Origin of the sequence: Chryseobacterium urinae (genome assembly GCF_030518295.1) — a bacterium.
Classification (GTDB): Bacteria; Bacteroidota; Bacteroidia; order Flavobacteriales; family Weeksellaceae; genus Chryseobacterium; species Chryseobacterium mucoviscidosis.
The window spans coordinates 57,672-114,134 of sequence record NZ_JAULSJ010000005.1 but is presented as its reverse complement, the minus strand read 5'-3'; the positions used below and the strand labels follow the sequence as shown (position 1 = coordinate 114,134).

At 36.7% G+C, this 56,463-nt stretch carries 66 protein-coding genes (2 of these 66 running past the window's edge); 13 read left to right on the top strand and 53 right to left on the bottom strand.

The window, feature by feature from the left end:
* The 22 genes from QWT87_RS04755 to QWT87_RS04650 all read right to left on the bottom strand — a co-directional run.
* On the bottom strand, nt 1–236 hold the beginning of the coding sequence (locus QWT87_RS04755) for a hypothetical protein (protein WP_185208948.1). 1,849 nt of this gene lie to the left of the window's left edge; the window shows 236 of its 2,085 coding nt (coding positions 1–236); its start codon is at nt 234–236; its stop codon lies off the left edge, out of view.
* Nucleotides 237–298: 62 nt separating this feature from the next.
* Nucleotides 299–1,003, bottom strand: coding sequence for a hypothetical protein (locus QWT87_RS04750; protein WP_098972136.1), 705 nt, complete (start codon nt 1,001–1,003; stop codon nt 299–301).
* A gap of 11 nt (nt 1,004–1,014) precedes the next feature.
* Entirely contained in the window at nt 1,015–1,896 is an 882-nt protein-coding gene (locus QWT87_RS04745) for a M23 family metallopeptidase (protein WP_098972138.1), read from the bottom strand.
* Between the two features lie 4 nt (nt 1,897–1,900).
* Nucleotides 1,901–3,889 (bottom strand): type IV secretory system conjugative DNA transfer family protein, encoded by a 1,989-nt coding sequence (locus QWT87_RS04740; RefSeq protein ID WP_098972140.1) that lies wholly within the window; start codon nt 3,887–3,889, stop codon nt 1,901–1,903.
* Nucleotides 3,889–4,245 carry a hypothetical protein gene (locus tag QWT87_RS04735; RefSeq protein ID WP_098972142.1) on the bottom strand — a complete coding sequence of 119 codons (357 nt, stop codon included), beginning with the start codon at nt 4,243–4,245 and terminating at the stop codon, nt 3,889–3,891. The genes QWT87_RS04740 and QWT87_RS04735 overlap by 1 nt, the downstream gene beginning before the upstream one ends.
* A 12-nt stretch (nt 4,246–4,257) precedes the next feature.
* On the bottom strand, nt 4,258–5,127 hold the full coding sequence (traN, locus tag QWT87_RS04730) for a conjugative transposon protein TraN (RefSeq protein WP_098972144.1): 870 nt from the start codon (nt 5,125–5,127) through the stop codon (nt 4,258–4,260).
* 4 nt (nt 5,128–5,131) lie between these two features.
* Nucleotides 5,132–6,346, bottom strand: coding sequence for a conjugative transposon protein TraM (traM, locus tag QWT87_RS04725; protein ID WP_098972146.1), 1,215 nt, complete (start codon nt 6,344–6,346; stop codon nt 5,132–5,134).
* Nucleotides 6,343–6,693, bottom strand: a complete 351-nt coding sequence (locus QWT87_RS04720; protein ID WP_098972148.1) for a hypothetical protein — start codon at nt 6,691–6,693, stop codon at nt 6,343–6,345. The genes traM and QWT87_RS04720 overlap by 4 nt, the downstream gene beginning before the upstream one ends.
* Nucleotides 6,694–6,695: 2 nt before the next feature.
* A complete protein-coding gene (traK, locus tag QWT87_RS04715; RefSeq protein ID WP_098972149.1) occupies nt 6,696–7,310 on the bottom strand; it encodes a conjugative transposon protein TraK in 615 nt (204 codons plus the stop codon).
* Nucleotides 7,311–7,346: 36 nt separating this feature from the next.
* Nucleotides 7,347–8,594 carry a hypothetical protein gene (locus QWT87_RS04710; protein ID WP_123840837.1) on the bottom strand — a complete coding sequence of 416 codons (1,248 nt, stop codon included), beginning with the start codon at nt 8,592–8,594 and terminating at the stop codon, nt 7,347–7,349.
* A gap of 1 nt (nt 8,595) precedes the next feature.
* A complete protein-coding gene (locus tag QWT87_RS04705; RefSeq protein ID WP_098973083.1) occupies nt 8,596–9,426 on the bottom strand; it encodes a hypothetical protein in 831 nt (276 codons plus the stop codon).
* 4 nt (nt 9,427–9,430) lie between these two features.
* Nucleotides 9,431–10,099 carry a hypothetical protein gene (locus QWT87_RS04700; protein WP_098972152.1) on the bottom strand — a complete coding sequence of 223 codons (669 nt, stop codon included), beginning with the start codon at nt 10,097–10,099 and terminating at the stop codon, nt 9,431–9,433.
* A gap of 66 nt (nt 10,100–10,165) precedes the next feature.
* Nucleotides 10,166–10,852 (bottom strand): hypothetical protein, encoded by a 687-nt coding sequence (locus tag QWT87_RS04695; protein ID WP_098972154.1) that lies wholly within the window; start codon nt 10,850–10,852, stop codon nt 10,166–10,168.
* 9 nt (nt 10,853–10,861) lie between these two features.
* Nucleotides 10,862–11,515 (bottom strand): hypothetical protein, encoded by a 654-nt coding sequence (locus QWT87_RS04690; RefSeq protein ID WP_098972156.1) that lies wholly within the window; start codon nt 11,513–11,515, stop codon nt 10,862–10,864.
* Nucleotides 11,502–14,591, bottom strand: coding sequence for a TraG family conjugative transposon ATPase (locus QWT87_RS04685; RefSeq protein WP_185208945.1), 3,090 nt, complete (start codon nt 14,589–14,591; stop codon nt 11,502–11,504). Before QWT87_RS04685 ends, QWT87_RS04690 begins: the two co-directional genes overlap by 14 nt.
* Entirely contained in the window at nt 14,563–14,877 is a 315-nt protein-coding gene (locus tag QWT87_RS04680) for a DUF4133 domain-containing protein (RefSeq protein ID WP_098972160.1), read from the bottom strand. The genes QWT87_RS04685 and QWT87_RS04680 overlap by 29 nt, the downstream gene beginning before the upstream one ends.
* Before the next feature lie 3 nt (nt 14,878–14,880).
* The gene (locus QWT87_RS04675) at nt 14,881–15,201 is read right to left on the bottom strand and encodes a DUF4134 domain-containing protein (protein WP_098972162.1); all 321 of its coding nucleotides are present in this window, start codon (nt 15,199–15,201) and stop codon (nt 14,881–14,883) included.
* A gap of 116 nt (nt 15,202–15,317) precedes the next feature.
* On the bottom strand, nt 15,318–15,854 hold the full coding sequence (locus QWT87_RS04670) for a hypothetical protein (protein ID WP_098972164.1): 537 nt from the start codon (nt 15,852–15,854) through the stop codon (nt 15,318–15,320).
* A gap of 33 nt (nt 15,855–15,887) precedes the next feature.
* Nucleotides 15,888–16,541 carry a ParA family protein gene (locus QWT87_RS04665; RefSeq protein ID WP_098972166.1) on the bottom strand — a complete coding sequence of 218 codons (654 nt, stop codon included), beginning with the start codon at nt 16,539–16,541 and terminating at the stop codon, nt 15,888–15,890.
* 87 nt (nt 16,542–16,628) lie between these two features.
* Entirely contained in the window at nt 16,629–18,101 is a 1,473-nt protein-coding gene (locus QWT87_RS04660) for a relaxase/mobilization nuclease domain-containing protein (protein WP_317169758.1), read from the bottom strand.
* Between the two features lie 75 nt (nt 18,102–18,176).
* The gene (locus tag QWT87_RS04655) at nt 18,177–19,430 is read right to left on the bottom strand and encodes a hypothetical protein (RefSeq protein ID WP_123840834.1); all 1,254 of its coding nucleotides are present in this window, start codon (nt 19,428–19,430) and stop codon (nt 18,177–18,179) included.
* A 22-nt stretch (nt 19,431–19,452) separates the two neighbouring features.
* Entirely contained in the window at nt 19,453–19,809 is a 357-nt protein-coding gene (locus QWT87_RS04650) for a hypothetical protein (protein WP_098972171.1), read from the bottom strand.
* A 1,148-nt stretch (nt 19,810–20,957) separates the two neighbouring features.
* Here QWT87_RS04650 and QWT87_RS04645 point away from each other — a divergent pair.
* The 4 genes from QWT87_RS04645 (at nt 20,958) to QWT87_RS04630 (ending at nt 22,953) form a co-directional block, all read left to right on the top strand.
* Complete coding sequence (locus QWT87_RS04645; RefSeq protein WP_185208943.1) at nt 20,958–21,320, top strand: hypothetical protein; 363 nt, start codon at nt 20,958–20,960, stop codon at nt 21,318–21,320.
* Between the two features lie 150 nt (nt 21,321–21,470).
* A complete protein-coding gene (locus QWT87_RS04640; RefSeq protein ID WP_123840833.1) occupies nt 21,471–22,160 on the top strand; it encodes a hypothetical protein in 690 nt (229 codons plus the stop codon).
* 153 nt (nt 22,161–22,313) lie between these two features.
* Nucleotides 22,314–22,610, top strand: coding sequence for a hypothetical protein (locus QWT87_RS04635; protein ID WP_034870061.1), 297 nt, complete (start codon nt 22,314–22,316; stop codon nt 22,608–22,610).
* Nucleotides 22,611–22,731: 121 nt separating this feature from the next.
* Nucleotides 22,732–22,953, top strand: a complete 222-nt coding sequence (locus QWT87_RS04630) for a hypothetical protein (RefSeq protein ID WP_098972177.1) — start codon at nt 22,732–22,734, stop codon at nt 22,951–22,953.
* Nucleotides 22,954–23,226: 273 nt separating this feature from the next.
* Here the strand turns inward: QWT87_RS04630 and QWT87_RS04625 are convergent, their stop codons facing one another.
* Together QWT87_RS04625 and QWT87_RS04620 are read right to left on the bottom strand one after the other, a co-directional pair.
* Nucleotides 23,227–23,907, bottom strand: a complete 681-nt coding sequence (locus QWT87_RS04625) for a PDDEXK nuclease domain-containing protein (RefSeq protein ID WP_302714206.1) — start codon at nt 23,905–23,907, stop codon at nt 23,227–23,229.
* Between the two features lie 71 nt (nt 23,908–23,978).
* On the bottom strand, nt 23,979–24,266 hold the full coding sequence (locus QWT87_RS04620; RefSeq protein ID WP_228426242.1) for a DUF1016 N-terminal domain-containing protein: 288 nt from the start codon (nt 24,264–24,266) through the stop codon (nt 23,979–23,981).
* Nucleotides 24,267–24,558: 292 nt separating this feature from the next.
* Here QWT87_RS04620 and QWT87_RS04615 point away from each other — a divergent pair, with 292 nt between their 5' ends.
* The 3 genes from QWT87_RS04615 (at nt 24,559) to QWT87_RS04605 (ending at nt 26,344) form a co-directional block, all read left to right on the top strand.
* Complete coding sequence (locus QWT87_RS04615; protein WP_228426245.1) at nt 24,559–24,969, top strand: phospholipase D-like domain-containing protein; 411 nt, start codon at nt 24,559–24,561, stop codon at nt 24,967–24,969.
* On the top strand, nt 24,917–25,456 hold the full coding sequence (locus QWT87_RS04610; protein WP_228457835.1) for a hypothetical protein: 540 nt from the start codon (nt 24,917–24,919) through the stop codon (nt 25,454–25,456). The genes QWT87_RS04615 and QWT87_RS04610 overlap by 53 nt, the downstream gene beginning before the upstream one ends.
* Before the next feature lie 348 nt (nt 25,457–25,804).
* Nucleotides 25,805–26,344, top strand: coding sequence for a transposase (locus tag QWT87_RS04605; RefSeq protein WP_098972179.1), 540 nt, complete (start codon nt 25,805–25,807; stop codon nt 26,342–26,344).
* Between the two features lie 182 nt (nt 26,345–26,526).
* Here QWT87_RS04605 and QWT87_RS04600 read toward each other — a convergent pair whose 3' ends face one another.
* From QWT87_RS04600 to QWT87_RS04565, 8 genes are all read right to left on the bottom strand, one after another.
* Nucleotides 26,527–27,333 (bottom strand): PRTRC system ThiF family protein, encoded by an 807-nt coding sequence (locus QWT87_RS04600; protein ID WP_098972181.1) that lies wholly within the window; start codon nt 27,331–27,333, stop codon nt 26,527–26,529.
* Nucleotides 27,330–28,043, bottom strand: a complete 714-nt coding sequence (locus QWT87_RS04595; protein ID WP_098972182.1) for a PRTRC system protein B — start codon at nt 28,041–28,043, stop codon at nt 27,330–27,332. The genes QWT87_RS04600 and QWT87_RS04595 overlap by 4 nt, the downstream gene beginning before the upstream one ends.
* A gap of 27 nt (nt 28,044–28,070) precedes the next feature.
* Nucleotides 28,071–29,240 carry a hypothetical protein gene (locus QWT87_RS04590; RefSeq protein ID WP_098972184.1) on the bottom strand — a complete coding sequence of 390 codons (1,170 nt, stop codon included), beginning with the start codon at nt 29,238–29,240 and terminating at the stop codon, nt 28,071–28,073.
* Nucleotides 29,241–29,316: 76 nt separating this feature from the next.
* Nucleotides 29,317–29,535 (bottom strand): PRTRC system protein C, encoded by a 219-nt coding sequence (locus tag QWT87_RS04585; protein ID WP_098972186.1) that lies wholly within the window; start codon nt 29,533–29,535, stop codon nt 29,317–29,319.
* A gap of 198 nt (nt 29,536–29,733) precedes the next feature.
* Nucleotides 29,734–30,288, bottom strand: a complete 555-nt coding sequence (locus QWT87_RS04580; protein WP_098972188.1) for a PRTRC system protein E — start codon at nt 30,286–30,288, stop codon at nt 29,734–29,736.
* An 11-nt stretch (nt 30,289–30,299) separates the two neighbouring features.
* Nucleotides 30,300–30,764: a hypothetical protein gene (locus QWT87_RS04575; RefSeq protein ID WP_123840830.1), complete on the bottom strand. Its 465-nt coding sequence runs from the start codon at nt 30,762–30,764 to the stop codon at nt 30,300–30,302.
* 17 nt (nt 30,765–30,781) lie between these two features.
* On the bottom strand, nt 30,782–30,988 hold the full coding sequence (locus tag QWT87_RS04570) for a DNA-binding protein (protein WP_098972190.1): 207 nt from the start codon (nt 30,986–30,988) through the stop codon (nt 30,782–30,784).
* Between the two features lie 241 nt (nt 30,989–31,229).
* On the bottom strand, nt 31,230–31,628 hold the full coding sequence (locus QWT87_RS04565; protein WP_098972194.1) for a single-stranded DNA-binding protein: 399 nt from the start codon (nt 31,626–31,628) through the stop codon (nt 31,230–31,232).
* A gap of 628 nt (nt 31,629–32,256) precedes the next feature.
* Here QWT87_RS04565 and QWT87_RS04560 point away from each other — a divergent pair.
* Complete coding sequence (locus tag QWT87_RS04560; RefSeq protein WP_098972196.1) at nt 32,257–32,433, top strand: histone H1; 177 nt, start codon at nt 32,257–32,259, stop codon at nt 32,431–32,433.
* A gap of 56 nt (nt 32,434–32,489) precedes the next feature.
* On the opposite strand, the gene QWT87_RS04555 is transcribed toward QWT87_RS04560, so the two are convergent.
* The 9 genes from QWT87_RS04555 to QWT87_RS04515 form a co-directional block, all read right to left on the bottom strand.
* A complete protein-coding gene (locus QWT87_RS04555; protein ID WP_098972198.1) occupies nt 32,490–33,326 on the bottom strand; it encodes a toprim domain-containing protein in 837 nt (278 codons plus the stop codon).
* Nucleotides 33,327–33,724: 398 nt separating this feature from the next.
* Nucleotides 33,725–34,822 carry a hypothetical protein gene (locus QWT87_RS04550; RefSeq protein WP_098972200.1) on the bottom strand — a complete coding sequence of 366 codons (1,098 nt, stop codon included), beginning with the start codon at nt 34,820–34,822 and terminating at the stop codon, nt 33,725–33,727.
* Nucleotides 34,823–34,883: 61 nt separating this feature from the next.
* The gene (locus tag QWT87_RS04545; protein ID WP_098972202.1) at nt 34,884–35,090 is read right to left on the bottom strand and encodes a hypothetical protein; all 207 of its coding nucleotides are present in this window, start codon (nt 35,088–35,090) and stop codon (nt 34,884–34,886) included.
* A 58-nt stretch (nt 35,091–35,148) separates the two neighbouring features.
* Nucleotides 35,149–35,853 (bottom strand): hypothetical protein, encoded by a 705-nt coding sequence (locus tag QWT87_RS04540; protein WP_098972203.1) that lies wholly within the window; start codon nt 35,851–35,853, stop codon nt 35,149–35,151.
* Between the two features lie 2 nt (nt 35,854–35,855).
* A complete protein-coding gene (locus tag QWT87_RS04535) occupies nt 35,856–36,107 on the bottom strand; it encodes a DUF3853 family protein (protein WP_098972205.1) in 252 nt (83 codons plus the stop codon).
* A 19-nt stretch (nt 36,108–36,126) separates the two neighbouring features.
* On the bottom strand, nt 36,127–36,666 hold the full coding sequence (locus tag QWT87_RS04530; RefSeq protein ID WP_098972207.1) for a hypothetical protein: 540 nt from the start codon (nt 36,664–36,666) through the stop codon (nt 36,127–36,129).
* A 19-nt stretch (nt 36,667–36,685) separates the two neighbouring features.
* On the bottom strand, nt 36,686–36,946 hold the full coding sequence (locus tag QWT87_RS04525; RefSeq protein ID WP_098972243.1) for a helix-turn-helix domain-containing protein: 261 nt from the start codon (nt 36,944–36,946) through the stop codon (nt 36,686–36,688).
* Between the two features lie 164 nt (nt 36,947–37,110).
* A complete protein-coding gene (locus tag QWT87_RS04520; RefSeq protein ID WP_228426248.1) occupies nt 37,111–37,842 on the bottom strand; it encodes an RteC domain-containing protein in 732 nt (243 codons plus the stop codon).
* A gap of 200 nt (nt 37,843–38,042) precedes the next feature.
* Nucleotides 38,043–39,650, bottom strand: a complete 1,608-nt coding sequence (locus QWT87_RS04515) for a helix-turn-helix domain-containing protein (RefSeq protein ID WP_098972247.1) — start codon at nt 39,648–39,650, stop codon at nt 38,043–38,045.
* A gap of 343 nt (nt 39,651–39,993) precedes the next feature.
* On the opposite strand from QWT87_RS04515, the gene QWT87_RS04510 reads away from it, so the two are divergent.
* Genes QWT87_RS04510 through QWT87_RS04495 form a run of 4 tightly spaced genes read left to right on the top strand, consistent with a single transcriptional unit; the run spans nt 39,994 to nt 42,214 of the window.
* Nucleotides 39,994–40,221 carry a hypothetical protein gene (locus QWT87_RS04510; protein ID WP_098972248.1) on the top strand — a complete coding sequence of 76 codons (228 nt, stop codon included), beginning with the start codon at nt 39,994–39,996 and terminating at the stop codon, nt 40,219–40,221.
* 17 nt (nt 40,222–40,238) lie between these two features.
* Entirely contained in the window at nt 40,239–40,406 is a 168-nt protein-coding gene (locus QWT87_RS04505; RefSeq protein WP_172957637.1) for a hypothetical protein, read from the top strand.
* Between the two features lie 9 nt (nt 40,407–40,415).
* Nucleotides 40,416–41,921 carry a MauE/DoxX family redox-associated membrane protein gene (locus tag QWT87_RS04500; protein ID WP_098972250.1) on the top strand — a complete coding sequence of 502 codons (1,506 nt, stop codon included), beginning with the start codon at nt 40,416–40,418 and terminating at the stop codon, nt 41,919–41,921.
* A gap of 23 nt (nt 41,922–41,944) precedes the next feature.
* Nucleotides 41,945–42,214 (top strand): DUF6520 family protein, encoded by a 270-nt coding sequence (locus QWT87_RS04495; RefSeq protein WP_050022320.1) that lies wholly within the window; start codon nt 41,945–41,947, stop codon nt 42,212–42,214.
* A gap of 38 nt (nt 42,215–42,252) precedes the next feature.
* Here QWT87_RS04495 and QWT87_RS04490 read toward each other — a convergent pair whose 3' ends face one another.
* From QWT87_RS04490 to QWT87_RS04480, 3 genes are all read right to left on the bottom strand, one after another.
* Nucleotides 42,253–44,784, bottom strand: coding sequence for an alpha/beta hydrolase family protein (locus tag QWT87_RS04490; RefSeq protein WP_098972252.1), 2,532 nt, complete (start codon nt 44,782–44,784; stop codon nt 42,253–42,255).
* Nucleotides 44,771–46,156 carry a RagB/SusD family nutrient uptake outer membrane protein gene (locus QWT87_RS04485; protein ID WP_098972254.1) on the bottom strand — a complete coding sequence of 462 codons (1,386 nt, stop codon included), beginning with the start codon at nt 46,154–46,156 and terminating at the stop codon, nt 44,771–44,773. Before QWT87_RS04485 ends, QWT87_RS04490 begins: the two co-directional genes overlap by 14 nt.
* Nucleotides 46,157–46,236: 80 nt before the next feature.
* Nucleotides 46,237–49,104: a SusC/RagA family TonB-linked outer membrane protein gene (locus QWT87_RS04480; RefSeq protein ID WP_098972256.1), complete on the bottom strand. Its 2,868-nt coding sequence runs from the start codon at nt 49,102–49,104 to the stop codon at nt 46,237–46,239.
* A 647-nt stretch (nt 49,105–49,751) separates the two neighbouring features.
* Between QWT87_RS04480 and QWT87_RS04475 the strand changes: the two genes are divergently transcribed.
* Nucleotides 49,752–50,081, top strand: coding sequence for a hypothetical protein (locus QWT87_RS04475; protein ID WP_098972258.1), 330 nt, complete (start codon nt 49,752–49,754; stop codon nt 50,079–50,081).
* A 402-nt stretch (nt 50,082–50,483) separates the two neighbouring features.
* On the opposite strand, the gene QWT87_RS04470 is transcribed toward QWT87_RS04475, so the two are convergent.
* The 9 genes from QWT87_RS04470 to QWT87_RS04430 all read right to left on the bottom strand — a co-directional run.
* A complete protein-coding gene (locus QWT87_RS04470) occupies nt 50,484–50,834 on the bottom strand; it encodes an immunity protein Imm33 domain-containing protein (RefSeq protein WP_098972261.1) in 351 nt (116 codons plus the stop codon).
* Nucleotides 50,831–51,598, bottom strand: a complete 768-nt coding sequence (locus QWT87_RS04465; RefSeq protein ID WP_098972263.1) for a DUF2314 domain-containing protein — start codon at nt 51,596–51,598, stop codon at nt 50,831–50,833. Before QWT87_RS04465 ends, QWT87_RS04470 begins: the two co-directional genes overlap by 4 nt.
* The gene (locus QWT87_RS04460) at nt 51,595–52,575 is read right to left on the bottom strand and encodes a hypothetical protein (RefSeq protein ID WP_098972265.1); all 981 of its coding nucleotides are present in this window, start codon (nt 52,573–52,575) and stop codon (nt 51,595–51,597) included. The genes QWT87_RS04465 and QWT87_RS04460 overlap by 4 nt, the downstream gene beginning before the upstream one ends.
* Complete coding sequence (locus QWT87_RS04455; protein ID WP_098972266.1) at nt 52,572–53,180, bottom strand: hypothetical protein; 609 nt, start codon at nt 53,178–53,180, stop codon at nt 52,572–52,574. The genes QWT87_RS04460 and QWT87_RS04455 overlap by 4 nt, the downstream gene beginning before the upstream one ends.
* A 22-nt stretch (nt 53,181–53,202) precedes the next feature.
* The gene (locus QWT87_RS04450; RefSeq protein WP_098972268.1) at nt 53,203–53,829 is read right to left on the bottom strand and encodes a DUF4240 domain-containing protein; all 627 of its coding nucleotides are present in this window, start codon (nt 53,827–53,829) and stop codon (nt 53,203–53,205) included.
* A 77-nt stretch (nt 53,830–53,906) separates the two neighbouring features.
* A complete protein-coding gene (locus QWT87_RS04445) occupies nt 53,907–54,488 on the bottom strand; it encodes a hypothetical protein (RefSeq protein ID WP_098972270.1) in 582 nt (193 codons plus the stop codon).
* Nucleotides 54,489–54,639: 151 nt separating this feature from the next.
* Nucleotides 54,640–55,065, bottom strand: a complete 426-nt coding sequence (locus QWT87_RS04440) for a DUF4844 domain-containing protein (RefSeq protein ID WP_098972272.1) — start codon at nt 55,063–55,065, stop codon at nt 54,640–54,642.
* Between the two features lie 12 nt (nt 55,066–55,077).
* On the bottom strand, nt 55,078–55,542 hold the full coding sequence (locus QWT87_RS04435) for a hypothetical protein (protein ID WP_098972274.1): 465 nt from the start codon (nt 55,540–55,542) through the stop codon (nt 55,078–55,080).
* 6 nt (nt 55,543–55,548) lie between these two features.
* Nucleotides 55,549–56,463, bottom strand: the 3' portion of a protein-coding gene (locus QWT87_RS04430; RefSeq protein ID WP_098972275.1) for a hypothetical protein. It continues 318 nt past the right edge of the window; 915 of the gene's 1,233 nt are visible here — the last part of the coding sequence; the start codon falls outside the window, past its right edge; the stop codon is at nt 55,549–55,551.

Here is a 56,463-nt window from a genome sequence, read left to right as displayed (position 1 = left end):
GGATTTTGATTGTTCGTAATATGGTCTTGTAATTGTTGCCCTAAATTGATGGGTCGCAAATCAAATGGTTCTGCATCCAGTCCGTAATCAAACGTATAGCCAATAGCTTCGCATTCTTTCTGAAAAATCTCACAATCATTATAATCAAGCCCCCAGTATGCTGATTTTTGCTGCCATTTATCACAGACTGCTTTCAATTCTTCCGGAAGAAGCTCATAATCTTCAAATAAATCCATTTTAAAATTTTATTTTGAGATTTTATATATTCTGAAATAGTTTATCAGAGGCATCCATAGGACTATCTTCTAAACCTTCGCTTTTCTTCTTGCTCCTGCTCCTCTTCTTCTCTCATCTGGTTGACATCTTGATAAAGATCCGGGTCGTTTACATTCAACCTGATATCAGATTTCTCTTGTTTTTGAGAATCATTATGCTGCCTGGCAAGAACTCCATCAACTGTACTTATCTCTTTGGAGATAATATTCAGATCATTGGTAATTTCTTTAGCGATCTCGGGATATTGGTCAATTTTATCCTGAAGGAAATTTTTCAGTTTTTGCAATTCTATTTTATATCGCCCGGTTTCAGTTGCATCTCTTAGATCAGCAATAATAGCAGTCAACTCCGTGGTATGCCTGATGAAATCAAACTCGGCTACTTTGCCGGTGTCCTGATCGAAAATAAAAGCTTTCTTTTCTATCGCCGAAACCTCCGGTGGCAATTTATTTGAGAATTTCTTTATATCGGAGTATTCGATTCTCGTTTCACTGTTTTTAAGAATTTCCGAGATGCTTTTGTCTCTTTCCAGGAAGATAACCTTCAGCCTGGTATTATTATCCGTGAGCTGAAAGGTTGCCCTGTTCTTATCGTTGTCAGCGACAATGGTGTATCCCTGTAGGAATCTCTGAATATCTTCTGCGCTTAGTTTTTTGGAAAATGTATGGTCTTCACCAATAATTCCATATTTTTTCAGTTCGTCTGTGGGTAAATTGCTGTTTTTCATTGTTAATGTATTTAGTAGGGGTTGTATGTTGCTGTCTCAGTATTATGATAGGTTGCCATGAGATGAGTGGCTTTTATTAAATCATTTAAAAAATGAGTAGGGTTAATGCTTTGTCCGAATTCTTTCACCGAAAAATGCAGGTGAGGCCCTGTAGAATTCCCGGTATTCCCGCTTCTTCCCAAGATAAATCCGGCTTTCACGAACTCTCCGGTCCGATAATAAATCTCTGAAAGATGCAGGTAGCTTGTCTCAAATCGGCCATAGTGGAGGATCTTGATATAATTGCCTCCGGTCGCTGACCGCCCCACTGCCGTTACGACTCCGTCCATGACTGCATATACATTTTCATAATATGCTTTCAGGTCAATACCATTGTGCATTTTCCGGTTTCCGGAAATGGGATGAACCCGTGTCCCGTAAGAAGAAGTGATCGCCATCTTACCCGCCAAAGGCATTACAACTTTTGATAAAGATTCTTTAGGCTCCTCCACAAAGTCATATAAAGCCGGGGAACTTTGATTTTCTAAAAGATCCATTTGTTGTTCGGCTCTACGCTTGGTGGCCAATAGCAAAGAATCTTTAATTTTTTGAAAGCTCTCTTTTCCAGAATTATTGGTATGCTTGTACTTTTTTAACAGTATTTTTAAAGAATCCAATTCATTTTTTAAATCCGACCTTGTTGTCGTATTGAATATTTTTTTCCAGAAATTTTTCCCATTTTTGGGATCAATAGGTTTCTCTTCTTTTGTAAATTCAACATGGGATTGACTTTGGGGCTTTTGAGGCTGTGCAGGCATTATGGTATTGAATTGGGCAAACGTAAAACTGTTTACCAACAGAAGCATGAAGACCACCATCTTGTAAATTCGGTTGCTAATTATTTTACTCTTCATATGATTATGCTTTTACTGATTCTCTGACAATTAATTCAACTTCCTTATTGATTTTCCTGAAGTTGGTCATTAGGACTTCTTCTTTGCGGTTAACTCCTGCCCTATCCACAAAGGAGTAATAGGAAGGCATGGACGGAAGTTCTGCTTCCTCTTTTTTAATACTTTTCATATCCAGGTTTATTTTACCGTTCACAGCAGAGGTTTTGTATTCTTCGGTATCATTTTCTTCTCCCTGGGCGATCATCCCCACCATTTCTCCGGTTTTAAGTGCTGCAATTTTTCCGGCTGGAATCATATGGTCCATTTTCTCATTGATACTGGTGGTCGTACCTTGCTGGGAGATGGATTGGGAATACGACTTCTGCTTTATTTTTCCAAATAATTTTTCGAGCCAATCCAAGGTATTCTTATCCCTTGCAGAGCCGGACAGGATATTTCCGACAATGGCAGAAATGGTATCTGCAACTTCTTTCTTATAAAACTGGCGAAGCTGTGGAAGCTCCTGAAGCCCTAGCATTACAGCAACCCTGTTGCTTCTTGCCGTAGCAACGACATTATCAATTTTATGGATGTAAATCGTAGGAAATTCATCAGCAATAATACCTCCCGGAAGATTACCTTTGGAGTTGATCAGTCTTAAAGTCCTGTTAAGCACCGAAGAATACAAAGCAGAGTTGATGTCCTGAGTTCCCGGGTCTGACGCTAAAATAACAATGGAAGGATTGTTCCTGTCTGTTATTTTGAGTTCCACTTCATCTCCCGAAAACACCCAAAAGCTTTCTTTGGTAGCCAGTCTGGAAAGGAATATTTTCAATGTTCCTACCTGCCCTTCCAATTGGTCAAAAGCTTTGTTATCATAGGCGGATTTAAAAGGCGATAATAAAGAATACAATTCTTCGTGTCCAAAAAGGGTATCAAAAATTTCCTTGTAGCTTCGGTTCATAAAGGAAAGGATGTGAGGCAGATCCGAGTACTTTCCGTTTTCGTGGGTTGCAAAAAAATAAATGCAGGATGAAAGGAAATTGATCGCTGATTGGGTGAAGAACTGGTCAGCCCCACCTCCGGAACTGGTACTGCCTTTTTGTAAAGAAGACACCATAGCCTCAGCCATTTCCTGTGCTTCTGCTAATGTCTGCACATATTTTTTGGCGAACGGGTTCACCCTTTTGGATTTCTCAACTTCATTGAGGTTAATAACATAAAAATTGTAATTATAACCTGATTCCTTACTTTTTTTGAATAAATAGTGGTAATAAGCGATCTGCGCCAGGTCGGGAAACTTAAAATCGTAAATTATCAGACAAAATCCTTTAGCTATCATCTGCCTGATCGCGGGATTGATCACTCCAAAAGATTTACCGGAACCTGGCACACCAATCACCATCGTCCCCCGGAAAGGATTAATATTCATCCAGCCTTTATTGCTTTTCCCTTTATACCGGAATAAATAAGGAATATTAATCATCATGTCGGATTCTACTAATTCCTGGTTCTGGTCAAAAGATTCTTCCTCGACATTCCATCGGTCTTTTCCCATTTTCTGCTGCATCAGCTTAGAGATGCTGTCAGCTCCCATTTGAAGAACAACCGCTCCCAAAAACGATAAAAAAGCATACACCACCTGGTAAAGACTCATTCCGGGAAATATTTTAGGAAGTGAAGGATTTCCGGCTTCACGCTCCCAAACCAGAGAGGAAAACATCATCAGGAGTCCCAATACCATAGGAACTACTATTTCCATAGCGATATGAAGGTCTTTCTTTTTCTTAGCTTTTGTTCCTACAGCCACTAATCCTATCAATAGTAGTGTCGCCAGTTTAGCATTGACAGGAGGATAAATGAAGCTCATTCTGGAAAAATTCTTCAATAAGTTGGAAACCACCGGAATATTGGCATGCAGATAAAATAGTGAAGCACAATCCAACGCCACAACGGCATATACCGCCTTCTGAAGGAAGCCGTAAATCCTGATCTGATGTTGTTGTTCTTGCATTAGGAATAGTGTTCAAAAAAATTGTCCAGTGATGGCTCCTTCTCAGCCTGGTTATCATGCTGCTTCTGCCGTTGCAATTTTTCATGATGTTCCAGTATTTTAACAAGATCAGCCTTCAACACATTCAATTGGTCAATAACTTCATATCCTCTTTTTTTAACCCTATCGATCATACAGGAGTAACTTTCCTCTTCAGACATTTTCTCAAACTCATTTTTAAGGATTAATAATTGCTCATAATCCTTTGCATATTGGTTCCATTTTTTTCCAAAAATGATGAGACCAACACAGCAGTATACAGTTGCAATTAGCATTAGTCCATATACTATAATTGCGATAGTTATAAAATTGTCCATAGTATCAATTATTTAAAATGTATCGGCTTTAAGGATATCAGAGTAGTTGATCTTCATTTCGATGGTTCTTCCTGAGAGCTGTTCTTCGATCAGGCGGATCATCATCACCTTAGAATTCGGGAAAGTGAATTTTTTGAACACATAAATATTCCTGAAATTCTTCCTGAAATGCTTTTGAGGGTTCAGCTGAAACACTGGAGTTATTTCAACACTCTGATTGTTGGTCGCCTTATGGATCTTTTTATCTTCTACGGAGAATTTCAAAGCTTCTATATCATAACTTAAGTTGGAATTGTTTTTAAAGGTCATATCCAGGAATATATAGTCACTGATGACATAGACATTATTGAGCTGAACACTGAGCCCCAGGTTTTTCTCTTCCCGAATCGGATTTTTTTCTGATTTTTTCTGAATAATGTCCATCGCAAATTTTCTCAGCTCAAGATTGGAGAAAGCCATTTTATCAAATTCTATGGGCTGCATTTCCTCCGGCTGAATATGAATATTAGTAATGGTATTCAGGTTTTCAGAATTTCTGTAAACAGCTTTGTACTGTGCAATAAAAGACTGCCCCACCACCGTGATAATGCCGAGGTTCGGCTTCCATTTTTCTTGGGGTCCATATCCTGATTCTTGTGTCTTGGTTACCGAATCTCTTTCTACAATTTTAATCCGTGCAATCTGGCTTGAAGGTAAGTCTCCCGTGAGTTGCTTAGTGGACAGATCCACATACTGGATAGGTTCCGGAGAAATAATATGAAGGCTGATTCCTTCAGTAATTTCTAGTTCCGGTAAATCCGAAATGAGCTGTTCTTTGGTTGCTGTTTGCGCCGTAAAAAGCTGTGTTATGAAAATCAGTAATGTGTACAATATGGCTTTCATTTTTTTATTTTTTTTGTTGGTTTTGTGAATCTTTCAGTTGTTTTTCGTCAATCAGAAATACATAAGAGTTGTATTTCAATTTGGCTTTGTTGGTTTTAATCAGGTTAGCAATGGACTTGGAAGTGGATGTAAACAGTTTAGAGCCAATACTGGTAAAAAATCCCTGTCCGCCCATATCCATCTGTGTTCCCTGTACGGAATTGCTTCCCATTTCCCGGATCATATCCCGGAAAATACTCTCCGGAACATAGAGCCCTTTGCTTCCATCGACATCGTAAACCGATAAGTTGACCGGATAAATTTCTCCTTTAGTGAATACGGATACGATACTGAGATTAACCCTTTGCATCGCAAATCCTGAAATCTGCCCATAGAGTAAAGACCCTTTACTGAGCTTTTTGTTCCCCACATATATGTCTTCCAGTAACCTGAACCGAATCCGGCTTCCCAAATACCCTTTGTTGTTTTCATCAATGACCGCTTTGATAAAGCTGTTTTCCTTTTCTTTGTAGAAAGCATTGAACTCGCTATTGATACCGGATTTACTGACATTGAAGGTAGAATTCAGAAATTCTTCCATTTTTTCCTTACTCATTTTCAGCTTTTCCTCAGCTGCCAGTTTACTTTGGTATTCCGGGTCTCTTGCTTTTTCCAAAGAATCCATCACCAGCATCTGCTGTTTCAGGTATTTGACCGGATCAGGGTTTTGTTGAGGAGTGTGAGGAGTTGCTTTTGAAGGCTCTGAAGCATAGTCACTTTCCGGTTTGCCATAAGATTTATCGTTCAGCATCCGGATAATTTCTGAAGACCGTTTGTAATCCCGGTCGTCATTTTGTTGTTGTTTCGGATTATAGTAAGAAGATAAATTTCCTTTCGACTGATACCCGTTTTGTCTTCCGGACACCGCTTTGAGCGAATCTATTTTTCTTTTCTGCGCTAATGACAGCTGGTCTTCGTAGCTGAGCAGGCTGTCCTTTTCTTTGCCCAGCCCCTCGAGCATCGTTCTGTTATCTTCTTTTTTGAAAAATGCGTCATAGGCATCATTCTTACTCATAATCGAATCCTGCGACTCACCAAGGGAAATGGAGAGTTCTTTGGGCTTCTCTTTGGGCTGTTTTTCTTTGGCGAATTGGGTTCCTACATAGATAAAAAGCAGCAGAAACGGCAGTGCCAAAAGGGGCAGGATGTATTTCTTCTGTTTGAAATCGAGTTTTTTCATTGAGTTTTTAATTTTTGAAATTGGTTAAACAAATATTCAATCCTCAGGCTGTCCCCTTTCTGTAATTGTTTTCGGTCTCTTTTCACTTTTAAAATTTTAAGCTCTTCCACAATCTTTTTCATCTCTTTTTCGTTGTTTACAGTAGGGGTCTGTTCCTTCTGGCTTTTGGAATAAAGGACAGGTGGTTTAATGGTAAATACTGTCTCGCTGGGAAAGAAAATTCCCTGGATCAGAGAACCTATGAATGACACTGACAAAAAAATCATCGAATAGGCAAAAAACTTTTTAGGGTGATGGACAATCCATTGCAGGCATTTCTGTCCGACTTGTTTGAATGAAGTATTCATTGTTAGTACGAATTTTTGGTTTGGTTTGAAATTTCTTCATTATCAAGGATGCGCCAGTTTTTAAGGATCACTCCATGCGGGTTATTGGGACTTCGGATAATATCCTCAAAGAAACCTTCAGTGATAAGCTTTCTGGTAATTACGGATGATTTTCTTGTAATCATCTGTTTTCCGAAAAAGGCGAATTTCTTTTGTTCCATATCAAGCTTAACCGAATCGGTATGAATGCTTACCATCGAACTTGAAGCAATGATCTGGTTATAAAAGCCTTTTTCCCTAAGGTTGGTATATTCTTTCTTTCCGCTGTCATCGATGAGATACAATGATTTCTGGATATTATCCTTGATATAGGTATCGTCAGGCGCCAATGTGAAAAATAACCGATGAAAGAGTTCAATCTGGGCTTTGTATTCAACGGGCCTGTTGAGTAAAACATCCATCTGCTTGGCCAAAACCGGGACACCATTATCCAGGATATAAATGGATTTTCTGGAATCTTCAATCATTTTATAGGCGAAGAAAAATCCCGCAATGACAATAAAAACGGCAAAGGCAATGGCTGAAAGTGAAACTATCTTATTCACCTTGATTCTTTGTTCTATATTTTTGATAAGCATTTTTATTAAGATTTTGAATTAAAATGGCAGGAAATCCTATTTCCCGTTTTTCATTGCCTGCTGAACTCTCCCCGATGCAGAACCTGCCGCAGCAGACTTGGCAGCTGTTGCAGCCACAGAAGCACCTCCGGTTTTAACAGCCAGAACAGCAGTTTTAGCACTGCCCGCCATTTTGCCTATGGCACTTTTCATTTTGGTCATGGCTCCGGCTCCTCCTGCTGACACAATGGTATCTGCAATCGTAGGGGTCATCAAAACCCCGATTCCGGTGACGATATAAGCTACGCACGTAAAAAGTTGGTTATAAATCATTCCCGAATTACTGACATAGACCAGTAGGGCATCCAAATTGGTAACTGTTCCATTCGTTAAAAGGGTATCATATCTTTCTATTTCCATCATATAGCCGGAAGCGATCAGCTGCTGCCCAATGTTGATGATGGTATAAGCCACAAAGGTGTAGAGATTGATGTTAATAAATTTGGAAACCCAGTTGTACAGGGAACTTTCAAATCCCGGAACAAGAGCCATACCCACCGCAATCGGGCCTAATATAATAAGGATGTACGCCCAGATCTTCTGAATAAAGAAAATCAGGTAGACACAAATTCTCAAAATGGAAAGGCAGATAAACTCAATCACTTCAGCCACTAATTTTTGCATCTGGAACTGCATCCTGATCTGCCACTCCTTGATGGGCTGGATGAGTTTATCCAGTCCCTCGCTGATATCAAACCACGAATCATCGGCATCTTTTCCGGTATTCTCAATGACCTCCTGCTTGGCATCTTCATCTGCTTTGAGCTTGATGATGGCATCGAGCAATTGCTGTTGTTTTTTAAAGCGCTGCACCCGAAGATCATTTACCTCAGACTCTATATCACTGAAAATGCTGATTCCCGGCTCTGCGATAGCTTCAAAGGGAGCCTGTATCAGATTGACAAATCCCGTCCAGTAGATCAGCGTGAATCCGATCAGAATTGGTTTCAACATCGGGGTAATCTCCCACTCCCGGTCTCCGGCAGCCATCTGCCATCCCATGTATCCGAGGTACATCAAAGCCCCTAATCCGCCAATGGCTTTTCCCACCAATGCGGCATCACTGGCATTATCCTGAATACTGGTGTCCAGCTTGGTAAATACCTCCATGAACCATTTCTCAAAAGCTCCGTCGCCTTTCAGGAACTGAAGTAAATTGCTGTAATCACCATCGGTCTGGGCAAAGCCCATTACCGGCAATAAAAGAGCCAGAAGGCAACAGCATAAGGTTACTGCTTTATTCATTTTAATATCGGTGTTTGTATTGATTCATAATATTTTGAACGACCTGCCCGTCCGACGACGGACTCCAGGCTGTAGGCAAAGCATATGAAGAATGATTTTTCAGGATATTTTTATAATCCAGAAGAAGGGTCGTTTTGTTATTATGTTTCCTTAATTCCTGAGCAAATTTTCTCCAACGCAAAAGGGTTTCATGGTACATCAGAAAGCGCTTTCCCCTTGGCATATCCATAGACCGGGACATCGAATATTTTTCCTTGATCATATCCAGCTCCTGCTGAAGCCTTTTTAGGGTCCCTATACTATTAAGTGTTTCATAGGTCTCCTGGTCTTTGAGCCTCCATTCCATAAAATTCTGCGGGGTATCAGGAAATTCAGTAATGGGTTTGAGCATCCGTTTGTAATACAAAAGCCAAAACGGATCGGCATCTACGGTAGCAGAAGTCCAATGGGCGAAGTCCTGGACACTCCTTTTATAGATGGTATCGGAAGCAGCCTTTATTTTTTCGGCTTCTTCCTCTTCATATTTCACTTCTGCAAATCGCTGGTTCTGTACTCCTGTAGGTTTCAGGGGCCTAATGTCGTCTCCGTCTTTATAATCCCTATTGATTTTGGGTGCCCACATTCCCCATACCGTGGCATAGGCGAAATTGGTCTGAACGCCCAGAAAATATTTGGGGTAAGGTCGCCAGTCTCCCCAGCTTTCAAAAACCATCCGCTTGTGCTGCGCGACAATAGCAGGGTCATTGAGCCGTTTTACACTTAATTGTGCGGATACGGCGGTGACTACAAGCAATAAGTGCAGCCTGATTAATTTTATAAGTAAATTTTCCATTGTTTTAATTAAAAATGTATTTGTATTTCTGAATAATGTCACTGACAATGGCTCTGTCGATATTGATGTAATTCCTAAGTACAGGGACCTGATAGAGATAGGGGATCTTCTTGGCGTTCTGTAGCCGTAAAATGATATAGAGAATATTGCCGTTGATATTCCTGACCCTTGTCAGTACCTTTTCAATGAGCATTTCCCGATCCATAGCATCCATCAGAAAATCTTTGTTTTCATTCAGGATATCCTGCGTGACCTCCTGTTGGAGCTTTATTGCCTGCTGTCCTATGGCCGTATAATACTTTGAAACCAGTACGGCATATTCCGGATGTTGCATGGATAAATCCAGCATGGTTTGGGAGTTGCTTACGATTTTTCCTAAATACTGATAGAGGTAGATAAGCTTTTTACCTTGCGTAAGGGCCGAATTAACATTTTTAAGCTGCTGGTAGATATATTCCTGAATGGCAATCACCTGGGCCGTTTTATTTTTGATCTCGTTATACAGCTCATTTTGCTTTTCATAAGAGTCTAAAAAAGCCTGCTCACTCCCTAATCGAACGCCATGATTAACGGTAATCTGGGACAGCAGCTTGTCATTGATCACGATCTGCTGGCTTTTTATGCAAATCGTAGAAAGCAGTACAATTCCGAGGGTTAGTATTTTTTTGTTCATATCCTTATTTTTTTTATTATGGTATATGTGAAATGTATTGGCTATGCAGAATCTTCGATTTCATTTTTAAAATGATTTAATGTTCTTCATAATATTCTCCACCACTTGTTTATCCCTGTTGACGTAATACTGGAAAGCTCTTTTATTACGCAGTACTTTGGCTTTAATGTCCCGTATCTTGAGTAGCATATGGGTTGAATTCCTGCTCAGGGTTTTGACTTCACCCAGTGCATAGTCCAATAAAATCTTGCGTTCCGATTTTTCCATTTGATTGATCGCTCCGTAAGAGAGGATAATTCCGGTGATTAAGCGGAGTACCATTTGTAAATCATCTACATACTGTACTCCGGAAGGCAGGACCGCTGCAATGGAGTAAGGTGCGGTGCTGATTTCATCAATAATGGCAGCCTGGTTTTGAGTGATCTTACCAATCTCCCTGCTCATCGCCACTCCTGTTGGAACCGCCTGCAAGGCAAATGAAACAATCCTTAATCTGTCCTGTATTTTAACAACCTTATCCTTAAAGCTGTTCCATTCGTTTTTATTGACCGTTTCAATACCGGCATTCAGCGTCTGGTTTTGCCGCATTTCCTTTTGCCTGTCATGTTCTTTCATCGTAGCATTTATTTCCAGGTCCATCATCGGAAAGGAAACATTTTCTTTCTGCCAGGCGGGCGTAGAGCTGCCTCCGGAAGAAGTGATTATGATGTAAACCATCGGAATGAATACGCTTAAAAAAAATTTCTTTTTCATTATTTGATTTTAAAAATTCCGTTTGTACCGGTTCATAATGTCTTCAACAATGGCTTTGTCGGTATTGATGTAGCCCGCAAAGGGATTAATAGAGTTCCAGAATCCCAGTCTGTTGGCTTTTTCCAATCGCAGCTTAATAGCCAACAGCCACAGCTTTAGATTTTTTACGTTTCCCGAGATATTATGCAGTATCTTATAGCGGTCTCCTGCCGTAGCGAGGTTCAGCTCTCCTGAGGCCAGGATATCTGATAGATCCGTTACGATTTTCAGGCTTTGCTCATAGGTTTTTTGCGAGGCTTTAACCCCGAAAATGGCATATTGGGGATGAGCAGAAGCTAACTGAGCGACATCAGAAGAATACCCGTAGCATTTATTGAGTTCCGTATAAATTTCCTTTACCTGAATTCCGTTTTGCAGGGTTCCTGAAACTTCTTTCAAACCTTTGAGTATTTTATTCTGGATATCATTGGCGGCTACCATCTGGGTTCCTACCCAGGTCTGCGCATCTTTCAGCTTGGAAGTTTCATCGATGACTTCATTCTGCTTGGCTTTCAGGTTTTCCGAATACAGGATCATTGCTGCCGTTACGGTAGGGTCTATGTAGGTATTTTGGGCATATACTAAACTTCCAAATCCTAAAAAAAATAAACTAAACGTTTTCATATGCATGGGTTTGTCTGTTAATTAATTCCGAAAGGCTGATGTTATAATCTTCCAATTCCTGGGTAATGATTTTGAAAATATTTTTACCCTGGTTTGCCTTCCGGTTCTTAAATCCGTGGTAGAATGCAAGGACTTTTGAATCCAAAGGCTTCTGATAGAGGTTCACTAAGGAAACCATGCTTCCCATATCATCCCCGAAGCTTTTCACCTGTTCTACAAAAATTTCTAAGGCTTTATCGTAGTTTCCGTACTGCTCAACGTAGTATTCAATGGCCGACTTTTCAGGCTTTTCTGTGGTATAGGTCAGATATTGCTCAAGGGCCACTTCGTTGCCGTATACTTCTCCTTTAGAACCTCGTTTGAGATAAAACTCCTTAAAGCGGCTTCGCCCGAATTTATTGTTGAGATTGTTGATCGTGAAAATCTTGTTCTGTTCTACTTTATTCAGAGATAATAGAGACGCTATCCGATCAAAATTGTCTTTGAATTTGGTCTGATCCAGCAGAATAAACGTATCGGAATTGTTAATGATGCTGTCTTTTACGACGGCATTTCCGATGATATCATCCAGTTCCTGGGTAACTACCACCGCCTCGCCCCAGAATTTCCGTACCGTTTTGTACAGATACAATAGGTATCCACCCATCAGCTTACTCGCAATCGCCTTCCACGCCTCTTCCACAATTAGGGCTTTTCGACGATCTTTCCTCAGTCTCATCTTCTGGATGAACGTATCCATAATGATAAGTGTTACAATGGGGAAAAGTTTTGGATTATCTTTCACATTATCAATCTCGAAGACGATAAAAGGTTCGCTAAACAGCGTATTGTCTGCACTTTCATTGAGGGTGGTCCCGTATCTTCCGCCTTTGTAAAAATCCTTCAGTACGAACAGGAATGTTCTTAGGTTAAATTCCCTTTCCGTGATTTTATGCTTTTTATTACCCAGATAAATAGGGAGGAATTTGTCACAGTACTCATAGAACCCGTTGAAGGAAAGTTCTTTTATAACAAGCTTTTCTTCCAGCTCCTTAATTTTTTTGATGATGACTTTCCTGAACGACTCATTCCATTCTTCAGCATTTTTGGGCTGCTGCATGATTTCATTAGCCTGAATGAGAATCAGCTGAGTCTCATTATAGGCTTTGCGTTTTTCCTGATCACTCAGGGTTTCATAAGCCTCATAGATTGTATAGAATTTCTCGCTGTCATAATCAGGATTATTCAGATTTTTATCCGGATGGTATTCAATAGCGAGTTTTCTAAAGGCTTCTTTCACTTCATCAAAGCCGGCATCGAAAGCAATTCCCAGAATATCATAATAGGTATGTTGTCCTCTGAACTGTTCTTCGTATGCTGCATAGACGTCTTCTTCATGAATATTATATTTGCTTAAATAAAGAATGAGCTCTTCCGAGGTTTTATTTTCGTACCACTTCGTTCCAGAATTAAAATACCCGTGATAATACGACATCAGGACATTATCCAATATGGATTTTTGTGCTGAGGACATCGTCGCATCAGGACCTTGCCAGATCAAAAAGATCAGGTTGGTCAAAAACTCTATTTTTTCAATATTAAATTCTTTTTTATCCATCAGGAAAGGATTCATCGTAATGGGTTTTTCTTCCGTATACTGGATGTATCTTCCACCTTTATACTGGCAGGTTCCCGAGTAGGAATCTCCGGTATCCACGATAACCACGTCGTAATTGTAGGTGAGGTACTGTTCCACGATATTATTCATTAAAAAGCTCTTGCCTGAACCGCTGGGACCCAGCACAAACTTGTTACGGTTATTAATTCTTCCGGTTTTCATCGGTAAATCCGAGGGGTCAACTTTTAGGGGAACGCCCTGCCGGTCGGTAAATCTGAGGTAGAAACTACTTTCTTCATTCACGGGGTAGCTTTCTTTAAAAAAAAAACAAAGCGCCGCTTCGCTTGTGGTCATAAATAAATCATACTCCCTGAGTTCCGTGGCATTGCCCGGTAAAGCAGCCCGGAAAAGCTCCAGCTGGTTGTAGGCATTCCTGGAGACAATAATCCCCTTGGTAAACAGCTTATTTTCAATCAGGGACTGTGTCCCTTCCATTTCTTCCAGCGTATTTGTTGAAAATAGTAGGGAAAAATGGGCATTAACAATAAGCTGGCCTTCTATGGCAATATGATGGAGAAGGCTCTGGATTTCTTCGGCAATAATGGCATTGGAAGGCGAATTGTTCGCTGCTCCTTCGTGCTTTTTCTTCTTTTTATCCAGTTCCCTTTGCTGCTGTGCCTGATGGGGAATGGTAATGACCTGGTTGTAGATAATGGTTTCATAATCTTCCAGTTCATTAATAAAGGTAAAATTATCCACTGCCGTTTCTGCGGCAGCTCCGTTTCCTCCCAGTATGGAATAAGGTTCTATTTCAGAGGGCAGGTCAATGTTTTCCACATCGACATAGGAAATATTTTTAACGAATCGGTTTCCGATTTGCAGGTATTCATTGGTACTTCTGATATTGTCAAAAACCGGGGTACCCGAAAACTGCATGGATAATGCTCCGGAAATATAATACTCAAAATCTTTCTCAAATAAGAACTCCGGTTCACAGTCACTTTGCCTCAACAGCATAAACACCTTCTGGCATTTGTCCCGGAGTTCTTTATAACTTTTTTCTGTTATATTGCCACCGGTCGCTGACCGGCCTGTTTTTTTATTTTTATCATGAATAATATCCGTAAACAGCAAGACGGTTTCAATGGTCTTAAAAAGCCTGCCGTCAAAATGCTCGGAATATTTCTGTTGGAGGAACTCCTTGGAAGGTTCGGCTGAATATTTCTTTTTTGAGAAAATATCAAGCTTCTGAACAACTCTCCCTTCTCCGATGATAGATACGACCTGGTTCAACACCGTATGGAAGTTCAGATAATTGTCCGGATCTGCCGAATATTGTTCCACCATATTCCTGATTCTGATGCCAATGATGGGGTTTCCATACTGCCCGAAAAGAACATCAAAATCCCAATGGTGATCTTTTCCATAATCATACCCGATGAAAGGAATGTTAAATGCTTGTTTTTTTGTTGTTGCCATGCTGTAAAAATTTTTTATTGTCCAACCTTTTAGGAAATATGAAAATCTGACCGAAGTTTTTAGTCTTATCATAAAGGCCACGGGTATCCTGTCTTTTGAAAATGAGGTAAACACCGCCTCCGGTGGCTACAAGGCCCAGTAAGGAACCCAGTAATCCGAACCTGGATAAGATGAGTGCGGCTACGACTCCGGCTCCGATAACACCCACTGCATAGAAAATATATTTTCCCTTGAGTCCGAAGAATACAAGGGGTTTTTTGAGCCCCTTGTAGAGGTAGAATCCCATAGCTTACGCAAAGAATGAGGTTACGAATTCCGGAACGACAATCAGAAAGATCATGGCTCCTCCATAGCCCAGGATTTCTTTGTTAACATCCTGATCTCCATTAGTCCATTTGTTATACACTCGAAGACCTCCGATAAAGCCGACCAATCCGCCCACGGCTTTCAGAATCAGCTTGATGGGATCCCAGTAGTCCTTAATGTCATTGGCTGCATTAGAGATGGCTGTTGCTCCGCCCTGGGCAAATATGGGAGTGACAGCAAGGAGAATCATACAGGCAGTCAATATCTTTTTTACTGCCACATGGCGTTTTACATTGTTGTTCATAATGATTAATTATTGGTTTAGAATTAAATTTTGTGCTTAGAAATTGGCATAAGAGGTATGCTATCCGTATCAGTTGATAGGATGATATTTGGTCAATTTGAAGGGTTTCTTACTGCTTAGATGACGGAGTGGTAGACCTTTTGGCCATCGTAGTTAGCCACCATCTGCACGGTGGTCTCCGATAAATTCAGGAGTTCTTTCCAATGGGATTTTTTAGGCTTAGTCTTTTCCCATTTGGAATGCTCTTCTGCTTTGTTGGGCATATCCTGAAGATGACTTGTGTTATCGGATGGGCTCTTTTCTGCTGGTGCTGTTTTGGTATCGTTCACTGGTGCGGGCATATCGTCAATATCCTGCTCCGCTTCAAATCGCTTTCTCATCTCTTCCAGATCCGGCTGCTGGTCGGTAGAAGATGGTTTTTGGAATTCAAGATCCTTTTTTAAAAAGGATTTGGGGGTACTGAGGTTTTCAACATCTTCAATACCAATCCGGCTTGGAGGTTCAGCATCAGTTTGTGCAAAACCGCCTATTGAAAATTCTTCAGTCAGATCGACGTGAGTGATCTTTTCTTTTTTTAAAAAAAGGTCGTACAGGATATTTCCGGCATAATACAGGAAATAAGCTGCTAACAGGATGAGTGAATACTTTATCATATTTTTTATTTTGTTTTTTCTTTGGAATCAGCCTTACAGGGTGATTTGTAATGCTTCACTGATTTGTTCAATGATTTCATTGAATGGCTTTTTTATAGCGTATCGCTGCTCGTAGGTAAGCTTCCTCGTATTAATGCTTTGTAAACAATTCCTTTTGTATACAGGGCTTACAATCAGGGTTCCGTATTTTGAGATCTCGATATCCATCTCCCTTTGATTGAGATATTTATAGCCTTTGTCATATTTGGAACGGATGAAGATCCGCTCTGCTTCACTTTCGAGTAGGCCCAGCAGGTTTTTGAATACCAGGGTCGATTTTACCGATACATCGGAGTATTCGAAAGGGATGATGATAAAATCACTGTAAATGAGTAGGTCACTGTATTTTTGGTCCAGCGTGCCTGCCAAATCAAACAGGTATATATCTTCGCTTTCCTTAAGGCCTATAATTTTTTCCAGATCGGCAAAAGGCTGTTCTTCTTCATCGTCTCCAATGAGCTCCACTTCATAAAGCCTAGGCAGCTCTGAATTTTCGTCCTCTTTCCATTTGTTGAAAAAAGATTTCTGAAAGTCAAAATCATACGCCTTGATTTTCCTCTCGGAAACCTCACAAAGGTAATTGGCAAAGGCAATGGCAAGAGTGGTCTTTCCCGCTCCGCCCTTCTGGGTGGCAAAAGTGATAATCATAGTTTGATTGTTAGCTGTTGGTTAATGCTTATCGGTTTTAAAGGTGTTGGTTGATTTTTATGGGCGATCAACTGATAACCACTGCCTCTATTTTCTCTTTTTTCTTCTTTTCTTACGCTCCTCTTCTCCGGGGTCTTTTCCTGATCCTCCTGAGGATCTGCTGAATTGAAAAATCAAATCATTGATGCTTCTGTTCAGCTCTTTTGAAAGCTTTTCACTCTGGTTTACTGAAACCTGCTGTTGGTTGTCACCCGGATTCAGGAATCTTTGATAATCTTTTTCGCCGATCAGCTGCTCAAGTTCCCCTACGTAGTGTAATTTTGAGTGGATCACATAAAATTTACCGTCTTCGGGCTTTATAATGTGAACATCTTTTGCGTTATGTGTTCTGAGATATTGCTTTACCTCATTCCTCACTAAGCCAAATATTTCTTTATTCTTCCTTTTTTTAGTTTCAAAAAGCATAAAATCTTTTGGCACATGGTCAGGATTCTGGCGTTTCAAATGATCTTGTAAAACCTGCTTAGCAGCCTCATCTGCTATGTTATAATCTTTTAAGCTTTCAAAAAGCCTTTTGTCTATGGTATCGTAAGTGAACTCAAACAATTCATTCATTTTCATAATCTCACTTCCTTTATACACTGATCCTGTCTTATGGTCAATCAAGGTATATCCGAAAGGTTTGAGTTCTACAGCAGTTTTTACTTTGTCAGAAGTATGGAATACAACATCAATCCCGAAAACATCCCTCAATTTTTTCTGAAGCTCACTCTCAAATTCAATTTTCGGCTTCCAGTTCTCGTTGTGCTTTTCTTCAGGTAATACACCTTCCTGAGCCCTGTGGTCTTCGATCCTGAATACCTTGCAAGAGTGCAGTTCTTTGTATTTTAAGAGAATCGCCCTTAACTGCCATGCCCTGGAATCTTTTTTTTGACTGCTGAAGTTGAGCTCGGCGGCGTTAATGGTTTTTTCCCAGACTCCGTTTTTTAGTATATCTAAAGCACCCTCATCATTCCTATTGGGAGAAAGCCGGAATCCGTCTCTTTCTAAAAGCAGTTCAAGTTGTTTAATAGAATTGTATCGGTAACCCAGTAATTTTTCTATTTGCTCCTGTATACTTAGTCCATACAGCTTTTCCATGGTACGGCTTAATGCCTGCTGTGCCTTAAGCTTTTCATAACTGTCATTAATTTTCTTTCCGGTCTGTTTACTGACACGGGTTGAAACAATGTGTGTATGGTTATTTTCCGTATCATTATGGAACACCACAATAAAAGGCTGCTTTCCGTACCCCAGCTCATCCATAAAATTTTCTGCGATATTGGTAAGCTCTTCTTTGGTATGTTCCCGGAACTTCGTGGAAATCGCGGCGTGGAACTGCGGCTTTTTTACCCTTTCAATATTTGAGATGGATCTTAAATATTCCCGGACCTCCTGCTGACTGCTGTTTTCATTAACGATGGAAGGAAAATTTTTCATCAGCATCAGTTCTCCACTCCCCTTCTCTACCTTTTTATCATTATACTGTACTCCGGGAAAGCCGGAACCCGCAGGTTCCATAATTTTTACGATCAATTTTATGGTTATATTAGCCGCCTACTTACGGATTATACTTTAAGGTTTCTTCCACTTATTTTATATGCCTAAAATTTGCTTGATCTGTATTTTTTGTGCCGGGGTTGCTGTCTCGAGAATGGATATGAAGGCAGCCACATTGTCGTTAATTAATCCCAGTTTTCCGTCCGGTTTTGCAACGACTTTCAGGATATAAGAAGTATCTGATTGCGGTACCATATGATAGGTGGGATTAAGATTCAGTGTCCCATTGAATTTTAGCCATCGTTCGGCAAAGTCCCCGATGATCAAGCCATTGGTCCAGGAAGCGCTCAGGTCAACGGCGTTCTCTGTTCCGATAGCTTCGGACGGAACCAGGCTTGCATTGCTGTGTATGACCAGCCTGTTGTTTACTGTTTCTACACTATTTACCGTATTGCTGTGCCCGGCTCCTGTTCCGATAAATACATTGTTTTCTCCCCGGACATAGCCTCCGGCCTGCGCCCCGAGCATTACATTTTTGCTTTCCGTCGTAATAAACTGCCCCGAAGACTGACCTATAATGGTATTATAGCTTCCGGTATTCAAACTGTTCAGGGCCGACTGGCCTATTGCTATATTCTTATATCCGGAAGTCAGTTTTGCCAGGGTTGCATTTCCAAGTCCTACGTTCACATTTCCCGTAATAATTTTTCCGGCATTGGAAAGATCATATCCTGAAATATGGCCGACAAAGGTATTGTATGCTCCGGTTGTTACTCCATTCAAACTGTAGCTTCCAAAGGCGACATTCCCTGAAGCAGTGGAGAGCTTCTGCAGGGCTCCGTATCCGTAAGAAAGATTATACGTTCCCGTGTGCATCTGGTTCATATTTCCAAAATACATCGAATAGGTCTGCGGATTCATTCCTAAGGCAGCATCTGTTGTACCTTGCTTTGTGATGGAGCTTCCAGTAAACGAAATATATCTCGGGGCAAAGTTTCCTCTTTCAACTACATCATATAAGCTCCCATAAAGCGGCTCCCATGCCGAACCGTCGAAATAGTAATAGGTATTAGGACTTTTGATATGGGCAACCTGACCAGAAAGTACCGGTGCTGCTTCGGTCACATAGACCAATGCCCCTTTTTGCAAAGCTGTGTACGTATAGGAAGCCAACTCACTTCCTTTCACTCTTGGAGCAATAATGCCATCCAACGCTTTGCTTTTATCCGTATTGCCGATAACATCAAGGGTTGCTGCGGGGCTGGTGGTATTAACACCGACCTGACCCTGAATATTTCCAGCTGCAAGAAGGAAAAATAATCCTGCGAGACTGCATATTAATTTCTGCATATCATTAAATTTGCTGTTTGTTTTATTTTCCAATCATGGAATAGATCTTTTTAAAAATGCTATTCTGTTCTTTTTTTAACTCAATAATTTGACTTAACTGCCTGTTGAAATAGCCTACTTCCGAAGAGGTTATGGCTTTCATTGTATTGACATACCGGGCTACCTGATTGATGTTCGTTTCTATCTTTACAAAAATGTTGTCCTGCTCTTCAATGAAATTCAAAACTTTCCGCCTCTCATCATCCAAAATCCTGTTTTCTACCGAATGGATAATTAGACTCGTCAGGGAGATTTGCTTTTCTGAGCAGATTTTCTTCCAGTTGTCTTTTCTGGATTTTTGAATTCTTATAATAATCAAGTCTTCTTTTCCTCTTTCCATTTTCAATTTATCCTATGGTAAAATAACTTTAGTGAAGCTTTATCCGATTTAAACAGCTCTGCGCTTCTTGGCAAGTAAGGGTTAATATTTCCTCTCTGATAAATAACAGAAAAATAAATCTGTGTTTTCATTTTGCTTTCTGATTAAAATTTCTTCTGCAAAATTGGGGCATAAAAATCGTGAAAACAATAGTATTCATAGGGCGTGGGCTAAATAAGAACGTGCTGGGCTTATCTGGAATATGTGAGGATTAAAAAAGAATATACTGGGCTATTTTGGAATATTGCTCCTGATTTTCCCCAAAACAAAAAAACAAGTTCCGCTGTTTTTTCTCCTTTTTGCAAAAAAAGGCAAGATCGTCTTTGGAGATACAACTTGAAAAGTTTGTATATACAAAGACACATCTTGCTATGTAAAGTCGCCCACTTTTTTCAGAGTTCTGAAAAGCGTCCACAATAAACCATAAATCATTAGTAATCAAAACATTGATTTTATTTATATGGTTTTTGCTGTTGAAAGAAAAAATATGGCAAAAATCGAAGTGCGGAGAATACACTAACCTGTATCTATTTCACTCAGGGTAAGAAGCTAACCTGATACATTTTTATACAGTGTCTTGCAATAAGATGGGTAAAATTTACTCAGGTTAGAATAAAACATGGGTAATTTTTACGCAGGTTTAGCTTTAACCTGTAATCATTTGAGGTTCAGCATGTACCTAAGACTATTTTGCCCAAGTCCTGCAATTAGGTGGATAAAATTTACGCAGGTTAGGAAAAAACATGGGTAATTTTTACGCAGGTTCAGCTTTAATATGTACTCATTTAAGATCAGCATTTACCTGATGCTTTTTTATGCAGGTCTTGCAATAAGGTGGGTAAAATTTACGCAGGTTAAAAGAAAGCATGGGTAATTTTTACGCAGGTTCAGCTATAATCGTAATTATTTAAGATCAGAATGTACCTGATACTTTTTTATGCAGGTCTTGCAATAAGGTGGGTAAAATTTACTCAGGTTAGAAAAAACAATGGGTAATTTTTACGCAGGTTCACTTCATCAATAAGTATATTTTACCCTAAGTAAGTAATAATCCCTGCAAGAGAGATATTTTGGAAATTAGTTGTATTTTAGATTTAAATAAAAATAGTATGGCTGAGTTTACCAACAAATCATTTGAATACACAGATATCGTAGAGGGCATTGAATATAAGATCAAGGTAATGATTGTCTCTGCACCTGATGATATTCAGATCTCTAATGTGGATACCCAAGAGGCAAAGGGCTTTATCTTTAACATAGCTGTTAGCACTGAGCCACGCATTTCAAATGACTATTTTGATACAGCAAAACAGTACGTGTACGTATTTGGCAGGGAAGATGAGCATAAATTTGGCTATCTTGAAAACGGTAATCTGGTTGAGACTGCTGAAAATCGCTTTATACAACTACTGACGGTTCATACGCAGGAAATTCTTATGATTGCCGGGAATGAAGGACACTTCTATTTATAACTGTTTATGTTCTTCACATTTTTTGATGATATTTTAGAATATTGTTTTAAAAGACTTCGAAAGGCAAATGTTTTACTATCAGTTTTATGTATAAAAGAATTATATGGAGAATGAGTCTCAAAAAAGACAAAACCATAGAGATTATAGCAAATGAAGAAGCAAAAGAAGAATTTTGATTCATTGATCGAACCAATCAACAACTATTTGGAATCATATCACGCTGAACAAAGGATTGCGAATACAGAGGCGCATTATTCAAAAACATTGGATTGTGTTAATGCTCTTGCCCAAATTTTTGAAGAATGTTTATCTTATGGGAATTTTAAAGACGAATGGGATTATGATAAATTCTATGAGTTTCTTTATGGTCCCGAATTAATCATTACGTCAATCAATACAAATTGTGGTTATAAATTAGGGATTAACGATAAGGGATTATATCTATCAATGAATTTACATTATAGTGAAAACTTGCGTTACATGGATGACAAATACTGGAAGTTGTTATTAGCACTCTCTGATTTTAAGGATTTTGAATATGAAGAATATGAATTTATCAGAGATGAGAGAAGAAATGAATTTCCAGAACTTTTCAAAACAAACAAGAGTATGATTTATAGAATTATGCGTAAATATATATTTGATTTTACTGAAACACATTCAAGCTATCAACCAGGTAGTGTAGGAGAATTTAAAATTATTGCCCCTTTTAATGAAGACTTTAGTCAAAGTGTTAAAAAATTTTGTGAAACATTTAAGATCATGTATAAACTGAATTATGATTTATGGAAAATTACCGATCTGAAAAATAAGAAGACAGCGACTAAAGATAGATATTAAATAGTGATAGATTTAATCCAGCAATTATTGTAAAGCACATTAAACTTAATTTAGTCTTATTACATCTTCAAGGTGAAGCTATTTACTCTATATGGATTTGTAAATCGACAAATACACTACATAAACTGATTTTGGAATCAAAATATTAATGCAATGGCAGAAAACTATATACAATACGCAAGCGGATTTCAAAAAGACAATATTGATGAAGCAGATATAGTAAAAGCTATATCAGACATTCAGCTAATGGATGACGAGCATGGGGCATTTTGGGTCTCAGTTATAACAGATGATGAAAATGTAATTGAAGTAAGTAAAGACCTGTCACTTTCTGTAATTTTCGGAGGACAAGAAACTAAGTACCATGCTATAGATTGGAAAGAAGTTAAAGAACTTTATAAACTACTGTTGCTTGAAAAATTCGATGAAATAGCCTCGAGAATAAAATAGCGAATGCCTGGTACTAGGTTTACGTCGATGGGCTTGTGTAAAAACTTGAAACTTTGTAGTTCGAAACCAACCTAAATTCAAAACCTTTTGGAAAATCCCAAACCCAATAAAAATTAAATCTATGATTGTACTTCTATGTATTGATTATTTTAGAAAATCTGTAAATTGGAATTACCCATTTCTTCCAAGAATCGGAGAAAAATTATTTACGGCAGATTTCTTCCCCCATGAAGAACTTAAAGAACCGGAAGATTATTTGGTTGTCACTGATGTTATTTGGCATAGAGAAAATACGGAATCGAAAGAATTGTGTGTAAGTTTACTATTAGATTACCAAAAATAAAGATGAAAAAAAATAAGCTTTATATTTTCGTAATAATGGCAGTAATAATCTTACTTCTGATTTTTATTTTTGAGTATGAAAAAGGAGTAAAAATAGGAACCTGGGGAGTGAATAGATCGATTAACTGGGGATGGGACTTTGGATTTTGATAAAAATTAATCTCACAAAATGATGTGTAAAAATTAAAAAATATTACAGCAAAACAATCATTAAAAAAAACAATTTCTTATCGAGATCTGTTTTTAAAGGTTTTTGTGAGAAGTTTTTAATTTTTTATTGTTCTTCATTACCGTTTTGGTCAAGCTGCTCAATATTTTCTTTTACTAATTGTTCCAATTGGTAGGTGGCAACTCCTAATGGTTTATCCATACCCCGCATAGCATATTCTACTTTTACATTACTTTTTGATGCACAAAGTAATAATCCGATAGTAGGTTCATCGGTTGGGGTTTTAAGCTTGTCATCAATGGCACTGATGTAAAAATTAAGCTTTGAAATATATTCGGGTAAAAATTCTCCTGCTTTGAGCTCAATCACAACGTAAGCGTGTAGTACCGTATGATAAAAAAGCAAATCTATTTTGTAGTCCGTATCATCAACTTCAACCGGATATTGTCTGCCTACAAAAGCAAAACCTTTTCCCAATTCCAATAAAAAGTCAGTAATTTTATGGGTCAGAAGCTTTTCTATTTCAAGTTCTTTTACTTTTTCAGAAAGCATCAGAAAGTCAAAATGATAGGGATCTTTAAAAATACTTTTGGCTAAATCAGACTGATATTCCGGTAAAGTTTGTTCAAAATTATGGATTGCCTTCCCTATTCTTCCATATAAATTACTCTGAATCTGCAACAACATCACATTTCGGCTCCACTCATTTTTGACATTTCTATGATATAAAAAGCTCTTTCCGCTGTATCTTTTACCTTGGTTAACAAGCTGATATGATGATACCACGTAATTTGTGCAAGTGGCACTTGCACAAATTCACCCCCCGATTGTGCAAGCGGAACTTGCACTATTGGAAACTACGGATATGCTTCTGCAAAAGCCCGCATATATTTGAGATTCCTAACAGAGAATCCTTTACTTTCAGGGAAATTTTTAACCAAATCTAATGCCAGAAGATCAATAATTTTACTTCCCCAACTGTTTTGTTTTTGTTTTTCAATGATGGAATTTCCGATTTCCCAATAAAGGGTCAATAATTCTGCATTAACCTTGAAAGCTGCCTGGGTTTGAGTAAGTTTTATTTTATTTGCTATAAACGCTGTCCAATCTTGGTAATCTTTATGGTGGATAATTTCATCACTCATATAAAACACATTTTTGTAGTTACAAAGATAGCAAAAAGGCTCTGCCATAAATTATGACAGAGCAATAAATAGCTTAAAAAGTGCCCGATGAACAGAAAAAATTCACAAAAAACATTACTATGGTTTATATTTATTTTTCATAACACAGATAATTTTTCTCTATAATTTTCAAAGTTTATATGCCAATTCAAGATTAAAGTTTTAACTTTATTAACGACTTGATATTTACATTTGTATCTTGCAAAAAATGTTTTATATCTGTATTTATATCTTAAAATCACAAAACATTAAAATGAATTTTTTAACAGGAAAAGAATTAAACGAAAAAATATATGATACTATTTATAATTCCGAAAAATATCTCTTAATTCTATCCCCATTTATTCAGTTAGACCCATATTTTAAAAATGAGGTCTTCAAAACTCATTTAAATAATTCCAATGTTCATATCATCATAGGTTTTGGGAAAAATGAAAATAATGTAAACAAAAGTTTAAGACAAGAAGATTTTGATTATTTTACACAATTCCCCAATATTACTATTGTTTATATTCCTAAGCTGCATGCAAAGTATTATGGAAATGAAAACAAGTCTGTAGTTACCTCTATGAATTTAATTGATTATTCTTTTATAAATAATATTGAATTTGGTGTTTATTCCGAAAAAAAAACTAATATCTCTCAACCAGAATTCATTTTTTGAATCTGCTGTCAGCACATGTTTTAATATTGTTGAAGAGGAAGGCTACACCATTTTTGTTAAAAGACCCAAATATGAAAAGAAATCAATATTTGCCAAAAACTATGTAGGTTCAGAGGTAGAATTAAATTACATCGAGGAATTAATAAAATTCGGGCAGGTATCTAAAAGGAGATTGTCAGATTTTACAAATGAAAAGTATGTAAATATTGCTCTAAAAGACCAAAGGAGACCGAGAGAGGAATATCATGTTGAAAATGTCAATAAACAAAGTCAAATTATCAGCAATAAAGGGTATTGCATCAGATGCAGAACCACTATAAAAGTAGACTTGGAAAAACCTTTATGCTGGGACTGTTATAAGACTTGGTCAGTATATGAGGATCCTTTTTATAAGGAAAAATTCTGTATTTCGTGCGGGGCAGAAAATAACACAAGTTTTAATAGACCTGCCTGTCTTAAGTGCTTCAAAGAATTAAAGAAAAAATAAAACAAATATAAAATCCGCAACCTCTTTTAAAAACATAAGACAACAGCTTTTGAACTGTTTTTAAATGGGGTTGCTCCGATTTTCGCAAAAATGCGTTTCCGACTAACAGAGGAATTGTATTTTTGTCGCCTGATTGAATATATAAATTTTAGAAAGATTTTTTTTCAGAAGTATCAGATTTTATATTTTTTACAAACAAAAAACATTCTGTCCTTCAGAAAATTTAAAAAAAAGACTGCTATATAGAACTATTTTGAATAAAAAAAATCAAAGAGTATAAAATTCATTATCATTTTTTATATTTGAGCTGCTTACCAATATCTAAAAGAGAAATTTCAACAAAATAAAATGAGAAAAACACTAATTCTATCCGTAATATCAATCTATTCATTAGCATACAGCCAAGCCAATTGCGAAGCTCTCAAAAAGGATAATGAAACCTTACAATCGATGAATAAAACTTTGGCTTCAGAAAATGAATACCTTAAAAAAGTACTTGATATTAACAAGCCAATTCTTGAAACGGAAAAAGAAAATTCTTCATTCAAAATAACAAAAATTGTTGGAAATAAAGCCGAAAAAAGCATTGCCATTACCTTTCTTGTTGAAGCAAAAGATGAGAACAAAAAAATGACGATTGAGGATATTTTCACAGTAGATATTGAAGGAAATGAATATAAAATTGACTTTTTCAAATCCAGCAAGCCATATCCGGAGTTAGCATTGAATGTACCTGTTAAACTTACTTTCTCATTTAAAGACATACAAGGCGAACCTTTATTTATTAAAATTTTCAGGTTTAAAACCACTTCACAACCCGAAAGAAATTCTTTTGAAAAAACGAAATCGAATTTAGAATTTAGGGATTTAAAAGTCTTATGGAATTAATAATACTTTGAATAATAAAATTCAAGGTATTAAATAAAAAAGACCGCAACCTTTTTTAAAAACACAATGCAAAAGCTTCGGAATGTTTTTCAATGGGGTTGCCCCACTTTCAGCAAAAATGCGTTTCCGACCGCAGGGAGGAATTGCATTTTTGCCGCCCGAATTTTCTATGGCGGCAGAAATCATGCAATTTTTATGGGTTGGGAATGAAAGTTTTTAAGGTTAAGGAAAAATCCTCTATTCTCGGTTAATCCGTTTCTGAACAAGCTCCACAGCAAGGAGCTTCCCATTTGTGCCAATGTTGAGTTGATAAACAAATCCTGCTTTTCCAGTGCTTCTGCCAGTGAACAACTTGGTGTATCATCGGACTCTTCGGATTGTTTTAACAAATCCCCAAATTCATCAGTGACAAAAGGTAAATGATCTATCGTTTCATATTTCTCGGAATTGGGCTGTTTGATAGTTCCTACAGTAGCTAATATTGCCTGTGCAGTATTTTGATTATTCCCATAATCCAACCAATATAGGGGACGGTCAGCATAATAACGACCATTATTTAACCTTTTCAGTATATCAGCAATTTCAAATCTTGCACTCACACTGTCAACACAGGATATATAAATATTTGCAGAAATATTTTCGGAAAATTTTTCCGATTCATTCATTTTAAATTTTTGTGTTTCTGCTTTCCAGTTTGTCCCCATCCACCGATTAGCACGGTTGATTAACGCAACAGACTTATATAATCCTGTTTCTGATTCGGCAAAACGCTGTCTCCCTAAATTAGCTTCGGTAATAATATCATCATCCCAAAGTCGCACGGATAATCCTGCATGTCCTAATTGAATCAAACTGTAATTCATTTCCATTAATGCAGTTAATACTTTTGAACCTGTTCCTCCTGCACCGATTAGGTTGATGGTGACAGGGTTTGTAGAATTAATCAGGTAATTATCTGTAAAATGCACTTTTATTTTGTTGTTATTCATGGCAGTAAATTTTTAAGGGTTTTATTAGTTATTTTTAATATTTCTTTTGGAAAGCTTTTATCTGTATTTATCAGCTCTTTCCACATATTTACACAGTTGCTATTGGTAGGATTATGGTTTAAATGGCTGAACCTGCTGTTAAAAAAATAACTTTCCCAAGCTTGTATAAATTCTTCAACCGACGCCGAATTTTTAATATCTACACCAACTGTTCCCATACAGACACTTCCGTTTTCATACACATTAAAAAAAGGAGCATGAAATAAAACTGTTTTTTCTGTGGGTCTTTTGTCTGAAGTGAGAGCAAATACGGTAAGATGTTGCTTTGAAGCCATCCACAGCATAGGTGGAGTATGTGCTACACCATTAGGAATTTCAAGGGATTCGGTAAAGAATAGTTTTACTTTTTTGGCTTTGGTATACCATATCACTGAACCCTTTTCGGTAGGATTGATATATAAAACATGGGTGGGCAGAATACTTTCAGGTTTTAAAAATGCTTTGCTTTTTTCTTTTTCCGTATTAAGGGATTTTGCCAATATTTTAGCTTCCCTTTCACTCAGAGGGTGAGCATTAATGGGATTTCCGTTTTTATCCATATCGAAATGCTCCACATAGGTGTCCCCATTATCATCTTCGTTAGCCTGATAAATGATGAGTGCTGAAACGGGATGGTATAATGTTCCAAAATGATGGGTTATATCTTTCATGATGTTATATTTAAATGGTATTATAGTTTAAATGCTGTTCAGAATATCAATTAATCGTTCAATCAGGGGAAAAATGCAGTTTTCAAAATCAAGGTTATCATTGCTGACATTTGTTCCGTCAAATCTTTTTTGGGTGGACGGTTCTTCTATTTCCGTACATTCCTGAAATTCAGCATTAACAGAATCAAATAAAGTCTGAAATAATATTCCTTTATCATCTGCACAGAATGAAACATATTTTTCCATTGTGATGGTTCTTTCATGATAATTCTCGTCGTAGTCGTCATTATTTGTATTTCTTTCTTTCCTCTGAATATTTCTGTAAATAGTGGCATTGGGAAACATTTCGTAAAGAGCAAGGGTATCACAGGCTAAAAGGAGACAATCGGTTTCAAATGAATCTCTATTTTCAAAACGGTTGATCCTCTCTTTAAATAAGGTTAAATTCTGTGGATTGTATATTTTTTGTTCCATATAGTCACCAATCCACTCGCTTTGCCTTATTTCACGTAAATATTCAGGGGTATCTTCGGTTTCATCATTAATGAGCCAGTCCGAAATCATTTCGTACATCCAGCACAGGTAGCTGTCCTGCTGTCTGTAATAAGGGACATCTGCAATGTGATAAAGGTATGAGCAGACGGATTGCAAAAGCTGTGTAGCCTGTTTATAATTTGGATTTTTAGATAATCGGTACAGTGGAACGATTGGAATGTAATATAATGTTGCTCCTGTATTATATCCTTCTTCACTTAACAAGTACGTTTTCTTGTTATCCTGTACCAAGCGGATTTTCTCCCAATTCTTAACTTTAATTTTTAACTGCTTTTTGAGATCCTCTAAAGCAAAAGCAATATTGTAAGGAAAACCTAAGTGTTTTGAATGTGCAGGTGTGATTCCGTAATGTTCAGCCAATTGGGAAAGGGACTGATAAAAATCCCTTTCCATTTGGTCTGTTTCCTCCCAAGCCTGTACGGATGGTGTGTCTTTTAGTTTGGGCAGGAACGAACAGTTTAAAAAAGCATGGGTAGCATGGCTATCGGTACTGCTTTCATTTTGTCTTTCCGTATTTCGCCTGCATCCTTTGGTCTTTGCATCCAATGGGCGAACTCTCCCAACTGTTTGTGCAGTTGCTTTTGTTTTTGCTGTTCGGGAAGCTCTATTCTTCCTGATATGATTTTTCGTTGCATTCATCATAATTTAGTGATTGATATTGGGTAAATAGTGGTTGGGTTTTCAACTGATTTGCAGAAAACCCAACCACATAATTTTATCAGCCTTTCGTTCCCATTACACTTTCAAAACGGTATTCTACCGTGTCATTCCTGATTTGTGGTGCAGAAACTTTTGCAGTGGTTAAAATCGGATAGGTATTGGCGTAAAAATTCATCACGGCTTCTACACTCCATTTCGGTTCTGGGTCTGTCAATCGGATTTCCTGTCCGTTATCTATCAGGATAAAAACTCTTTCTAATTGGGTTGCAAGTAACATAACTGTTGATTTTCTGATTTGACGTATTTTATTTTACTATTTTTCTGCGCTTCATCTGCAGTCCGATGATTGCTGACAGTGGGCAATTTTCTATTGCCATTATCTGTTGTATGGCTCCCTGTTTTCCGCTCATAGAATTTATTTGAAGTCTTATTCTACCTTTATCATGTTGTAAGGTTGCTATGTAGGTTTCTATAATCATGGCTGTGGATTAAAGGTTATGGTAGGCGTTTTTTCCTCACTGAAAAGGTTATGTGTAAAGTGCCTTTCATATTCATCCTGCTTTTTGCGGATATTTTCTGCATAGTCGGGATATTCAGAAGCCTTTGGAAGTGCTGACCATGCCCCTTTGTAGTTGCCTTCTTTTTCGAGTTCTTCTGCTTTTTGAAAAGCATCTTTGCATTTTTTTTCTTTGGCTTCCTTTTCTTTTTTCTCCTTATCGGATTTTTCTTTTTCCATTGCGGATTGCTTTTTGGCTTCTTCTAATTGCTTCATAAAGGTTTCCATATCGACCATCAGTCCCGAAGCGGTTTGTAATGGGGCTTTAATGTGTTCAAAAAATCCGGCATCAAGCTCGTCTGCCGTTCCTTTAAGGTTAAGAGGAGGAATGATATTTTTTGCTTTATCTCCACATCCATCATTTTGTACTAATATGGAAGCCACTATTTGACTTTCGTTGGCTTTGGTAATGGCTAGAATCAGCTTACTGTTAATATCCATTTTGGCTATCAGATTGAAAAAATTGGTTTGCATAATTTGTTGGGTTATGGATTAATTACAAAATGAGTATTGAAGTCTATTAGTTCCCATAATGAAAACTCCACTGTCCTAAATTCTTCTTCCGTATGCTTTCCATAGGCTTTATAAATGGCATTTCCATCCTTAGATATCTGCATCTGGTAATGACACAGACTATTTTTAGGTTGTTTCATTTCTTTTAAATCCTCTTTCTCTAATTCAATGAAAACTCTGTTTCTCTCAGAGAGCCATTCTTCAACCACAGGATAATATACTTTCGAAAATCTAAAGAACTCCACATGGGTGTCGAAATAGTTTAGAGACTTTATATCTTCATCGGTTTCAATGATTTTTATAACTTCAAGGCGTTTCTTTAGGGTTTGTTTCCACTCCCCTGTAATATTGATAATAGCAAAGTCGCAAGCATCCCATTCACTGTTGGTTTTTGCTTTTACAAGTAAATATTCCGTTGATATATCAGATCGTTTCATTTTTTTGTTTTTTTATGTTATGAATTATTCTTTACAGAGGTAAAAACCCCATTTATGTAGTAGCCGATAAGTGTTTCCCAAAGACGTATCAGGCTGTTTGTATCTACATAATACTTTTCTGATCGGTTACAGTAAATTATATATACAGGCACATCTGCGTACTCTTTATTATAGCTATACGCTTTTGCCAGTTTTTTGGCTTCGGTTCTTGATTTTGTTTTCATTTTCAGGGATTTTCATAAATATATGTTCCACTTGTTTTGAGAGGGTTTGCGCCTTGTGTCAATCGGATTTCCTTGTTAAATTTTAGTGACAAGCTTCTTGCATAGTGTATCGCAGTTGCCCTGTCACACTGGATTTTGAGGTATATTGCTACCTGCTCCCATTCTGTTCGGTCATTTCGAGACTTCATCTGAAAATTATATTGTGATTCCATAAGTTTTTAAGATAATCTTGGGGTAATTATTAAAATGGTAAATCATCATCTATGTCCCCTGCAAAAGGGTTACTTGATTCTTGCATTGCGTTTTGTTTTGGTTCGCTTTCAGAATTTTTACCGCTACCATGAAGCTTAATATCTGAAGTATGGAAGTTCAGTCCTGAATGGATTTCCCCATCCTTCCCTATCCATGCATTTGAGCTTATTCTGCCTGATAATTCTACTAAAGTTCCTTTGGTAAGGATTTTGGCAACATTCGGGCTTATCCAGTACGAACAATTGTAATAGGTTGTCAGCTCTTTGCGTTCTCCCTGCTTGGTCTTGTAGCTGTCATTGATGGCTACTGAAAAGTTCACGACCTGTCTGTCGTTTTTTAATGTGTTGATCTCTGCGTTTTTGGTAATTCTACCGACAATTGTGTTCATAATATTTTGTTTTAATTGTTAAAAATTGTTTTTGCTAATTGTAAAATTTCGAGTGATTTGATTCGGTATCGAGGACACTCGGCTTCTTTCTTTTTCCTCTTCAAGGCTTGAAAAGCACTATTTTGTTGTTGTTTTTGTTGTTTTTTCTGCTGATGTTAAAGAGCACTTTGTTGAATTTGATTCGTATAACTGAGGTTCCGGCTTTTTCCTTGCCAATGACCATAGTACAGGTTCAAGCACTTAAAACCGAAATGGAAAGCATTGAAATAGAGGCTCCGAAATCTTTTTGTCCGAAGGATTTAGGAGTGTCTGGAAAAATTGTTGGAGCGAAATGGAAAGAATTTTTGTAGAAACCCAAAAAGATTTTTTTAAGTGAATGAACCTGAACTACATTTGCAATCGTAAAAGCTAGACCGCTTGTTAGCAGAAGGTTCAACAAAGTTTTGACATTAGCGAAAGACCATTGAAAATCAATTCGATGAGGTCTTTATCTAGTGTTTTAAGGAATAATTATGTTTTTTTTTTAATTCATTTTATTAAAAGAGCAAGAAAAACGACTTTAAAAGAGTTTTTGCATATAAAATCTATTATTTTATATTTGCAGCTTTAAAACATAAAACGATCTTTAATGAAAGAACTATTAGAAAAAATTAACACAGAATTCGAAGCTTTTAAAACTGATTCAAATCTTCAGTTTGAAAAAGGGAACAAAGCAGCCGGAACAAGAGCTAGAAAAGCAGCTTTGGAATTAAGCAAGATTCTAAAGGATTTTAGAAAAATTTCCGTTGAAGAAGCAAAAAAATAGTCTAAAGCTCCCAATTTTGGGAGCTTTATTTCTATAGTATCATTACAATTTAGTTCTTATAACTTCCTTTGGCAAAACCATTCATTAAGATCCTTAAAATCTCGATAAATTAGAGAACAATCCTCTACATGTTTATAATTCATTAATATTTTGTTTTTAGTGATATTTCCATTAGAATCATTATCAAGAAAAAGGTAAATTTTATCGTATTCACTAAGTGTTTTTATTGCTTTGAAAAGCATTACCGTAGAATTGAGAATCAAATAATCAGAATTTTTAGTTTTTTCTATATTTTTGAAAGTTAAATAATCTAAAAAACCCTCAAATACCGTAATTTCTTTATTGTTTTGTTCTCCATGGATCAAAGTCATATCCTTTTTTCCCAGACAGATTTTAGAATACGAATTGCGGATTTCAAAACCACCTGAATTATTTTCAAAAGCAATTCCGAAATAATTTTTCCCGTTTAATTCGTAATGCAGTTCTCTAACCATATCTATCTGCTGATAAACTTTCCTTAATTTCAGGTATTGAATTAACACAGGATGCCCAATTCTTTTTACTTCCAATATCCTGTAATGAGGCCCTGTTGTAATCTCTTCCTTTTGTTGTTGATCCTGTATTGAAAAATCAAATTTTCTAAGGTATTTCAAAGCTTCCGAAACAGAACATTTGTTCACCTGCTGAACAATAGAAATGATATCATAACTCTTTCCTGTTCCAAAATCAAATGCTTTATTTTTAATAAAATCGACAGAAAGACTGGGAATCTTTTCGTCCCTGTCCAGCGCAAAATAAAAGGCTGTTTTCCCGTTTTCTTTCACAGGAAAAAGATTGAAGGATTCTAAAACCGTCCGGATTCCGACTTTTTGCTTGATTTTTTCGCAATTCATTTTTTTTCTTTTTAAAGCAATTTTTTACCCTGGATTTTCCTTTTAATAAAAAAAAGACTTTTATTATCTTTTAAATAAACTTTTAATAGTTCGTGGTATCTGCCTGTCGCAAAGCGTTTGCAATGATTTTCAAATGAGCGCAATTCCGAATTTAGAATGAGTGCAATTCCGAAAAGATGCCCTTTACCGCATGAGTGCAATTCCGAATTAAACTTTGTTCTCACCACTTATTTTTACTGTATCTACCATTTTCATCGGCTTTGCCATCCCTCAATGAGTGCAATTCCGAAATCAGCATCATAAAAATCTAAATTTTAACATTTTCTTAACTTCAGCGAGTGCAATTCCGAATTCCGAATGAGTACAAATCCGAAATACGAATGAGCGCAATTCCGAAATCAGAGAATCACAGGATAACCATTGGGCAGTATTTCCCCCATTTTTGTTTCCCTGTAGAATTGTATAATAAGCGCCTGCATTTTGTTTAAAAAAGCCGTTCCCTGATAATTCGTGGATTTTATTCCTTCCAGCCTGTTCATCCTTATAAATTCGCCAAAAGCCTTTTCTATAAGTTGACGAGTTTGCGGAATAGTTTTGTATTGGTAGGAAAACTGGAGTATTTCGCGTTGTCCCAGACCATACCTTTTCTGAAAATAATAGAGTCTCTTTGCAATTCTTGATTTCTCCGCTGTGTGCTCCGACATATTGGTACCGCTTACCATTTTATTGTAAAAAGGATGAATGAAAATAGAATCGCCTTTGTAATGATAATTGAATGAAAGGGTATTGTACTTGTTGAAATTTATTTTTGCAGTTTTGAGGAACTTGAAACAAAAATCATTCGCGGTTTTATAGTTCAGCCCAAACTTTTTGTTCAGTGACGAAAGTTTTATCATGGTTCCATCTTCAGGAAGTTTTGAAAGCCAGATGGCAAAAATAATGTGCTTGTTGTTTCTGATATTATACACCAGATTGTAAAGGATGTAGTTATATTCAGGTATAATCATCAGCTTTTTCAGCCAGTAGCTGCTGATAAGAAAGGAAGTATATCCCCTTTGGTCATAACTTGGTGTGGAAATAAGCCCACCGAATGTTCTAATCTCTTTTCCTTTTGAGTTTACGGATTTATACCAGCCCATTTTGAACCGGGCAAGAAACTCATAGGCTTCTACAACCTGTTTGGTTGAGCCACTCGGAGAGATTTTGCTGTTCCGGATTTTAATAGAGGCAAAAATATTATTTTCAGTTTCAAATTCTTCATCAAATAAAGAGAGCTGCTTTGGACGGTCTTCAGGGCGGAACTGCTCACTACTGATAATCGAGATAATATTAAAAATAACACGAAGCGCATTGATGGGAATATCAGCCGCCTCCTGATCTTCAAAAATAAAATCGTCCACAAAATGATTGCCCAAGCGTATTCTTTCGGGAATTCTCTCATCTTTATCTTCAAATATCCTCCTGACAAGCCTTACATCTTTTTCCGGAATAGCCATACTTTATATTTTAAGTGCTTTTAACTTTGTTATTCTAACAGAACTCTATTCTTTGCAAGACCTACAGCAATTTAATTTTCTCACTTTTTAATGTTTTTGAACCATCGATAAGATTATAATACAGGTAATCTCCTGTTTCATCAGCTCTGAAAACTCTTTTCTCCACTTTCCCGAAATTGGGTATTCTAACTTTTTGAATTCCTTGATACTCGGCGATAATGCCATTGAGGCTTACTTTTTGTCCTGGCTTTATATCTGATAGTTTCATTTTTTATCGTTTTAAAATTTTAAATAGATAAACATCAATACTTATGTTCATTAAAGGATCATTTTGGAGGTTTAATAACAGGGATTGAATCTAAAGACAATTGTCCGTTATCATTCCTGTTTTTTATATAGGGCAAAAGATTTTTCAGTGAGGATTTCCAGTTGGTTATCGGTTTTCCTAAATTATTGCACCAGTTACTATTTGCCCATAAAGCGTACCTCTCCTTAATAGCGGAATGCATAGATTCTTCATAGCCGCTCAGCGTTTTAGCATAGTCTATAAATTCTTCCAAAGAAGGGATGTTGGCTATTATTTTAAAAGGATGCCTATTATCAAAGGATGCCTTCTCTTTCTGTTCTGTAGTTTCGGGAGTATTGATGACGGGTAAACCATCCAATGGCAAATTTTCATTTTTTTCTATTACCGGAATCCGAAGGTTATTTTTTCTTTTTGCCTTTTGGTCTTTTTCATCCTTTTGGATTGATAAAGAATAATCTGGCACTATTCTGTAAGAACAGGAGTACCCATTTTTACTTTCGTACCGGACCAGCCCTGAGTTGAGCAGCGCTTCTTTTGCAGATTTTACCGTTTTTCTTGTTAGTCCTAGTGTATTACCAATCGCTACGTCGGAAACAGTAACATCATATCTGTTATTATCGTTCGCTAATTTCAGCAAATACAGGTATATTGCAACAGCAGTGGTACCCAGTTGCGCTTTTGGGCCAGATTCCCAAAACTTTTGTATAAGTTCCTGATAATACATCGCTACTTCCGGGCAAAAAGCTCTAATACTTTTTGCTTATCAATGATGATAATTTTGCCCTTTTGTATAATGGCTTCATCCAACATTCCGGAGGATTTGATTTCCGAAGCTTTTGAAACAGAACAGCCCAGAACTTTGGCTAATCCTTTCAGTCCGTATTCATGCCTGTTTTCCGAACCAAAGTTTTTGATAATTTCCAAAAATTCCTCAACCGTCAGTTTCCAAAGGGGTGTTTGCGGATCTATCTTTTTCATTTTCTTTCTCTTATTAATTTTAGCTACCTTTTTTTTCCTTAGAAATCCAATTCCTTGCAGCAGCCTGCCAGCAGTTCATTAATTTCCCGTCACTTAATTTCCAACCCTGAGAATCATAAAAGGAATAAAACCCATATGCCTGAGCAGAAGGTAGATCACGTTCATTAAAATATAATTCTACTTCATGAAATTCAGGTGCAGAAAAGTTGTTTTCTTTTGGTAGTAATAATTCTTGCTCCGGGAATACTTTATGTACAGAAATTCCAGATTCCTCAAAGTCAACAATATCAACCAGGCTTCCAATATAAGGGTCGTAACTGGGGGAATACATAATGAATCCTGCCAGATGTAGTTCTTTAATACACTTATGATAGGTTCCAAGGGATTTTACCTTACCCAATCTCATGACCTCACCACGATAAATACGAAAGGGGCTTTGAAACCGGTTCATGCTCCAGCACTGAAAAAGCGCAACATAAATACTGATATGGGATGGATGTAACCGGTTATCTTTAATCACATGCGCAAAAAAATTGATGATATCTTTGGTCTGATTCATGATTTCCTGTTTTCTGTGATTATTTAGAATCTGTAAGCAACTTCTCAATGTCTTTGTAATTATAATACAAGATCCCCCCTATCTTCGTATAAGAAAGGGTTCCGTTGATTCTAAGATTCTGTAAGGTCCCGGAAGAAATATTCAGAAGTTTTTTGACCTCCGAAGTACGAAGCCATAATTTTTGTTCTGTCGTTCTTACCTGAAGCAGGGCTTTAATATCATCCAGCAGCTCAATCTTAAATTGCTGGAGGTCTTCTTTTGTGATAATGGATACTGTCATGATTTCAAAAATTATTTTATTTGACAAATTTTGGGAATCATGCGGGATTTCTTTCGGTAGGTCTTCGGTACTACCGAAAGATTTTTATATACCCCTTATCAATAAAGAAATTGTGGGAAAAGTACTAATAATATGATTTATTGTGTACAAACAGGGAAAAATGGCTATTGATCACCATCTTGGAATGATTGATTCAAATGATCACTAAGCAGCTGAAGGAATTTAGTAGGGTTGGTTTTTCTGCTTTTTATCTCATGAAGTGTCTTATAAAAGTTTCCCAGGTTAATATTGAGTGACTTTTCAGTAAATTTAATAATCTCACTAAACTCAATATTGCCACCATTAAATGAACGGGTATTGTGGAGCGCATATAGAAGTTCCACCAAAGCAGATTTTGACGCAGACCATTGCAGCGGGGATTTATCGGTTATCTTTTCGTATACATACACATTAATTTCTGCAATGGATTTCAAAAGATATTTTTCCAATCGGTCATTAGCCATAATTTGGGAAATAAGGTGGTCATGTGAGGTGGCAAATTTTTCATCATAATCATAAAGACCGGCTTCTATTTTCGTTTTCAGATCAAACTGATTCCGGACGAAATATTTTTGATCAAGATAGGTGGCTCTACGTCTATAGTACTCATAAAAATCGATGTGGTTTTCATAAAAATTTTTCAACACTTCCAATTCGCATTCAAAATATTCTTTCAGGCTTAATTCTCCTGCATTTGGTTTGGCCGCCTCAATTGATAAAAGCTTTGAAAAATAAATAAACTGCGAGATGAAAACGGGCTTGATGTCCTTGAAGAAATAAACTTCGTCGGCAACCGTTGAAAACTGATATAAGCTTACCTCCTGTTTAATGATTCTTATTACAGAATCAATTTCCATCAATGATCTCTCATATAAATCAATAGGATTATTTTTTTGATCAAAACTAATCTGTTCAAGCTTTTTCCCTAAACTAGTCTCTAATCGCTTACACTTTTTAAAAAACGAATTGGCATGCATATTTTAAATAATAAGTATGAATTTTAAAGAATTATAACAAATGTTTAATGATAAATTACACAGCATGAAACCCAATAAAATTATGAATCACCAAACTCATCATTGATTTTTTGAATATATTCTGAAGGCGTTAAAGCTGTTAATTCAATAAAAAATGTAGAAAATTTGGGTCTTGTGGAAAATCCGCATTCATCGGCTATCGTATCAATGGAATACTTCCTCCATTGCACATTGGTTCTTAGCATTTCTTTAGCATAGTCGATCCGTAACCTATTGATGTACGTATTAAAATTAGCTCCTTTATATTCATTTATAACCGCCGATAAATAAGCAGTATTCGTTTTCAGCCTTTTCGCGAGCTGATTTTGAGTAAGCCTTTTTTCTAAATAAAATTTGTTTCGCTCCATAATTTCGAGCTTTTCCAATATTTCGTTTGTCAGATTCTCAGGCAACTTGGAATGTTTTATTGAAACTGTGTCTTCATGGACTTCTTTTTCTAAAATCGGGTCGTTAACAATTTGGTACTTTTTAGCACCTTTTCTTACCTTATAATACCTTGCGGATATTACGAGCAAAGCACCGAAAGAAATTCCTGCAATAACATATCCATAAAAAGCTGAAGATTCCAGTCTTTTTTTGGATGTAAGCAAGTCATTGGTATCATATTCTTTAATGATTTTTCCTGAAAGGTATTTAAAATCATTATGCATCATCCGGTCAAACCGCAGTAATTGTTTGGTATAATACAATTCTTTCTTGTTATCATTTTTATCTTTGTAATGTGTGATAAGCAGCTCAAACGCTTCCCTTACTGAAGGATGTGCAAAATTTCGTCCCAGAAATATACTATCTACTTTTTCTAAATAATTAATACCTTCATTTTCATTGTGATTTCTTAATAGAATTTTACCTTTTAAAAAATAGATCAGCGATGCATTGGTAAAATCACTTTTCTTTTCAATGCCTGCCAAAGCAATATTAAAATTCGACAATGCCTCTCGGTCATTTTCTCTTAGGTAGTCTAGAATCCCACTCAGCTTATAAAAATAGCTTCTTTCTATATAAAAATTTTTATCCTCGGCCGAAGCCTCCAATCCTTCATTAATAAGATCGGAAACCTCATTTATTTTTGATTGATAAAACAGACAGATACCCATCTGATGAAGGCTGTTCAAATATCCCTTCTTCATATTGTATCGAAGATTGGGAAAATCTGTGGGAACGCTTGTATCTCTATAATAAGATCGGCACTTTGAAAAAAGTGTAAAGGCTTCTTCATAATATCCTAGATAACTTTTGACAACTCCTATATGGTACATATTCTTATGATACAAATAGGGATCTTTACTTTTGTCTAAATATTGCCAAGCCTGCAGATACTGATCAAGAGCCTTCTGATATTTTCTGTAGGTAAAGTAGTAAACACTTCCTTTTGTTAGATAGGAATTTCCGATAAGATCGGGGTCATTTGTTTGGGAAGCAGCCCATACAGCACTATCTGCATATTCTATTTTTTTATTTCTCGAAAAGCTCACGGCGTCCCGATATGCCTGGGTCAGTTCCTTATAATTTTTAAATGCTTTCGCCTCTTTAATATAGATATTGACAAACTCAAGAGCACGTTCATCGTTTTCTTCAAAATTATCATAACGTACCCTGTAATCAGAATATCTCTGACCATTAACCAAAAAGCAAAATAAAACACAAAAACAGAATATTATTTTCAAAATAAAAATAATTTAACAGAATAATGTTAATTATATTATAAATATGATTCAAAATTAAGCAAAATGAATCAAGCAAAAAATTATTTCTACACTTTAGGAATCATGCATTACGAATACAATAAAACTATCTGACTTACAATCAATTAACTCATTAATAAACGAGGATCCGATTTATAAATCGGATCCTGAAAATTTATAAATCGAATCCATCACCCTTTTTTTTCGAAAAATTCATGCTCTAAATTCGCTTTCAGAATTCTAAAAAACTACCGGCCGGGATTGTTAATTATTTAATCCCAAAATCATGAAAACCAAAATATTAATACTGCATATTGTTGCAGGAATTTTACTTTCATTTGTTATTTTATCCTGTCGTGAAGAAAGCCTTCCGCAGATTCCTTATCCGGAGATGCCTGTTCTTACGACTGAAAGAATGGTCTTAAAAGCAGACAGTACTCAACTTGAAAATGAATTGGAAACCAGTGAAAAAGATCCGCCAAAGGACCGGGACAACTGGAAAACCAGTAAGTAACCAAATTTTGAACCAACATGGAGACTCAGGTGCAACTCATCATTGAATCGGGAATGGCCTGTCCCGTTAGTGGAATATGGAAAACCATAGGACCTCTTACTACTACCATCCCGGTAAATGAAAAATCTGCTATGCCTACCTATTGTGGCGTAAAAGTACTCTGGATATTATTATACCATTGTTAAAATCTTATTATGAAAAAGAAACTAACACAATTTCCGATATGGATTGCTTATTTTTTTATCCTGTTGTTTTGCTACGCAGCCATCAGCAAAATATTTGATTTTGAAAATTTTCAGGTGCAGATTGCCCAGTCTCCATTGTTAAGTGCTTATGCTATAATAATTACCTATGGAATACTTTTCCTTGAACTATTGGTCTGTTTCTTTTTGATATTTGATAAAACGAGATTTATTGGATTGTACAGTTCCTACATACTGATGGTTCTCTTTAGTATCTATATTTATCTTATCCTCAATTATAGTGAGTTTATTCCCTGTTCCTGCGGTGGGATTCTTGAAAAAATGGATTGGCAAACACATCTCATTTTTAACATAATATGCGTTGTGGTTGTCATAGTTGCTCTTAGTATAGACACCTATGTAAACCACAAAAAACAGGGGAAGCTCTTCTTCAGCCTTCTGATCACAGCAGGGCTCTGTATTACCGGAATGCTCATCATGTATCAAAAGTCAGAATATATTCTTAAGAAAGATAATGGTTTTCAAAGAAGATTTTTACAGCATCCTATCCTTAAAAATGGGACTTATGATTTAAAACTGAACTCCTATTATTTTGCCGGCTTTTCAGGCGACACCCTATATCTTGGGAATTACACAGCGCCGTTCTCACTCACAAAGATTACCAATTTTACGGGAATGGAACGAAGAAATCTGCAACTCGGCCGCACAGACATTAATTTCAGGTCTCCCCTGCTTGAAGTTACAGACAGTCTTATCACATTGTATGACGGAACAATCCCGATCATTTTTGAAGGAACAACCGGGAGCAATAAGCTCACTGAACAAAATATTGGAAAAACTTATTTCAGGAAAATCGAACGAATTGATTATAATCACTTTCTCATAGGTGCTTTCCACCGCAAAAAGCAGATTCAGAGTCTGGGGATTATCAGTAAAGGGAGCAAGGATTCTGTAAGGTTTAATCCACAGCTTTTGGAAAAGCATAAAGAAGGTTTTTTTGAGCCCGATGGACAATTAAATTATGATCCTTTTACAGGTAAGGTTGTTTATGTTTACCATTATAAAAACATGTTTGTAGTTACTGATCGAAATATTAAATCAAAACATGTATTCAGGACTATTGATACCGTCAGCATTCCACGGCTAGGCCTTTCCCACTTAGCCGATGGCAGCAGAAAACTTAACAATCCTTTGGTGGTTAACAAAAGGTCAATTGCCTATAAAGGGGTTTTGTTTGTGGAGTCGGACCGCAAAGGAAAGCTGGAAAAAGACAGGGGTAATAAAGCAATTATACTTGATCTTTATTCTATTCAAGAGCAGAAATACCTTGGCAGTATCAGTATTCCCAACAGAAATAAGGAGCAACGTGTACAATTTACTATACAGGGAAACCAATTGTATGTAATGATAGAAAATGAACTGATCAGATATCGTTTTGCGCAAAACATCACTCAACATTTCATTTCAGGGGAAGCCGAAAACCTGTACAAAGAGTAGGCACCAATAATAAATTTATAACAATGAAAAAAATGAGAAAAATCGCATTGCCATTGGCTATCCTGTTAATCGGAGCAGGCAGTGCGTATGCTACCAATGTAGCATCAGAGACTAAAAAAGCTGATATTCCTGGATGGAAAATTGATCTCGAAAATCCGGAACAGCCTTGTGTCATGACAAGTCAGCTTTGTACGACAGATAATACTGGTATTGTCTGTACAGTAAGTGACGCTTCTGGTGTCCATGACCTGTATGAATCCAGTTGCGAAACTGAATTATTCAGAATTCCTTAACTGTTAGTTATTACCAACTACTAAAAGAAGGGTGCGCTTTATTGAGCACCCTTTGTGTATTTCTGTATCCAGGGGATATTTTTTTTATTCTTCAAATGATAATTAAACCAATCCAGAATTTTAAGGGTCAGGTCTTTCTGAGCTTCAGCCTTGCTTAAACTGTGGCCTTCTTTATCATAAAACAAGGCAATAACAGGCTTGCGGTATTTCCTTAAGGCAATAAACATCGACTTAGTTCCTTCAGGGCTAACATTTCCGTCATCAGTCCCCGTCCACAACAGCATGGGTGCACTGACATTCTGAACAGACATGATCGGATTATTTTTGATGTATTTTTCCGGATTTTCCGCCACCGTGGCTTTGAACCAGTACTGACGGCCTTCATATCTGTAATAGTCGGGAGCATTAAAATGATAATTATACGCATAGTAGGTTCTTACCACATCCGAAACTGCTGATCCAGAGACATAGGCTGCAAAACGGTTCGAATGTCCGGCAATAAAGTTAGTTTCATAACCGCCAAAAGACTGCCCCATGAGCCCGATCTTTGTCATATCCACATTCCTGATTTTCTGTAATTCGTCTAAGGCATTATTAATGCTTTCCAGTGCTGAAATTCCTGCTCCTTTGTCGGATTGTGAGATATCAGCAAGCATTACGGCAAAGCCTTCCTCCATCAATAATGGAATGTTCAGTCCGGTCGGATTCGAGAAGGAAGGCCGCAGAAATCTTTTGGTCATATAATCTTGCTTCTCATATACATGGAGCACTACTGGGTATTTTTTTGAGCGGTCATAACCAAGCGGCATATACAAAGTACCGCTTATGGTTTCTCCATCCGAGCCTTTGTAAGAAATTTTAATCAGCTCTGCCTGTTCAAATTTTTGATTATTCTGATCTGAAACATACATAACCTTTGCGTCTTCTTTTCCTTTCTTTACCACGAGTCTAGGGCGCTTATTGTAGTTTTCTTCAATCCAGTAATAATTTTCACCCTGATTCATCTTTTTAAATTCCGTGATCTCATCAAGAGTCGGCTTTTGGATGATATGCAGCTTCCTGTTTTTTAAACTGGCATAGCTGGTATGGCTATTCTTCGGATTCGTGATTTTTACCAGCAAGCTCTTTTTGATATCTGCTGTCCTGAAGTCTCTACCGTATCCTAATTCCGTACTGGTTCTTGTAAAATCCACCATCTCGATTTCTGAATCATCATTGGCGGTAAACATTTCTTTCATTCTCTGAGTGGCCAGATTATATTCCAAGATCCTGTTTCCTCCTACCCACAGAACTTCTTTCTCAGAAGTAAAATAAGGAATCATAGCAGCAGAAACCTTTACATCTTCCATCACCAGGGTTAGCGTATTGTACAGCTGCCAGTTGTTTTCCCTCTGGATTAACAAATACTTACCGGATGGTGAGATGACCATCTGTTTCCGTAGATCCGTAATCAGGGTATAGGTACCGGTTACCGCATTCCACAAATACAGCCTGTCAAAGCTATTCCCTCCTGCTTTATCCATTTTGTCGACTTGCTGTTTGTCGGTTTCATACATCAGGTAGCGTGAATTGCCGATAGCAGTCTCCCCGAAATATCCGGGGCGGGTCATCAGGACTTGCTTACCGCTTACCGGCTCCCAGTCCACCCGGATAAATTCTGTGATCGCCTTTGCATGCTTTTTAAGGTCGAAGTCCGTTCCGTACCAGATATCAACCATTCCTTTTGAAGGCGGGATTTTCTTTCCTAATTTAAGGACAATACTATTATCAGAACGCGAAGGATTTAAGGTCATCTGATCATAGTCGGCGTACCCACTTCCGTCAAATATATATTGTTTTTTATCCTGAGAAATATTGCATAATTTGGTTTTTCCTTTCTTTCCGGTCTGAATTAGGAAGCCTTTCTGTTTCATGCCGGAAGGCAGAACATTGCTCAGTTCATCACGGGTCGAAAAGATCCCTTCAAAGATCCCTTTATTCAAAATCAAAGCTTCATTCAGATCACCTGTTTTCTTTTTAGCGATGGTCTCTTCACCTTCGGAATAGATATGCTGAATACCGGAAATGGTTTGCCTAAGGTTCGTATCATCATCATAAACTTCCAGCCTGTTTCCTTCTTTTTCGGTATACAGTACCATAAGAGTATTCTGCTGTTTATTGTAGATGCATTTTTTGACATGATAAAAAAAAAGGGATTTTCCTGTTTCGGGATTAAGGTATTCTAGGGTATCTTTTGCCTGTATCACAAGGTGATTCCCCACAAACATGATAAAATCAATATCTTTTCTTTTTTGTCTATTGTCTTTATCCACTGTGCTTTGCAGCATCATTTTCTTTGTCCCGTCAGAAGTGAAAATATACCATGCCAGCCATTTGCCGTTATCAGAAGCTTCGGGAAATTTCATTTCTTCGGTATCCTTAACCAGCTTTTCCAGATGCTCATACCGCTGGGCTGAAAGGTTTTGTGGCATAATAATGAGAAGAAATATCCATACTACTACATAGAAACTTCGCCTTAGGAAAGATTTGAAAGTGATATAATCAATATGTGACGCTTTAATATCCATCATTTTGTGGTGTTAAGTGACTATTCAAAAGCATTTCTTTCTGCGGGAGTGGCAGATATTGATTGGCCAGTTTCCAGTTAGGCTTTACCGTTTGTAAAAGGTCCAATTGTCCCCATCTTTTAAGGTCAATAAACCGGCTTCCGTGTTCTGCAAAAAATTCTTTTCTTCTTTCATTTTTTATTTCTTCCATCGCTTGGGCCTGTGAAATAGAGGTATTGAGAGGTGTTAGCCCCGCCCTTTGTCTTGTCTGATTGATAAAAGGAACTGCCTGGGCTGTTTTGTTCTGCATGGTTAAAGCTTCCGCCAGCATCAGGTACACATCTTCCAGTCTGTAAATGATAGAATACTCTGTCGTATTAGTAGCGGTAGTCACCTTATATTTGGTCTGTTTGTAATTGATCTGGGAACCAAATATCACTGGTGTGAAATAGTTTTGTCTTCTGAGGTCAGCCGAAGAAAAGGAAGCGATTAGATCCGGATTCAAAATAAATGAGGTAGGTGCGCCCACAAAATTATAAAGTACAGCTTCGCTTGTCGGGTCAGTATTGTTCTTAGGTTTCAGCTGCCAGATAATATGCTTTCCTGCTTTCTGAAATACTTTGGAAAGGTCATTTTGAAAAACATAGTCAGTATTCTGGATGACCGTTTGGCATAAGGCTTCTGTTTCCTGCCATTTTCCCAGCATCATTTTCAATTTAGCCTGTAAAACCAAGCCTGCTGCTTTGTTGACATAAATCCTTTCTGCATTCCGGTATGCTGAAGGCAGAAAGTTCACCGCTTCCAAAATATCGGCATCCAGCCTTGGCAGAAATTCAGTCTTAGGCATTCTGCTTAAGGTCGAATTATATACATAATCTGTCGTAGTAGTATATGGAATCTCCCCGTACATTTGGTACAGGTAATAATAGATAAGGCATCGGATGAGCATTGCTTCGCCCTTTATTCTGCTTTTTGCTGCTAAAGAAAGGCTTTGGGATTTTTCTACCCCTTCTATGATACTGTTGGCCATATACACCTGCTGATAAGCCGTCGTCCATACCTGGCTCACGGTAGCATTGGTCGCCAGCGGCTGGTTATGGTAGATATCCAGGATTCCGTTTCCGGCACTGGTAAAAACGCATGTAATATCATCGGTATAATTTCCCAGTAAAGCACCGGAGCCATCTGTGGTGCCGCTGATCACGGAACCGGTCCATAGTCCGGAGTACAATCCTGCGAGTGCCGCATCTGCGGTTTTCTCATCTTCAAATACCTGCTCTGTGGCCAGTTGGTTGTTCGGAAAATCTGTTTCTATAAATTTCTCACACGATACTGCGCTTAAAGCAGCATAAAGCATCAAAAGAAGTGCTATTATAGAGTTTATAATATTTTTCATTGTTAGTTGCTAAAAGTTATTACATATAAAATCATCAATCATCTCAATCGTTAATGATTTCAAATCATTAATGTTAATTGTTAAAAAGTCACCTGGAATCCTAATGAATAGGTCTTTAGCGGCGGAAGGTAGCCTACGAGGTAAAACTCGGGGTCCATTCCAAAATAATTGGTGATGGTCATAAGGTTTTGTCCTTGCACATAGATCATAGCTTCTTTGATGCCCATCTTTTGCATGGGAATGCGGTAGTTCAGCTGTACATTCTTAAGCCTGATATAGGAAGCATCACTTATTGCCGCTGTTGAGTTCTGAAAGAACCCGTGCAGGGAAAGCTTCTGGGGGTTGTATCCTGCTGAATATTCCATATAGCTGCCTCCTGGGTTAGATGGTGACCATGCATCCAGTACTTCTACGGGCTGATTGCTGAGTGCTCCGGGCAGAAGCATCTGGCGGTTGTAATTCCAGTTTCTCTGTTTTACAAACTGCCACAGGAAAGAAGCTGACCAGTTTCCCCACCTGAAATTATTCGACCATCCTCCGAAAAACCGGACACCCAGCTTTTCCACTGCCTTATTATCATCGGGGGAGGTAATCTTTCCGTCACCATTAAAATCCTTAAACTTATAGAGTCCGGTGGCAGGGTCTATGCCTTCATACTGGTACACCCTGGCAATGGTGGTAGGATATCCGATCACATACTGATTGGAATAGGTAGAGCCTTCGAGGTTTGGAAATTCTACAAGCGTATTATTGGGAATGCTTAGGTTAAAAGAGGTGTCATATCTGAACTTTCCTTTTCTCAAAACCTGAACCGAGGTATCTAATTCCCAACCTGTATTCCTGATCTTTGCCGGAAGATTAGACTGTACTGAAGGAAAGCCCGTGGTGGCTGGAAGCGGAATTCCCACCAGCTGATTGGAAGAAGTATTTTCATAATAAGCTCCTGAGAAATTAAAGCGTCCGTTCCAGAGTCCTAATTCCAGTGCCAATTCTTTTTTCAGGGTCTTTTCCCAGCTGAAATCAGGGTTATACAAACGGGCCGGATTTAAACCGGTCTGCCCGTTATAAATACCCGATGAAATGATATAGGTATTGAGATACTGGTAATCTCCTATTTTATCGTTCCCCGTGGTTCCGATGCTTCCCCGAAGCTTACCCAGACTCAGCCATTTTACATCTTTCAGAAATGGCTCTTCTGAGAAAAGCCACGCCGCGCCTACGGCTCCGAAGTTTCCGAAACGGTTATTAGCTCCAAAACGGCTGGAACCGTCACGCCTTCCGGTAAGATTCACAATATATCTTTTTTTCAGCTGGTAGTTAAAGCGGGCAAAAACGGCTGTATAGTTATACTGGCTGCGAACCTGGTCGGAGATGGTTTTTACGCTGGCGGCTCCAATATTATCAATCAAAGCATTGCTCTCAAAGCCTTTTCCCTGGATAGCTCCCTGTTCCGATTGTGTTTTTTGCAGGGTTGCTCCCAATAAAAATTCAAACTGGTGATTTCCGGTTTTGTAGGCTCCCACCAGCTGGGGTTCGAGGATATAGGAAAAGTTCACCTGGTTATTCCGGGAAGAAGTGGAATTCATGCTGGTCTGTCCGAAAGAAGGATTATTGATCGTATGAGGCTTTATCGATCGTTCTTCGAAATTCTGATAGCTAATTCCGGCGTTCATTTTTAGAGAAAGAAAAGGAAACAGCTTATAAGACACATTCAGCCCGTTATTAAAAAAGGCGGTCTTATTGGAATACTCACTCAAAAGCGAAGCCACCGGATTGTTAAAGGTTCCGTTCTCCCAGTTGATGCTCCCATCTGAGGTATAGAGTGCCGGAGCATTGGGACTCAGCATAATGCTCTTTAGCGTAAGATCATCATTCTGCACATTGTTTTGCTGAAAAGAGAAGGTGTTCACCAGGTTAAATTCCAGTTTTCTGTCTGGAGTAAGATAGCTGAAATTGGCATTAATATTATTGGTTTTATATTTAAAATCAGCTGGCAAAACAGTAGTCTGCTCATTATGGCCGTAACTGATTTGGTAAGAAAAGTTTTCAGAGCCGCCACTCATGGACAACTGAACGCTGTAGGCATCTGCCATGCTTCCGATCAGTTCTTTCTGCCAGTCGGTGTGTCGGGATTGATCCCAGGTTCCATTGATGTCATACATGGTAGCAGGATAGGCTACATTATCATTCTGGAATGCCTGACGACGCATACTGATGTACTGCTCCGTGTTCATCATTTCCATAGGCCTAGTAATCCTGCTTAAGGAATACGAGGTATTAAGCTTGAGCTCAGATCGTCCTTTCTTTCCTCTTTTAGTGGTTACAATGATCACCCCGTTGGCTCCTCTTGATCCGTAAATGGCTGTTGCATCAGCATCTTTTAAAATCTCAAAGCTCTCAATATCATTCGGATTGATGGCATTCAGGGGATTGATAGAGGACCACGGAAGGATTTTAGTGGAATACAGCGAAGGGGTCTCGGAAGCCTGAGGAACTCCGTCGATAATATATAAGGGTTCATTCCCTTCACGGCGGATACTGTTCTTTCCCCTGATCTGGATATCGAATCCGCCTCCCGGGGTTCCGGTATTCTGGGTAATGCTTACTCCTGACATTCTTCCCTGAGCAGCGGATAGCACATTGGTGACAGGCTGGTTTTCGATATCCTTAGCTGAAACTTTGGCTATGCTTCCGGTGCGTTCTTTATCTTTGACCTTATAATATCCTGCATTTAGCACTACTTCTTCAATGCTGCTTACTTTTTCCGAAAGAGGTTTATTTAAAGGGGATAAGGTATCGGTCTTTTCCCTGAGTACGGAAGCTTCAGGGGTATTCTTTCGGGAAATAGTATCAGAATTGCTCTGTATCTGTGCATGAAAAGAGACGCCTGCTACCGTCAGCATAACGACACATGAAACGTGCCCTATGCTGGTATAGGATTTTTTCATAAATTTGAAAAGTTTAATTCGTTAAACGACAGCTCTTTCTCTACGGTCTGCAAACTTTAAAGGAAAGGGCTTTTTTATTTCTTATTGTTCTGTAACAAAAAGATAACTAAGTATCATTATAATAGGTGCTGCTTATTTTCATTTGATGGTCTTTTATGGTTTCATTGTGTTTTTAAATATTGTCTAGGAGAAGGTTTTGGGAGATTACAAAACCTCCAACCTAAACACATCATAAAGAATTAATATGAATGAAATTAACCTCGAGTGTGAACTGTAAAGCTCCAATGGATGCGCTGCCATTGTATCCTATCTAATCTTTATAGTAAAAGCAGCTTAGAGAAATGTAGAGAAGGCGGACATCATTGAAAAAACAGCGTGGAACTCTACCTACCGTATCAGAGGTACTGGCATACCCTTTACCACGAATAAGAGAGCCCACGCTTAGAACGTGAGCAATCTGCTTATTGTCTTGTGGTAAAATGAAAAGTGCCAGTTTTCTGATACAAGATTCTAAGCGAATAGCTTCTAATATTTTTTGAAGTTTCGCAAAATTACAATTAAGTAACTTCTTTCACAAAGATAAGAAAAAATATTTTGGTATACAAAACTATACCAAAATATTTTTCATTATGTGCTTAATTGCATTTATGATTAAAGAAAGTGAAAAAATTATAATTATAAAAACTGCAATTACTTTGCGTAAAATGCTAAGTAACAATAAGAGTTCCTCAGCGAAATCGAATGGTAGTGTGGACATAGTCAATAGTTATGATAAAATAGCTGCAAACTCTAATTCAGAACTGACCAAAGCTACAGTAAATGGTGCTTTTAGCGGAAAGAAAAGGTCAACGATGGCAACTATTGTTCTTATTATTGAGTCAATGGGTTATAAAATGATTGATTTTGCTGAAATTTATGATAAGCTTTCGGAAAGAGATGTTAGTAAATTCAGAGAAGAAATGCTTAAAAAAAGTTAGTAAATTCCATAATTACATTTCAACCATTTTGCTATTTGTTAATAGACTGCAAGCATTTTATGGGAATAATGATAAAAGAATTAGAGAGCAAATTGCTCTCTAATTCTTCTAAAATATAAAATTGTACAATCTATTAAAATTGACCAGTGTTCAGTTGATTTTGGATGAATATAAATCGCCTTTTTCAATACCCTTTCTTAAAGGTCAGCTAAATCTTGCTGATAATACTGCATGTATCGCCATCGTAAAAAATCCACTCTTGGCCGTTATCATCGGTAAAATGAATTTCTTTATTATCAGGATAATAAAGCCCTACGAATCTTTCTCCTATTCGTATTGTAGAGCCTTGTTCTAATTCATGTTCAATTTTTAGAACTTCAAAAATAACATGATACTCAGTCATTATACATTTAATAATTTCTCATCGAACCATACATCTTCATAGCCTTTATTATCTATCAGAAATCGATTTCCTGCTGGAAGTCCTAAATATGAAATAACAAAAGAAGCATTTTCCAATAAATGATATGCGTGTGAAGGCTGAAAAAAATCAAATGCTTCTGAGTATTCTCCTGACCAAATATACCAACCATTTAATGTTTCTGTTCGAGGATGTCTTAATCCATTTATTTGAATATTGGGATTAAAATTTCTGCCCAATGCAATTAGCGTATCTAATTCAACCAAATCTGATATTTGAGAATATTTCATGCAAATTTTTAGTTGTTTTTCTAAATAGTCTTTATTCATCATTCAAAAAGATTTAATACTTTCCAATCTCCGTTTTTAGATCGCCATACCCATAATTTATTGAATGTAAAATTTCCGTTTTGATAGATAACTTTTTCTTCAATTAATCGCTGATTCTGTTTTTCTTCTACAAGAGCAAAACACCTTTCTATATTTTCGAAATTTGGAAATTCGTTTGATTGAAAAGTTTCGACTAAAGATGATTTTAATACTTCTGATATTTTACTTTTTGTCTCTTCGGTAATAATTGCGCCTCTTTCCTCCAGTAAATTTTCAGCTTCCATTTCAAAATCTTTACAAGAAATGACACCTTTTAAATCGTTATCTGAGTAATAATTTTCAATTTTAATTATAGCACCTTCGGGTGTAGTCAAATCCGGCTTGAAAAAATCATTACCAGCATCAATTTTTACTCCAAAATCAATATCAAAGTTTAGTTTTGCTTCATCATCAAGAGTATCTCTATAATGCCGTATAGTATAGCCACCGATTAACCTTCCATTCTCAATAATCATCCAATCAATAACATCATTTATCAGGATTTTTTGAGAATTACCGTTTTCTGCTAAGTTGCCTAAATAATAATTTTCTTCAATTTTTACATTTTCTAACCATACATAGACATTTTCAGAGTTTTTAAACTTTACAGACTTATATCCTGAAAACTCATTATTTATCAAATGGTTAAAATACCAAAGTGTATTTTTAGCTTTATATAAATGGTATGTATACTCTTTTGTTTCTTTTATTTTTCCACTATTTTTCATTCCAAAATGTCTTTTATCCACTGTGCGGATTTTAAAAATCGTTTTGCTGTATCGTCACACCATTGCACTCCATAATCAAATGCATAGATTTTACAGTTTTCATTTTTTAAAACGGTATGTACAATTTGTAAAAGCATTTTGTTATCAATAATTGCAGATAGTTCTTGAAATTTATTATTCCAACTGGAATTAGGATTAGCACCTCTGGCAGTATCTAAAAAATTAATTAACTGAATTTTTATCTTAAAGTCATTCCAATTATCTTTTAAAAAATCCAAATTCAAAATATCATTAATAATCTTATAGCAACCTTGTTTATTTTCTACTTGAAAGTTCTTCAGATAGGAAATTAATTCGGAATCTGTTTCTGATACTGATTTTAAAATCTTTTTAAAACAGATAATATCATGATGATAGGTTTTCTGATATATAATGTGTAATATATTTTTCAAAGTTTCAAACTTAACTTTGGTAGTAGCCTGTTTGAAAATACCACGAACATTTTCTATTTTTAGTATATCTTCTAAAAAGTTGCTATTGGGAGAAACAAAATAATTATCCCGGAGATAAATGGTAACATTGAAAAAATCTTCTGGTGAATAAACTAATTTCTTATCATTAACAAGTTTGGGTATCAAATTCTCTCTAAGTAAAAATCCCAACCTTGCAACATAAAGTGATCTTAAAAAAGCACCGTTGAATTCATTATTGTAATTCAATAATTTTGGAAGAATATATTTATAACTTTTCCTTTCGATTTCTGATGAAATAAGCTCGTTAAATTTGGCTTCTAATTCTTTTTCAGTTATTAATTGCTCTTCATGGTTGCTCGTTGCTTCTTCATGCTTCAATAGTAATAAGTCAAACCAAAATTGTATATTAATAAAATCAGTTTCTGAAATATTTAGCTCTTTGGCTAAAATTTTTGATTTTGCCAGTTCATCATTTTTAAAAGTCAAATATGGATTATTGGTCATAGTTTTTTTGCATTTTTTGGGACTTTACCTTCTAAAAATTCTTTTCTCTGTATTTCATCGCCTAAATCCATTGTAAAATTCGTCCATCCTCCAAAAAAGTTTTTAAGTGCCATATTCCATTCTCCTGTGACATAGTCTGAGAATTGCCAAAGAATATGATAACCATTCTCATTTGAAAATCCTTCATTATCTGCCTGAAAAATCCCGCCAACTTTACTCCAAATAACAGATTTGATAGTTTCAACAATAGAAAAATTTTCTTCTTTCATTGATGCATTAAGAAGCTGAAAAGCATAAATAACTTTTACTTTGTCTAAATATTTGTAGAGCCATTTAGAGGCAGAAACTGGCTTATATTCTAAAATCTCGTCTCTAAATTCTTCAATCTCTTCTTTGCCAACCCCTTCATTAGTTGTATTACGCTCAATTTGCATTAGATAATCGTCATTCAAATTCGACACATCAATAACAGTCCAATTATCAGGAGTCTCATTTTTATAAATACTAAATTTAGCGGATAAGCCATGATCATTCAATAGACTAATAATTTCATCAAGATGAATTTTATGGTCTGATGTACCTAATATTCTTATGTAATATGGCATACTTTATACTCAAGTAATATTTTTAATTCCAAAAGTGTTCAAATAATTGAGGACAAAGTTTTTTCATACTTTCAGGGTTTTCTTCTTTCCAATCAAATTCAAACTGAGGATAATTTCCTTCGGTTGTTTTAAAATTTTCATAGTCAATAAAATCATATAAGCTTTTCCCTGTCTTTTTATTAAATGCTTCTAATGCAACATACCAAAAACTTTCAAAGTCAAACATTTCATCCTCACCATTTTCTTTTTGACTTATAAGGGTGTTTGGATTTTCTTTCGCTTTATAATAGACATCTTTTCCTCTTGAAATAACCCAATTTCTAAAATATTCAAATCCATCATCCGAACATCCACCATTCATAATATATCCTGCACACCACATTTTTGAATTATAAGTGTCATACAGCAATTTGTCTGTTCTTAAACGAAAGCCAATAATTTCTTTAAGCGTTAATTTCTGAATTTCCTTTATTAAAAAAGCCTCTTGATTTTTTTGATTATTGGTATTTTTTAATGAATTATCAATTATATTCCAAAAAATATTTTCATCTAACATTTCAGCAGTTTTTTCAATATTGCTAAAATTTGGTTGACTGGATATTTTTTTGTCTAATTGTGATTTTCCAAAAAGTTTTCCGAATAGTCCCATAGAATTATTATTTTCAGTATTTGAACAACTTAAAAGTATTATTGAAATTGTAGCTAATAATAGTTTTTTTGCATTTTTTAATTAAATTTTCTCATTGGCGGTGGAGGTAATCGTTTTTGTGGCAGATAATTATCTATTTCATTTTGCTTTAGAATATCATTTTTTATTGCTTCAAAATCAATTTTAAACCCTGATGTTATTGCTATTTCGTCTTGTTTGTATATTTTTTCAGTCAGCAAATCCATAATTTCACTAAATTCAGGACTCATAAAAGGCTGAATAAAACACAGTCTTTCATCCTTATTTTTAACTTTGAAATTAATGTAATTTCTGCTTCCTGCATAGTAACTGTTATTTTCTAACTGCTTTTTGTCTACGAAATTTTGCAATTTGCTGGAAGATAATTTATTTACTTTTTCAATCTCTTCTTTAGTGAGTTGGTATTTATAAAAAACGGTATCATGATATCTCTTCAAACATACTTTTAGTATTCCGTTTTTATCTAACGTTGAATATGAAGATATTGAGACAGTACTGTTTTCAATATCATAAACAACAAGTTTAAAATTAGATAATTTGTTCTTTTGAGGATTTATTGCAACACTTAATATAAATAAAATGCTCAGGATTAAAGCACCAATAAATAATAATTTCTTCATTTTAATAAATTTATTCTGTGTTTGAATGATTTTAGAGTTTTAGTTTCCACTTCTCCACTCATGTAATACCATTTGAGCAGTAAAGGATTTATATAATTATTTTAAGATGATTTTGCTGCACCAGATTTCATTCCTTTTGTGTTAAATGATTTTAGAAACGTTTTCCATAGAGCCATTCATTAAGAATACCACCTGAACTTTTTAATCCTATTACATCCATTATTCTTTCAAAAAATCCACAGATATATTCTCTGTCTTCAGTATCTAAATTAAAAGAATCAAATTTTGAAATATTTTTTCTCATTAAATCCTGATATTGGTTATTGTTATATCCATTTTTAGCTCCTTTTTTAAATTCGTCAATGACTTCATCTAATTTTTTGGATAGAGCTTCTCTTTGTTGCTCATTTGCAAGACCCGGATATAACCCCTCTTGTTTAAACTTTGGTGCTTTTCTTAACTGTTCAAGTTTTTCAATTATCATTCCTGAGTTTTCATTTTTATTGCAGGAATAAATTATTGAGGAAAGAAGCAGAATTAAAATAACTTTTAAAGGAAAGTTTTTTCTAAGTATCATTGCCAAATTGTTTTATATAAATTCATTTTTTTTAAAGAAAATTTCGATATCGGATTTGAATTTTTCAGCATCAAAATCCTTGATTTTCTTTGAGAACTTGTCTAAGTGATTAAACGAATCTAATATCTTTAATATTAAAATCTTTTTACTATTTTCATCAGATGCCTCTACAAATTCATCATATAGATCATAGTCGAATTTAATATCATAACTAAAAGTTTTTATAATTTCCATAGGAAGCCCTGTAATGCGGTTTTTAGAAGCCTTATAAGCTGTATATTTAGGCTTTCTTTCTTTATACCATTCTTCATATCCGGGCTTTGTTTTAACTCCAACAAAACCGATAAGAAATGTTTCGATATCGGAGCCATAATTTTTGTCCTTTAGATAATTTTCTAAATCATTTGATACTTGTTGAATAATATCGCTTTTCTTTCCTGATCTTGTGTCTACTTCTTGTGTTATTGCAAATTTCATAATATTTTATCTGAAAATTTTATTACCCGGAGGTAGTGTACCATTTTGAAAGAAATAATTATAAATTTTAGTTTTTTCCATCATTTTAATTTGTCTTTGAGTTCCACTAAACTCATTTCGTTGTATAAGTCGTGCTTGATTTAATTCTCCTTGGGTATATCTACCTGTTGATGTAGTTTCCCCATATTTCCAGACATCTCCTTTATTCAAAAACGTAGAGCCTGTTGGAGTGGAAAAGCCAGAAGAATAAATAGGATATTGTCCAGATGCAGATGCACGTAATGAGTATTGCCATCCAGTAGGGCCATCCGGCTTTTCTTCTATTTTAGACATTTCATAATCCATTTTCTGGATTAATGCCCCTGTTGCGTAGATAGATAATATCCCTGCCGCAACAACATCCGCAGGAACATCTTCAGGACCACCTCCTACTGTAATTGCTCCTGCTGCCGCTGTAAGCCCTTGCTTCATTGTTTTTCCGGAATTATCTACTGCATAATCAGCATAGTCCACACCTCCTAAAAGCTGTGTTCCATTCTTCAAAACAAAGCCGTGATCTCCTAACTGATAATGGTTTCCGTCTGAAGCTGTATATGAACTTCCAGCCCCTCCCGGAGCAATATGCTGAGCACCTTTTCCATAAGCCTTTTCTGCTTCTGCTTGATTGGTAACACGACTGTCATAAAAAATTGCATTAGCCGTTCTTACCCAGTCTTTAGCTTCTCTCCCATCCGGATCAACAAACCGCGTGGGATTGTTAAAGGCAAAGTTGTAAGGTGTCCAGTTTGAAAACTCCTCACTCAAAGGATCTGGCGAAAACCAACGTCCTGCGGTATCGAGATAAGGCTGAGCATCCGGATCACTCAAATCTATTTCCCTGAACTCAACAATATCTCTTGTTTTTCTGTTGAAGCGTACAGA

Bases quoted from the DNA above. Each gene is read 5' to 3' on its own strand.
- QWT87_RS04750 (WP_098972136.1), bottom strand. From the start codon at position 1,003: ATGAAAAACAGCAATTTACCCACAGACGAACTGAAAAAATATGGAATT.
- QWT87_RS04745 (WP_098972138.1), bottom strand. From the start codon at position 1,896: ATGAAGAGTAAAATAATTAGCAACCGAATTTACAAGATGGTGGTCTTC.
- QWT87_RS04740 (WP_098972140.1), bottom strand. From the start codon at position 3,889: ATGCAAGAACAACAACATCAGATCAGGATTTACGGCTTCCTTCAGAAG.
- QWT87_RS04735 (WP_098972142.1), bottom strand. From the start codon at position 4,245: ATGGACAATTTTATAACTATCGCAATTATAGTATATGGACTAATGCTA.
- traN (WP_098972144.1), bottom strand. From the start codon at position 5,127: ATGAAAGCCATATTGTACACATTACTGATTTTCATAACACAGCTTTTT.
- traM (WP_098972146.1), bottom strand. From the start codon at position 6,346: ATGAAAAAACTCGATTTCAAACAGAAGAAATACATCCTGCCCCTTTTG.
- QWT87_RS04720 (WP_098972148.1), bottom strand. From the start codon at position 6,693: ATGAATACTTCATTCAAACAAGTCGGACAGAAATGCCTGCAATGGATT.
- traK (WP_098972149.1), bottom strand. From the start codon at position 7,310: ATGCTTATCAAAAATATAGAACAAAGAATCAAGGTGAATAAGATAGTT.
- QWT87_RS04710 (WP_123840837.1), bottom strand. From the start codon at position 8,594: ATGAATAAAGCAGTAACCTTATGCTGTTGCCTTCTGGCTCTTTTATTG.
- QWT87_RS04705 (WP_098973083.1), bottom strand. From the start codon at position 9,426: ATGGAAAATTTACTTATAAAATTAATCAGGCTGCACTTATTGCTTGTA.
- QWT87_RS04700 (WP_098972152.1), bottom strand. From the start codon at position 10,099: ATGAACAAAAAAATACTAACCCTCGGAATTGTACTGCTTTCTACGATT.
- QWT87_RS04695 (WP_098972154.1), bottom strand. From the start codon at position 10,852: ATGAAAAAGAAATTTTTTTTAAGCGTATTCATTCCGATGGTTTACATC.
- QWT87_RS04690 (WP_098972156.1), bottom strand. From the start codon at position 11,515: ATGAAAACGTTTAGTTTATTTTTTTTAGGATTTGGAAGTTTAGTATAT.
- QWT87_RS04685 (WP_185208945.1), bottom strand. From the start codon at position 14,591: ATGGCAACAACAAAAAAACAAGCATTTAACATTCCTTTCATCGGGTAT.
- QWT87_RS04680 (WP_098972160.1), bottom strand. From the start codon at position 14,877: ATGGGATTCTACCTCTACAAGGGGCTCAAAAAACCCCTTGTATTCTTC.
- QWT87_RS04675 (WP_098972162.1), bottom strand. From the start codon at position 15,201: ATGAACAACAATGTAAAACGCCATGTGGCAGTAAAAAAGATATTGACT.
- QWT87_RS04670 (WP_098972164.1), bottom strand. From the start codon at position 15,854: ATGATAAAGTATTCACTCATCCTGTTAGCAGCTTATTTCCTGTATTAT.
- QWT87_RS04665 (WP_098972166.1), bottom strand. From the start codon at position 16,541: ATGATTATCACTTTTGCCACCCAGAAGGGCGGAGCGGGAAAGACCACT.
- QWT87_RS04660 (WP_317169758.1), bottom strand. From the start codon at position 18,101: ATGGAACCTGCGGGTTCCGGCTTTCCCGGAGTACAGTATAATGATAAA.
- QWT87_RS04655 (WP_123840834.1), bottom strand. From the start codon at position 19,430: ATGCAGAAATTAATATGCAGTCTCGCAGGATTATTTTTCCTTCTTGCA.
- QWT87_RS04650 (WP_098972171.1), bottom strand. From the start codon at position 19,809: ATGGAAAGAGGAAAAGAAGACTTGATTATTATAAGAATTCAAAAATCC.
- QWT87_RS04645 (WP_185208943.1), top strand. From the start codon at position 20,958: ATGGCTGAGTTTACCAACAAATCATTTGAATACACAGATATCGTAGAG.
- QWT87_RS04640 (WP_123840833.1), top strand. From the start codon at position 21,471: ATGAAGAAGCAAAAGAAGAATTTTGATTCATTGATCGAACCAATCAAC.
- QWT87_RS04635 (WP_034870061.1), top strand. From the start codon at position 22,314: ATGGCAGAAAACTATATACAATACGCAAGCGGATTTCAAAAAGACAAT.
- QWT87_RS04630 (WP_098972177.1), top strand. From the start codon at position 22,732: ATGATTGTACTTCTATGTATTGATTATTTTAGAAAATCTGTAAATTGG.
- QWT87_RS04620 (WP_228426242.1), bottom strand. From the start codon at position 24,266: ATGAGTGATGAAATTATCCACCATAAAGATTACCAAGATTGGACAGCG.
- QWT87_RS04615 (WP_228426245.1), top strand. From the start codon at position 24,559: ATGAATTTTTTAACAGGAAAAGAATTAAACGAAAAAATATATGATACT.
- QWT87_RS04605 (WP_098972179.1), top strand. From the start codon at position 25,805: ATGAGAAAAACACTAATTCTATCCGTAATATCAATCTATTCATTAGCA.
- QWT87_RS04600 (WP_098972181.1), bottom strand. From the start codon at position 27,333: ATGAATAACAACAAAATAAAAGTGCATTTTACAGATAATTACCTGATT.
- QWT87_RS04595 (WP_098972182.1), bottom strand. From the start codon at position 28,043: ATGAAAGATATAACCCATCATTTTGGAACATTATACCATCCCGTTTCA.
- QWT87_RS04590 (WP_098972184.1), bottom strand. From the start codon at position 29,240: ATGATGAATGCAACGAAAAATCATATCAGGAAGAATAGAGCTTCCCGA.
- QWT87_RS04585 (WP_098972186.1), bottom strand. From the start codon at position 29,535: ATGTTACTTGCAACCCAATTAGAAAGAGTTTTTATCCTGATAGATAAC.
- QWT87_RS04580 (WP_098972188.1), bottom strand. From the start codon at position 30,288: ATGCAAACCAATTTTTTCAATCTGATAGCCAAAATGGATATTAACAGT.
- QWT87_RS04575 (WP_123840830.1), bottom strand. From the start codon at position 30,764: ATGAAACGATCTGATATATCAACGGAATATTTACTTGTAAAAGCAAAA.
- QWT87_RS04570 (WP_098972190.1), bottom strand. From the start codon at position 30,988: ATGAAAACAAAATCAAGAACCGAAGCCAAAAAACTGGCAAAAGCGTAT.
- QWT87_RS04565 (WP_098972194.1), bottom strand. From the start codon at position 31,628: ATGAACACAATTGTCGGTAGAATTACCAAAAACGCAGAGATCAACACA.
- QWT87_RS04560 (WP_098972196.1), top strand. From the start codon at position 32,257: ATGAAAGAACTATTAGAAAAAATTAACACAGAATTCGAAGCTTTTAAA.
- QWT87_RS04555 (WP_098972198.1), bottom strand. From the start codon at position 33,326: ATGAATTGCGAAAAAATCAAGCAAAAAGTCGGAATCCGGACGGTTTTA.
- QWT87_RS04550 (WP_098972200.1), bottom strand. From the start codon at position 34,822: ATGGCTATTCCGGAAAAAGATGTAAGGCTTGTCAGGAGGATATTTGAA.
- QWT87_RS04545 (WP_098972202.1), bottom strand. From the start codon at position 35,090: ATGAAACTATCAGATATAAAGCCAGGACAAAAAGTAAGCCTCAATGGC.
- QWT87_RS04540 (WP_098972203.1), bottom strand. From the start codon at position 35,853: ATGTATTATCAGGAACTTATACAAAAGTTTTGGGAATCTGGCCCAAAA.
- QWT87_RS04535 (WP_098972205.1), bottom strand. From the start codon at position 36,107: ATGAAAAAGATAGATCCGCAAACACCCCTTTGGAAACTGACGGTTGAG.
- QWT87_RS04530 (WP_098972207.1), bottom strand. From the start codon at position 36,666: ATGAATCAGACCAAAGATATCATCAATTTTTTTGCGCATGTGATTAAA.
- QWT87_RS04525 (WP_098972243.1), bottom strand. From the start codon at position 36,946: ATGACAGTATCCATTATCACAAAAGAAGACCTCCAGCAATTTAAGATT.
- QWT87_RS04520 (WP_228426248.1), bottom strand. From the start codon at position 37,842: ATGGAAATTGATTCTGTAATAAGAATCATTAAACAGGAGGTAAGCTTA.
- QWT87_RS04510 (WP_098972248.1), top strand. From the start codon at position 39,994: ATGAAAACCAAAATATTAATACTGCATATTGTTGCAGGAATTTTACTT.
- QWT87_RS04505 (WP_172957637.1), top strand. From the start codon at position 40,239: ATGGAGACTCAGGTGCAACTCATCATTGAATCGGGAATGGCCTGTCCC.
- QWT87_RS04500 (WP_098972250.1), top strand. From the start codon at position 40,416: ATGAAAAAGAAACTAACACAATTTCCGATATGGATTGCTTATTTTTTT.
- QWT87_RS04495 (WP_050022320.1), top strand. From the start codon at position 41,945: ATGAAAAAAATGAGAAAAATCGCATTGCCATTGGCTATCCTGTTAATC.
- QWT87_RS04490 (WP_098972252.1), bottom strand. From the start codon at position 44,784: ATGATGGATATTAAAGCGTCACATATTGATTATATCACTTTCAAATCT.
- QWT87_RS04485 (WP_098972254.1), bottom strand. From the start codon at position 46,156: ATGAAAAATATTATAAACTCTATAATAGCACTTCTTTTGATGCTTTAT.
- QWT87_RS04480 (WP_098972256.1), bottom strand. From the start codon at position 49,104: ATGAAAAAATCCTATACCAGCATAGGGCACGTTTCATGTGTCGTTATG.
- QWT87_RS04475 (WP_098972258.1), top strand. From the start codon at position 49,752: ATGATTAAAGAAAGTGAAAAAATTATAATTATAAAAACTGCAATTACT.
- QWT87_RS04470 (WP_098972261.1), bottom strand. From the start codon at position 50,834: ATGATGAATAAAGACTATTTAGAAAAACAACTAAAAATTTGCATGAAA.
- QWT87_RS04465 (WP_098972263.1), bottom strand. From the start codon at position 51,598: ATGAAAAATAGTGGAAAAATAAAAGAAACAAAAGAGTATACATACCAT.
- QWT87_RS04460 (WP_098972265.1), bottom strand. From the start codon at position 52,575: ATGACCAATAATCCATATTTGACTTTTAAAAATGATGAACTGGCAAAA.
- QWT87_RS04455 (WP_098972266.1), bottom strand. From the start codon at position 53,180: ATGCCATATTACATAAGAATATTAGGTACATCAGACCATAAAATTCAT.
- QWT87_RS04450 (WP_098972268.1), bottom strand. From the start codon at position 53,829: ATGGGACTATTCGGAAAACTTTTTGGAAAATCACAATTAGACAAAAAA.
- QWT87_RS04445 (WP_098972270.1), bottom strand. From the start codon at position 54,488: ATGAAGAAATTATTATTTATTGGTGCTTTAATCCTGAGCATTTTATTT.
- QWT87_RS04440 (WP_098972272.1), bottom strand. From the start codon at position 55,065: ATGATACTTAGAAAAAACTTTCCTTTAAAAGTTATTTTAATTCTGCTT.
- QWT87_RS04435 (WP_098972274.1), bottom strand. From the start codon at position 55,542: ATGAAATTTGCAATAACACAAGAAGTAGACACAAGATCAGGAAAGAAA.